Source organism: Paraburkholderia sp. EG304 (assembly GCF_046543485.1).
GTDB lineage: Bacteria > Pseudomonadota > Gammaproteobacteria > Burkholderiales > Burkholderiaceae > Paraburkholderia > Paraburkholderia youngii.
Map to the genome: position 1 here is coordinate 1 of NZ_JBKGUA010000034.1, position 55,630 is coordinate 55,630.

Sequence of the window (55,630 nt, forward strand, 5' to 3'; positions counted from 1 at the left end):
TGCGCTTGGTTGACAGATCCAGGTGAAGACCCAACTGCGACATTACTCTTCTCCTCAACTAATTCGCGATGCTTCCAGGATAGCTGAACGGGGCGTCAATGCCAGGACTTTTGCAGACCTTCCTTAAATGTCCTGTTCGTTCGAACGCGAATCCAGCAGGAGTCCGACGAGGCAGTCGCGCGACTTAAGAAAGCGTTGGAAACAATGCCGTAGCCCGGATTTTTTCCGAATCTTTTTGTTCGCACACATTCCACTACAGAACCTGGAAGGCGGCGAATGCGCCGCCCGCGAACACTTGCTGGGAGAAGATCTGCCAAATGCCGCCCACTCGCACGCCAATCATGCACATGTATTGAAGTGGATTCGCGCCAGCGCCGGGCACCGGGTAGCCGTTTGGAAAGCCGGGGATGTTGCTGTGCCCTGCGCCATACACCATGAAAGGAGCGGCACCTGCATGATTCGCGAAATCGCCGGCGCCAACGTTAGCATTCATTCCGCAAAGCTGCTGGGCCATGGTCGGGCCGACATGCGGGTTCGGATGTCCCGGAATGCTGGGCGAAATATGAGCGCCATAGATCACCCCTCCCACGTCCTTCATGCAAAAACTGCAGCCGGTAAACTGCGTCGTGACCATCACGTCGGAGCCATCGAGACGTGTACCGTCGATGGCGCCAAAGCTGGCAGCACCCGGCGGTGGCCCCGGATTTACCACGATTCCTCTACCGGGGACGGCAGTCCAGTGCACGGCGCGCACGCTTGCTGCGGAAAAGCCATACGCGCCTGCAGGAACCGGAAAGCCCGCGACGGGCACGAACATGTAGCGATCCTGGGCCGCGTCGTAGGTGAAGTAAAAGTTCACGAGATTGCGGTCTAGCGCATCCGGCGCATAGGCCGTCGAACCACGAACCATGATCTTGTTGTCCGTGAGAAACTGCAGCGGCGCGGCCGGGATAACGGTCGTCAGCAGATTTCTGCTGCCGTGGTCGCGCGCATGATGTGCATCCTCTACTATCCTGGCCTTCTGCAACAGACGGCGATACTCAGCTGCCAACAATCCGGCACCGAGCGTCGTGGCCCGATTTGCAAGCGCGTTGTTTCCAATGGCATGCCACAGGAGATAAATGGCGCGTCGCATTTCGCGCTGGGTCTCGTTACCCGCGTTGTGCACATTCTTCATCGACATCCCGTTTGAGAAATTCACGTAGCCGGGTTGATGTGCGTTGGCCGGGGGATAGTGATTCTGAATATAGGAAGTGGCCAGAGCGTGCGCGCAGGCGTTCTCGGCGAAGGTTCCGATTGCCGAGGTTTGAATGAATCCAAGCGTGTCGTTGATCCTGACAGTCACGTCTTTCATGGCTATTCCCAAAGTGTCGTGTGCCGCGGCAATGGTCTCGCACCGATTCGTCCGCCCTCATGCATCGCCACGGTGATTCAAACCACGTGAACGAAATCCAGGTACTTGTCCAGGATGTGAAGATGATCGCTCGGCGTCTGGATATCTTCTGTCACGGCGATCATCATCCCGTCCCTACCCTCGCGCTTGAGGTTTTCGCTAACGGCGTCATGATCACTGCCGGTAATGGTCACCTTCGACGACCGCTTGATCCCGATGGTGGGATTCCGCTTGCCGGTATGAAACGCAAACGTGCAGAGATCGGAGGTTGGGCTAGGGGTGAAGACTTTCCCCTTTCGCGCCTGGAAGGCCTGCTGATTGACCAGATCCCCGCTGTGTTTGTTTTTGACGATGACATCGGCGTTGTGGTAGTCGAGCACATAGGTCGCCACGTCCGCGCACCCCACTGCATTCTGAATCTGGCTGATATTGTGATATTCCTTGCTGCCCACGTTCCAGCCGGCGATATAAAGCTCGTAGACCCTGTCACCGCCGATCAACGTGACGGCGCGCGCGAACAAAGTGTTTGTGCTGCCGCGCCAGCCCTGGGTTTTATGAACGCCCACGAGCCGGTCGGCGAGTACGCAGATAATCGCAGAACAGGTCGACATCGTGGGAAATGCGAGCGCAGTACCCTCCCCCGTCTGATCATCGTGAATCGACATCACGGTCCTGGTAACCGGCATGACGTTCTCCTCGATTCCCCCTGAATCTTCATCGCCGCGGGGCGGCTCGCTGCGTCAATCAGACTTCTCTTCCGCCTCGATCCAGGCTTTGGTGGGTCTGGTCCGGTTATCCGTCGCCACGACCCCCACGCATTCGAACTTGCTGTTCTCCTGTTCGAGGCAATTCTGCAGATTCTCGGCGTCCGTCGTCTTTGCATCGACCAGCATGCCGGGCGGGATAAAGCCATTCAGATTCTCAACCACCGGTTTCAGGGCTTCATACACGAGGCTGTAGCGGTTTCCCTTTTTCAAGGCCAGGAAATTTTGCGGACCCAATAGAAAGTTCTTCGCCTGCTGTGATTGCAAGGACATATTGTGCAGCGCGGCGTGCAGGCAGGCCGCCTGAAAACAGTATGTGACGAACTGCGAGCAGCTGATTCCCTTGCGACTCGAAAGCTTCACGCCCGTGATCCCGCGGTGCCAGGCGCGCACCGCGCGGACCAAAGAGTCGCCAGTCCAGGCTTCATCGGTCTGGTATTCATCTCCACGCCGCCCGAACGGAACGGTCGCATTCACGACCTGATTTTTCGTTTCGGCATATTTCACCATCGCAACCACCATGGGATCGTCACTGCGCGTGGCCCATCTTGCGGCGAACCACGCTGCCGCCTGGGCCACGGCGGAACTCTCGTAACGATAGACGAGGTACTTGATGTCGTCGTCGGTGACTGCCAGCGCACCGACGGACTGCTGCACGACGCCCTGCAGGTTCCCCACGTCCTTGCTGTGGATGACGGTTTTTCCCCCGGCGTCAGCCACCCAGATGAGCGCATGCTTCGCTTCGTCGGCACTGTCGTCGTACTCGATAATGATGTCGCCGGCGGAAAAGTCCATATCTCGATCGGCTGATCAGAGCGGCCGTTGCTGTTGCGGAAATGTGTGCCTGAAATGGGTGCCTGACTTGCAGCTGCACCGTCATCGTATGCAGAGGTCGGCCTTGATCAGAATCGCCGGCTTGATCCCGCCACGCTGGACGATCTGAACCACGGTTGCACGCCCCTGCCCCGCGTCCGACGAATATTCAACGGGTTCCTCCACGACGACACCTTCGCTAGCATCGATACTGTGACGAAAGCGCACCGCCTTGCCTTCCTTGGTGGTGGTCACTTTGAATTTACCGTCACCGATGTCTGTCACGGAATGGGTAATCTGAAATCCTGAGCACGGCGCAACCGTCCACGGTTTCGTGCCATAGACGAAGACCTGGTATAAAACCATTTCGCCCGGGCCGGTTAGGGCGATCTCGGCAGGAAAGCCGTGCTCATCGTTGCTTTTTCCCAAGTATGTCTCCACCTTGCTGGAAACATGAAAACCTCGATTGGCGAAACAACCTGTGGCTTTTATCGGCGCGGATATGAGCTCATTGCTGTACACCCCCGCGAGATGCATAAGATTGCCATCGGCAGATTCCCAAAGCATCTGCACATCCATTCCACATTTATCCTTCATCACCGTAAGCGGCACGAAGTGATCAAAACTGTAGTTGCAGGGATAACTGAAGCCTGTCTTTGGGATGGTGATGGTCAGCCCAAGTTTGTTGGGTGTAGACATGTCCGCCCCTTCCGCTGAGTACCACACGGCCCGCACTTAAGCCCGGATAAAAGGATAGGTAAACTGCTCCGCCCAATCAACAAGATCAGACGTTTGGGCGTCGGCGGCTGCGAAGGCGGCCAGAAATGCATTTTTCGCCTTCGCAGGCGGCATACGTTCCGCATAACTTATGCTTGTGCCGCCGGAACGAACGACAAGCGTGCGCGTATGCCGGGTCGGAAAAATGTTGCCAGTGCCCCCAAGGCAGCGACGCGTCGCGTTGCGCAAGCGGTATGCGCCGATCCGCCCGAGTCTTCTAGCCCTCGCGCCCCACCACGTCTTTCGGGCTGATCGTGTAGCGCAGCATCCTTTCGCGCGATGCTTCGAGCAGACGCGTCATCGCGGCGGACGCGGCCTCCGGTTCGCGCGCAACGATCCGGCGACGCACCGCGTCATGCAGCTCGATATCTTCGCTCGGCCGCGCCGCCTGCCGAAGCAGCATCTCGGACGACACCCGCAACGCCGCCTTGATCGCACTGCCGATCGTGATGAACATGCCGTTCTGTGACATCGCGATGATCGCCATATGAAATTCGAGCACCGCTTCGCTCACCGCGCGCACATCCGAATGCGCCGACGGCGAAGCATAGGCGCTCGCCAGCTCGCGGTAGCGGCGCTCGATCAGCTGAAGGTCGTCGTCGCTGCCGTGCCGCGCCGCGAGAAAGCTCGCGCGCGGCTCGAAACAGATGCGCATCTCGAAGATGTCCTCGACGATCTTCGAGTCGAATTGCGCATTGAGCCGCCACGCGAGCACATCACGGTCGAGCAGATTCCAGTCCGAGAACGGCAACACGCGCGTGCCGATCTTCGGCGTCACTTCGATCAGGCGCTTGCCGGTGAGCTGTTTGATCGCTTCGCGCACGGTCGTGCGACTCACACGGTACTCGGTGCACAACTCGCTTTCGACAGGGAGCAGATCGCCAGGGCCGAATTCGCCCGAGACGATCCTCATGCCGACGATCCGCGCAACCTGCGCGGTCATCGTCCCTACGACGGGCTCACGCTCGAACATCACCCCTCCTTCGTAGACTTCTCGTGCGAACCACCTAGCCGCGCTTTGCCGCAGTCGTGACGATCACGTTCCACGAGCCCGGCTTCAGGCGCGCCGTCAGTTTCTCGCCATCGACTGAGATCTTCTCGTTGGTCGCAGGCACGACCGTCAACGGCGCTTCGCGCGTATTCACCGCCTTCATGTTCGGGTGGTGAAGTTCGAGCGCGTGATCGAGCGTGCGCTCCACGCCGAGGCCGCGCAATTCGATGCTGAGGTCCATCTCGTCGGTCAGGTGCCGGTTCAACGCGAAGATCGTCGTGGTGCCGCTCGCGCGGTCGTCGACCACGGCGGCGCACAGGTAGGCGATCTCGGGAAAGCTCTCGGCCGCGTAGGCGGGCGATTCGATCACCGGCTTGAGCACGCGGCCGTGACCGAACTTCGACGCCTGCGAGAACGGATAAAAGATCGTCTGCCGCCACGCGGCTCCGCCCGGCTCGGTCATGATCGGTCCGATCACGTTGACGAGTTGCGCAAGGCACGCCGTTTTGACGCGATCCGCGTTGTTCATCATCGTGATCAGTGCGCCGCCGACCACCAGCGCGTCCTCGGCGTTATAGACCTCCTCGATCAGGCGCGGCGCGCTTGGCCAGCCCGGCTTGCGCAGATCGTTGATCGAGCGCGCCTTGTACCAGACATTCCATTCATCGAACGACAGCATGATGCGTTTGCTCGAATGCTTGCGCGCCGCCACGCTGTCCGCAACCGCGACGATCTCCTTGATGAACAGATCCATCACGTCGATGTTGCCGAAGAATTCCGCGGTCGAGTCATGACGATTCTCGAAGTACGTGTGCAAGGAGATAAAGTCCACCTGATCGAAGCAGTGTTCGAGCACGCGATCTTCCCACGCTCCATAGGTCGCCATGTCGTGAGTCGACGAGCCGCACGCCGCGAGTTGAATGGTGGGATCGACCGCGCGCATCAGCTTGGCCGTTTCGAGCGCGACGCGACCGTACTCGTCGGCGGTCTTGCGGCCGATTTGCCAGGGGCCGTCCATCTCGTTGCCGAGACACCAGAACTTGATGTCGTGCGGCTTCGCGTAACCATGTTCGTGGCGCAAGTCCGACAGCACGGTGCCGCCGGGATGATTGCAGTACTCGACGAAATGGCGGGCTTCGTCCGGTCCACGCGTGCCGAGATTGACCCCGTACATGGGCTCGATATCGAGCTCGCGGCACCAGTCGATGAATTCGTTGGTGCCGAACTGATTGGTCTCGACCGAATACCATGCGAGATCGAGCCGCTTGGGCCGCTGCGCCTTCGGGCCGACACCGTCTTCCCAGTTATAGCCCGACAGGAAGTTGCCGCCGGGATAACGGACGATCGTCGGCCCGAGTTCGCGCGTGAGCGCCATCACGTCTTTTCGATAGCCACGCTCATCCGCGTCGGGGTGATCCGGCTCATAGATGCCGGTATAGACGCAGCGGCCCATATGTTCGACGAAAGTACCGAACACGCGTCGGTCAAGGTCCGCGACGACGAAATCCCGGTCGACGACAAGGCGGGAGGTAATCATTGTGATAGGTCCTGTGGTGAGGTCGCCTGCGCGTGCCGCCCGATGCGGCACGCCGGCTTGTGAGCTCGAATGGGTTCGGCGAGGTTCCGTTGAGTTCGGGACAGGCGTGCGGCCACTACCTGGACAGCAGCTTGTTGACGCGGTCTTGCGCATCCTGTTCGACGGCGGCGATCGGCTTGCCTGAGGTCAACATGTTGCTGACCTCGCTGCCGACGATCTCCTGAATCGCGAACTGACGCGGCACCGTGTTCGGCAGCGCGTAGCCGATGGACGAGATCTCCTTGATGTCCGCGCGATGCGGCAACGCGTTGAACGCCGCGCTATCGATGACCGACTGCCGCGCCGGCAGATGCCCCGTGCGGGCCCAGTCGGCGTCGTGGTCGTAGAGGAACTTGAGGAACACGAACGCGGCGTGGCGGCTCTTGTCATCCTTCGCGCCGCCCTTGAGCATCACCCATGAGTGGCCATCGGCCCATACCGCTTTCTTCTGGAACAGGTTCGGGAACGGCACGACCTCGTAGCCGTTGTTGGCGAGCGGCGAATCGGTTTTCTTCGACAGGTTGGTCAAGTCCTCGATCACCCATGTGCCGCAGATCAGCACACCCGCCTTGCCGTTCATGAACGCCTGATTCGCTGCACCGTAGTCGAGGTTCGGGGTGATGTCGCCCGCCTTCATCAGCCCATCCAGCAATTGCAGTGCGTTGGTCACGGGCTTGACGCGCGGATCGATTTTTGTCGGGCCCGACGGAAAGAGCGTGCCGTTCTGCTGATAGACCATCGTGTACAACGAACGCGTCTGCGCGGCGCTCTCGTTGGCGATCGGCATCGTGATGTACGGCAGACCGGTCTTGTCCTTGAACTGTTTCGCCTGCTTGAGCAGTTCGTCGGGCGTGGTCGGCAGGATCGGCTTGCCGCTCGCGTCGACGAGACCCGCCTTCCTGAACAGATTGATGTTGATATGCCAGAGCCACGAATGCGTGTCGAACGGCAACGCGTAGGTCTTGTCGTCGAACGTGACGCCGCGGCGAGCGTGATCCGTGAAGTCCTTCGTATCAATCCCCACCGACTTGAACCCGACGTCGAGCGGTTCGACGAGCTTGCGCTTCACATAGTCGCCGAGCACGGCTTCGTGCATGACCGAGATCGTCGGTACGTCGTGACTCAGAATGCGCGCGTCGATCTGCGTATAGTAAGGAGACCATTCGATGATCTGCGGCTTGACGACGATATCTTCCTTGTTCGTCGCATTGAACTCATTGACCAGCGTCGTGATGATTCCGCACTCACCCGCGGCCTTGCTCACGTCGTTCACATTGCCGTATTCAGCGTCGCAGGCGCCGAAAAAGCGCGACAGCGTAATTTCGGTTTTGGCCTGAGCGGGAGCCGCGAGGCCCGCCGTCAGACTCAGCAAGGCAAGCAAAAGCGCACCGCGTACGAGCGATCTCTTCATGGTTGTCTCCTGTCGAATACTCGATGAGCCGCGTATTTCCGATCGACAGCGCGCGGCCGCTATGGATTACCGGCGTGACCGGTTCTTTTCAAGCAAGGCGCCGATGCCGGGAAACATCGGTGTGCCAGCGGTTCAGCGCACCGTGGTGCCCGCCACGGCGGCCACGATGTACTTCTGGAAAAACAGGTACAGCACGAAGATCGGCAGGCCGGCGAACACGGCTTGCGCCATCAGATAGCCAATGCCCTCGGACTGCGCGAAATTGCCTTGCGTCGACGCGAGGCCGATCGTCAACGTATACATCTCCGGCTTCGATGCCGACACGAGCGGCCACAGGTAGTCGTTCCACGCGCTGAGGAAGGTGAAGATCGCAAGCGTCGCCTGTGCCGGAATCGACAGCGGCAGCACGATGCGCCAGAACACCTTGAAGCGCGACGCGTTGTCGAGCAGCGCGGCTTCCTCGATTTCGACGGGGACGGCCTTGAAGTACTGGGTCATCAGGTACACGCCGAACGGTGACGCGAGCCTCGGCATGATCAGTGCGCCATAGGTGTTGTGCCAGTCGAGCGACGCGAACAGGCTATGCAGCGGAATCACGAGCGCCTGCTCGGGAACCGCGAGCCCCGCGAGGCAGATCACATATACCCAGCGCTTGCCTGGAAACGTCGTGCGCGCGAAACCGTAGCCGGCCAGCGACGCGATGACGAGCGTCAGCAGCGTCTGGCCCAGCGCGACGATCGCGCTGTTGATCAACCAGCCGCCGACGGCTGACGTACCGACGATGCTGGCGTAGTTCTGCAGCGTGAACGGCGGCGAGAACAGCACATCGGTATGCTGCTCCAGGAAGGCGTTCGGCTTGAACGACAGCGCGAACACCCAGACCAGCGGCGCGATCCAGACGAGCGCGAGCAGCACCACGGCGCCGAGCATCACGCGCTCGCCGAGACGGCCGGCCAACGACCCGCGCGAACGTTCGGGCCCAGCTGGATTCGAAGCGGACTGCATTGCGGCGGTACTCATGCGGGGTCCTTTCTGCGTACGATCCATGACTGCACGGCGATACCCAGCAGCATCAGTGCGAACAGCACCTGGGCCGCGGCAGCCGAATAGCCGAACAACCATTGGCGGAAGCCGGATTCGTAAATGAACTGGACGAGTGGTCGCGATGCATTGTTCGGTCCGCCGCCGGTCAGCAATTGCGCCTGACCGAACAGCTGGAACTGGAACACTGCTTCGATCACCGCAACCAGCGCGACGGTGCGCCGGATCGACGGCAGCGTGATCGCTACGAAGGTGCGCCAACGGCTCGCGTTATCGAGCGCAGCGGCTTCGTATAACTCCTGTGGGATCTGCTGGAGCGCGGCAAGAAACAGCATCATCGGCAGGCCCACGATCCACCATACGGTGACGATCGCGATCATCGGCAGCGCGGTGGCTTCATGGACGAGCGGCACGTACTCGGGGATGTTGAGCGCGCGGCTGACATCGGCGAGCAGCCCATGGCCCGGCATCAATACCAGCTTCCAGACGAGCGTGACGATCGTCACCGACAGCACCGACGAACCGAAGAAGATCGCACGCAGCGCGGCGCAAAATCGGCCCGGCCGATTGAGCACGAGCGCGAGTGCAAGACCGAGCGCGACGAACATCGGCACGGTCATGAACACGAAGTAGAACGTGTTGCGCACGGCACCGCGAAAGATCGGATCGGACGCGAGGTCGAAATAGTTCTTCAGGCCGATGAACTCGGACGTGTCGCCGAGCAGATCGACGTTCTGCAAGCTCAGCCACCAGCCGTACACGAGCGGCACCACCAGCAACAGCACGTAGACGATCACGAACGGCAACACGAACAGCCCGTTCGACCAGGACGCGAGGGGATAGTTGAAACGGCGCCGCCGCGCTTTCGGCAGACCGGCCGTCAGCGGGCGATCAGCCGCCATGATGCGCGCTCCCGCTGGCGTCGAACAGGTGCAGATGGGCAGTATCGAGACTCATACGAAGCGGGTCGCCGGGCTGCAATTCGTACTCGCGCGGAATCTCGATGACGATCACCTGATTGCTGGCCAGACTCACGTGCGCGAGCGAACGGTCGCCGAGCCGCTCGATGAATTCGGCGCGCCCATTGAGCGCGCCGGCGGCGTCGATCACCACATGCTCGGCGCGGATGCCGAGCGTGAGTTGGCCCGGCGGCAATCTGCCGGCGGCGATCGTGGTCGGCAGCACGACGTTGTCGACCGGCAGGCGCACGCACAAATGGCCGCCGTTTTCGCCGGCCGGTTCGACATCGATGAAGTTCATTGCCGGTGCGCCGATGAAGCCGGCGACGAAGCGCGTGGCCGGACGCCGGTAGATATCGAGCGGCGCGCCAATCTGCTCGATGCGGCCGCGGTTCATCACGACGATGCGTGTGGCGAGCGTCATCGCTTCGATCTGGTCGTGTGTGACGAAGACCATCGTCGAGCCGAGGCGCCGATGGATCCGCGCCAGTTCGACCCGGGTACGCGTGCGCAACGCCGCATCGAGGTTCGACAACGGCTCATCGAACAGGAACGCTTCCGGTTCCTTGACCACCGCGCGGCCAATCGCGACCCGCTGCCGCTGACCACCCGACAGTTGCGCGGGGCGGCGCTTGAGCAGCGCATCGAGTTCGAGCATGCGGGCGGCCTCGGTAATGCGCCGGTTGATCTCGCTCGCGACGACGCCCGAGTTGCGCAAGCCGAACGCCATGTTGTCGTAGACCGTCATGTGCGGATAGAGCGCGTAGTGCTGAAACACCATCGCGACGTCGCGCCTGGCCGGCGGCAGGTGCGTGACCTCGCGGCCACCGATGCTGATCTGGCCTTCGCTGACGGCCTCCAGCCCGGCGATCATGCGTAGCAGCGTCGACTTGCCGCAACCGGACGGGCCGAGAAAGACGAGGAATTCGCCTTCATGGATGTTCAGGTCGAGACCGGTGATCACTTCCGTCTCGCCATACCGCTTTGTCACGCCGTTGAGCTGAATGCCCGTCACCGTGCCTCCTTGGGTTATGTCCCGGAACTGCCGTCTCTTTCTGTATTTGTCTGCTTTGGTATTATCAAAATATAGTAATTTCGAACGGTTTGATTCGTCCAATCCCTATTTCGATATTGATCTGTTCGGATTTGGTATCGGGATATGCTTATTGAATTGCCCATGCAATACGCAATTCGAAAGGAGAACTTGCCGTCCATGCGGCCGCGCTACCTACGCCAAAAAGAAGCACGAGGATCGTAAATGATGATCTGAATGCGTTTTGCGAAGTCGTTGGAGAGATAACTGTCCGCGACGCCGTCCCGAGGCCTAACGGAGTTCTATGTCCCAGATCGACTGGCTCAGCCACCTGCTGCAAATGATCACCGTCACCGGCCGGCTGGAGGTTCGCTGCGTCTACGGTGCGCCATGGCGCGTGGCCTGGGACCAGTCCGCGGCGCATGAGATTCCTTACCACGTCGTGCTCAAAGGCCGGGCAGTGATCGAGGATCCTGAGACACAGACGGCCACGGAGCTGGTAGCCGGCGATATCGTGCTGCTGCCTCACGGGTCGGCGCATGTGCTGCACGATGGCAGCGGACACACGCCCGGGCCTACTTGCGAACGCCATGATTCCGCCGGTTTGATGTTCAGCGAGAACAACGGCCAGGGCGAGCATCTGGACATGCTGTGCGGGCGTTTTCTCATCGGGCCGCCTCATGATCGGCTGATACGCAATTACCTGCCGACGAATCTGGTGGTACGGACCATGGAAAGTCATGGTGAAACGCGTATCGGGTCTGCTTCGAACCACCTGGCCAATTTCGTGGCACTGATGCGCGAAGAGTCCACGGGCGACAAGGTCGGTGGCTACGCGGTCCTCAACGCCCTTTCCTCGGCGCTTTTCACACTCGTATTACGCGAGGCGAGCGAATCCGAACACGCGCCGGCCGGCCTGTTGGCGCTGGCCGGCCATCCACGATTGGCGCCAGCCATATCAGCCATGTTCGCCGATCCGGCGCGGCCCTGGAACCTGCCTGAGCTAGCCGACTTATGCAGCATGTCACGCGCCACCTTCATGCGGCACTTTCAGGACACGCTGGGGCGCTCGGCCCTCGAGCTGCTGACCGAGATCCGGATGAGTCTGGCTGCCAACGAATTGAAGAAGCCGATGATGACCACGGAGGCCGTGGCCGAGTCGGTGGGGTATCAATCCGTATCGTCATTCCGCCGTGTGTTCACCGAGAGGATGGGCATGACGCCGGGTCAATGGCGCCGTATCGCCCGCAACGGTCAGTAACGGCAAGTCGCGGCCACGAATCGTCGCTTCGCGTTCTGTGTGCGACCCCGATGAGGCGTTAGACGGGTCGGCGCCGCCGCTCATTCGCGCGAGCGACCCTCGACGCGTCCGTCCATACCTGCAGCCCGCAAACCTCGATCTCGACGAGACGAGAGGCGCCGTGTCGACTTGATCCTTTTGGACATTTTATTGAGTAAATCCAGTCTCGAAAGCGGCATCGAGCAGGCCTAAAGTGAAGGCTCCCAAACCAAATGTATCAACGGCACCGACGTCGACTTCCCGCCGCTCGAGTAAGCCGCCTTGCCGCGCGCAAGGCTATCGGCTCGCCGGCAAGTTGGAATTACCGGATGGCTGGGCATAGAGCGAAAGCATCCGTGTACCTGAATCTATCCATCTACACACAGGACTTCTCATGAAAAACGAAATCACCATGACCAATCCCGTCATCGAATGCATCCTGAGCCGCAGCGCGGCCAAGTATTACGACCCCGCCGCGACCCTGAGCGACGACCAGATCCGCGAGCTGGTACGAATCGGCACCAGTGCGCCGACATCTTTTCACTTGCAGAACTGGCGCTTCATCGCCGTACGCACGCCCGAAGCCAAGGCCCGGCTAAGTCCAATTGCCTGGAACCAGCCCGCGATCGTAGATGCAGCGGTTACTTTCATCGTCTGCGGCCAGCTGGTCGAAACCAGTGTGATACCCGAGCGTCTGGCACCACTGGTGGAAGCGGGCGTGATGCCGGCAACCATGGTGCCGGAGTGGGAAATCCCGGCGCGCAATCTGTACATGGCGTACCCGCAGCGACGGCGAGACGAAGCTGTACGCACCGCCACTTTCGGCGCGGCGGCGATGATCTATGCGGCCCGCTCGATGGGCCTGGGTTCGACGCCGATGATTGGCTTCGATGACGAAGCCGTGCACCGCGAGTTCGGACTGGCCGAGGACGAAGTGCCGGTCCTGCTGTTGTCCGTAGGAGCGGAGCGTCAGGGAAACTGGGCGCAAAAGCCGCGTCGTCCTGTGGCCGACGTATTGGATCTGGTATAGGCGCGGACCGAGCCGACTCGAGTACAAACAGGGACCACGGCGCGAAGCAAATCAATGAGCGGTCCTCGCACGGACCTTTGCCGATCAGTAAAACCAGCAACTTGATAAGGACGACTACGATGCCAAGAACTACTGCTCTAACGCCGCAACAGGTACCTGCGGATTCCAGGCCGACGCTCGACGCGTTCACCAGAAACATCGGCTTCACCCCGAACATGATGGCGAGCTTCGCGCAAAGCCCGATCGCATTCAACGCATGGGCCACCCTGCTCGGTTCGCTGAGCAAGGCGCTCGACGTGAAGACGCGTGACAGCATCGGCCTCGCGGTCTCTGAAGTGAACGGCTGCAACTACTGCCTGACGGTTCACAGCTTTACGGCCGAACACATGGCAAAGCTGTCGGCCGATGAAATCATTCTCGCCCGCAGGGGCCACGCCGCGGATCCGAAGCGCGACGCCGCTGTCCAGTTTGCGCGCAAGGTCATCGAGGCCCGCGGCAAGGTCAGCGACGCCGATCTGCAAGCCGTCCGCGATGCCGGCTACACGGATGCGAACGTGATGGAGATCGTCGCGCTGGTGGCCATGTACTCGCTGACGAACTTCTTCAACAACGTGTTCGATCCCGAGAAGGACTTTCCCTCGGTTACGCCGGCCGGTTCGATCTGAACGCTAATCCCCCGTTTGCCAGCGCATTCGAACATGACGATAGACCACTGACAAGGAGATGGACGATGAAGGCGATCATTGTGACGGACCAGGCCGCGGGAACGGCCGGGATGCAGCTGATGGACCGGCCTGAGCCGGAGGCAGCGATAAACGACGTCGTCGTTCGGGTTCATGCTTCCGGATTCACCGGGGATGAGCTGACGTGGCCCTCGACCTGGACCGATCGCGTCGGCCGTGACCGGACGCCGGTGATTCCCGGGCAAGAGCTGGCTGGAGTGGTCAGCGCGCTGGGCTATGGCACAACGGGGCTGTCGGTGGGACAGCGGGTGTTCGGCATCACGGACTCGCATCGCAGCGGCACGCTGGCCGAGTACGTGGCAGTCGAGGCACGCAATCTCGCGCCGCTGCCGGGCGACGTCGACTTCACGGTAGGCGCGAGCGTGGCGATGCCGGGTCTGACCGCGTGGCAGGGACTATTCAATCACGGTCGCATCCAGGCGGGACAGAGCGTCCTCGTGCACGGTGCGGCAGGCGCTGTCGGCTCGATGGTCACCCAGCTCGCACGTGAGGCCGGCGCCTACGTCATCGGCACCGGGCGCGCAGCCCACCGGCAGGCGGCGCTTGACTACGGCGCGCAGGAATTCGTCGACCTCGAGAACGACGTCCTCGAAGACGTCGGCTCGATAGATCTGGTTTTCGATGTCTTCGGTGGCGATATCGCGAAGCGGTCGGCTGGCCTGATTCGAGCCCGCGGAACGCTGGTGTCCATTGCTGGCCCGACCGATGCACGTCCCGCCGACGGTCTGGCGATCGACTTCGTCGTCGTGCCTGAGCGCGCCCAACTGACCGGGATCATCGATCGTGTGCGTGACGGACGGCTGCGCGCGAACATCGGCAACGTCTCGAGTCTCGACGACGCCGTCGCCACCTTCAATGGACCCAGGCGGAACCACGGGAAGACGGTTATCCGCGTTCGCCCATGATGGGTCCACGAGAAATAGTAAGCCCCGACATCCGTACCGGCGCATCAGCATTCCACCGATGAAGCGAAAGAGGAAAGCGATATGAAGCAGGCCCCCCAGATCGGCGACAGGATCACCGACAAATCAGCACCACCCGATGAGCGCATTGTCCGGGACTGGATCGGGCCGGACGCGTTCGAGCATTGGTCCGAGTTGCAGAGCTGGATCGCGGCATCCTACCCGGGTGTTTTCACGCCGGATTGGCTCTATGGCGGCAAGAAACGCGGTTGGTCGCTGCGCTACAAGAACACCAGGGCGTTCTGCACGTTGCAGCCGGCATACGGGCTGTTTTCGGTTCAGGTGGTACTGGGGCGAGCAGAGCGAGAGAAGTTCGAGGAGCGGCGTTATCTCTGGAGCCCGCAGTTGGTCAAGCTCTACGATGAAGCCCGAGCATACCCCGACGGGAAATGGTTGACCGTTGCGATCTCATCCGCGGAGGTTCGCCATGAGGTGATCGAGCTTGTGAGTATGAAGCGCCCTCCACTATCAGGCGGTTCGATGTCGCGCAAGTTCTAAAACCCGCGCCACACTTTCGGCCTCGATTGCATCGACGTTAAGTGGCCACGAGCCCAACGCATCGAGCCGGGCGAGCGCGGTCTCGAGTGAGCCAATGGCCTGGGGCAGGCGGGCCGATCTTAAAGGAGATAGTTCTCATGAAGGCAATCACTGTGACGGATCAAGCGGCGGGAACGGCCGCGATGAAACTGTCCGAGCGGCCCGAACCGGCGGCGGCGATAAACGACGTTGTTGTTCGGGTTCACGCGTCGGGATTCGTCGGGACCGAGTTGGCGTGGCCCTCGACCTGGACCGATCGCGGCGACCGTGATCGAACACCTTCGATTCCCGGCCACGAGCTGGCCGGAGTAGTCACCGCTCTCGGCTATGGCACGACCGGGTTGTCGGTCGGACAGCGAGTGTTCGGCCTCGCAGACTGGTATCGAGACGGCTCCCTCGCTGAGTATGTGGCGATCGAGGCCCGCAACCTTGCGCCACTGCCGGGCGATGTCGACTTCACAGTCGGCGCGAGCCTGCCGATCTCGGGACTGACCGCATGGCAAGGTCTGTTCCAGCACGGGCGCCTTCAGGCGGGTCAGCGCGTTCTCGCGCACGGTGCGGCCGGCGCGGTCGGGACGATGGTGACTCAACTCGCGCGAGAGGCCGGCGCTTACGTCATCGGCACGGGACGCGCCGCCGACCGTCAGAAGGCGCTCGAGTTCGGCGCGCAGGAGTTTGTCGATCTCGACCGCGACCGGTTGGAAGACGTGGGCGGAGTCGATCTGGTGTTCGATGTCATCGGCGGCGACATCGGGATACGGTCCGCGGCCCTGGTTCGAGCGGGGGGGACGCTCGTGTCCGTTGTCGGGCCAGCCGAAGCGCGACCGGCCAATGGTCTCGCGGTCGACTTCGTTGTCGAGTCCGATCGTGCGCAACTGAACGAGATCGTCCAGCGCATACGGGATGGACGACTGCGGACGAACATCGGCAAGATCGCGACTCTCGACGAAGCCGTCGCCGCTTTCAATCCGACTGAGCGGATCAGCGGGAAGACGATCATCCAGGTTCGTCCATGAGAAGTCGCGGAAGGTCGAGCGGCGCTGCTCTGCACGTTGCCCCGCCATTCGTGCGCGCGGAACAGGAAGGTTACCGGCGGGCTTCCGTTGCCATGCGGACTGCAAGGCCTGCTAGCACTGTGCCCATCAACCACCGTTGAAGCGTAATCCACGTCGGGCGGCTCGCGAGAAATCCGGCAATCGAACCAGCCATGGTCGCAATGGCTGCATTCACGCAGACGCTGATCAGGATCTGCGTTGCGCCCAAGGCGAGTGATTGATGAAATACGCTGCCGTGCGACGGATCAATGAATTGAGGCAATAGCGACAGGTAAAGCACGGCGATTTTGGGGTTCAGCAGATTGGTGGTGAACCCCATCAGGAACAGTTTGCGGCGGCTGTCCACGGGAAGATCGCGGACCTGAAATGGTGAGCGTCCGCCGGGCTTGACTGCTTGCCACGCAAGATAGAGCAGATACATCGCGCCGCCAAAGCGGAGGGCATCGTAGGCGTAAGGTATAGCGAGAACCAGAGCGGTGATGCCGAATGCCGCGCACAGCATGTAGAACGCGAAACCAAGGGCGACGCCAGCCAGGGAGATAAGTCCAGCTTGACGACCTTGGCAGATGGAGCGTGAAATCAGATAAACCATATTCGGTCCGGGTGTAAGCACCATGCCGAGTGCAACGAGACCGAATGAAAGGAAATGACTTAGATTGGGCATCGAAAACTCCAAAGTTACGCGTATCGAAGGCGGCGAATTTTCATCCGTGATTTTCCACTAGCTTTGCGGGTTTCCGCCAGCACATGTTTGGCAAGACTCAAGAGAACGGATGCAGCGCCAGTTCGAGACCCAAGACGATGAGAAATAGGAGAAAGCAACGGCGGAAAGTTTTTTGGACTGATTTTCTGCCGCACGATCGAGCCCAACCACATTCCAGCGAGAGCGGGAACGACAGCCAGCAGCGACAAGCCGAGCTGATCGATCCTGAACGCGCCGTTGGCGAAGAGCCCTGCTGCGAGAGCAACCGTGGAGAGGGTGAACGAAAGGCCAAGAGCCTGCACGAACTCGTCTTTTTGAAGACCCAATGACTGCACATAAGGCATGGCGGGAATCGTGATGACGCCGGTGGCGCCGGTCAGCAAGCCGGTAGTCATGCCGATGACGGGCGAAAGCCAGGACTCGCGCCGTTGCGGGACCGAAAGTGTCGGCAAGAACAGCGCATAGGCCGCGTAGGCGATCAGCGCACGTCCCGGCGCACGTCCCGACCAGACGGGGTCAACGATTACCAGCAGTCGCGTGCCCAGAACGGTATCGATCACGATGCAGAGCATCATGGCCCACAGGCGTCGCGTGAGGCGGAGTATGTCTCGTCCGACTAGCATCTGCCACACGTTGGTCACGAACGACGGAATGATCAGGATGGCCGCCGCCGTAAGCGGCGACATGATGGCTCCGAGCACGCCCATGGCAACTGTGGGCAGGCCCATTCCGGTCACGCCTTTAACCTATCCGCGCCGATGCAAAGCCTGCTGGCGCATCTCGGTGGCGGACCGCAGACCGTAGCTGGCGCAAGGCCGGCTCATCGGCTTCGCGCGTTCACTGAGAGCAAGCTGCGCAGCTTCATCGACCAAATACGCATCGCGAGGATCGATTCGCCGCGGGGTCACAGGGCGGCAGCCGACGCACGGCGCGATGCCGCCTGAAAGCGTATGGCCCGCGCTCAGCGCCACCTCGTTGAGGGTGGCACAATCGTTCCCACCAGCGCCGGCTCCCGCACGCAGCCGGCGATATTGAACGCGTCCACTGCAATCGACCATCGCTGCGGTGGCGCCCAGTTCCCAGGAGTTACCATGCCGCTCGCCACCGCCTCCGCACGGCTCGCCGCCGATGCCCCCAACTACCTCGTGGCCCTCGAAGCCGGCCGCCATGCGCTCGCTGGCGACGAGGGCCCGCACGAAGGCGGTCAGGATCGCGGGCCTGCCCCTTTCGGATTCGTGCTTGCGGGTCTCGCCGCGTGCACGTCGGCAACGCTGCGCATGTACATGCAGCGCAAAGGCTGGCCCGACGGCAGCATCGATGTGACCACGACTCTGCACGCCGATCAGGAGCGCAACCAGTACATCCGTCGCACCGTCGAGGTTGATGCGCCGCTCGACGCCGCACAACGGGCCCGACTCGCGGAGATCTGCGAAAAGACGCCCGTCACGCTCTTCATCAAGCGCGGCACGCGCATTGACACCACGATTATCGAGCGGTGAAGAGTGGACGAACGGGTACTGCCGGTCAGTTCCCGTCACTGCTCTCATATGCTCGATGCGCTTCGGCAACTGACGTTTGCCTCTCAGTGTTGCCAGAACAGGGCGGCCGGCTGCGTACAGCCATCGGAGCTGCCACCATAGAGATGGACATACGTAACGGATTTCACCCTTCACGTTTTATCCAATCGTGCCGCGCATCGAACAAGATGAGAGCCGCATCGGCGACAATCAAAAAAGGGCGCGTCAATCAATGAGCGCTTGTCTGGGACCATCAACGTTGGCTCATCAACTTCGCCGCGACATGCTCACCTTGCTTGTCGCGCCACACGATCGGGATTTCCCGTCGGATGGCCGCTCCTTCGTGTCGTGCACGAAGGAGCGGCCGAAAACGAGGCTGCGGATTACCTTGACCCGCCCGAGCCCGAACCGCCTCCGCCGTGACCGCCGCCGCCTGAACCGCCTGAGCCGTGACCGCCTCCACCCGGACCGCCTGAGCCGTGACCGCCCGCGCCCGAACTGCCTGCGCCAGACCCGCCTGCGCCCGAACTGCCTGCGCCGGGGCCGCCTGCGCCCGAGCCGCCTGCGCCCGAACTGCCTGCGCCCGAGCCGCCTGCACCGTGACCGCCTGCGCCCGAACTGCCTGCGCCAGACCCGCCTGAACCCGAACCACCTGCGCCTGCGCCCGAACTACCTGCACCCGAACTACCTGCACCGTGACCGCCTGCGCCCGAACTGCCTGCACCCGAACTACCTGCACCAGAGCCGCCTGTACCCGAACCGCCTGCGCCCGAACTGCCTGCGCCCGAGCTGCCTGCGCCCGAGCTGCCTGCACCCGAGCTGCCTGCACCCGAACTGCCTGCACCCGAGCTGCCTGCACCGTGACCGCCTGCGCCCGAACTGCCTGCGCCCGAACTACCTGCGCCCGAACCGCCCGCGCCCGAACTGCCCGCACCCGAACTGCCCGCACCCGAACCGCCAGCCCCTGAACTGCCTGCACTAGAACTGCCTGCACTAGAACTGCCCGCACCGTGACCGCCTGCGCCCGAACTGCTCGCACCCGAACCGCCAGCCCCTGAACTGCCTGCACTAGAACTGCCCGCACCGTGACCGCCTGCGCCCGAACTGCCTGCACTCGAACTGCCAGCACCCAAACCACCGGCACCAGAACCGGCCGCGCCTGGGCCCGAACTGCCTGCACCGGAACCGGCTGCACCTGCACCCGAGCCGCCGGCACCTGCACCAGAACCGCGTGCGCCCGAACCGGACGCGCCTGCACCCGAGTTGCCGGCATTCGAACCGCCCGAACCCGAACCGGCTGTGCCTACCCCTGAACCGCCCGCGCCCAAACTACCTCCTGCGCGACTGCCTGCAGGCTGTCTTTGAACCAGTTGCAGTGAAGCAAAATTCCGAGAAGCTGCGCCGCGAGTATTCGGAGAAGGCGCGCTGCGGTGATCGAGCGAAGCGGAAGACGCGCGTGGAGCGTGCTCAGCACTGGTAGTTGCAGATCCCCGCGCAGGAACTGACGATGATCGCGCGACATGATCGGATGAAGACGCTTGTGTCGTCGGCGATTTGGGTCCAGTGATCCCGCTCGCATGCCGCTCGATTGCTCTCACGTCCGGCGCCGAATGGTGGCGAGCTTGTGCAGCGGTATAGCTTGCCTGGTCGGGCTCTCGTGTGACCGACTGCGGCGCAGCAGGCTCCGGAGCAGTTTTAGCGCCATGATCGGACGGACCGGAAAACGCCGGCGGGGCGAGTTCAGCACCGCCAACCGCGGTTGGGTGGGTGGGAGGCGACGGCGGTAGCGCGACATGCCCGAACCATGTCGTGTGTGGCGCTGGCGACGTGGTTTCGTTAATCCCGAGCGCCTGATCATCGTCGAACCGATCGATTTGCGCGACCACACCCATGACCGCGACAGCCAACGCGCTTGCCGACGCAGCCCAAAGCGCGAGGTGTCTGCCACGCGAAGGCTGTGCGGTATTGATCTCTGCATCCGGGCTACCGGCACCCGAACCCGGATCGTTTCGCCTGGTCCTTCCATTCACTACGTTCATCTGCCGTCCCCTTTACGGAGTGCTCATCGAAATGAGCCGCGGTTCGGCCTGTTCGCCCACGGTTCCGTCACGGCAATGGGGAGCCGTGAACCCGCTTTTCTATCCTAAGCCTTTGAGCTATGGAAACGCCCGCCATCTTCGTGGCCGATCTTGACTGGCGACCGGAATCGCCGTCCGGCGCACCTCTGCGCGATCCCTGTACAGTTGGCGGCGACGCATGCAAGTGGAGCATTCGCTGTGCCTGTTAGGTCGCACCTCAATGAAGTTGTGAGATCGTCGCCACCTTGTCCGCCTTGCGTCATGAGGCAGTTTGCACGCGCATCGCGCAGCGACGGTCACCTGAGCGTGACGGAGACAAACCGGCGAGCATTTTGACGCTGGATCAGCACCGATATCGCTTTCTTCGCCTTTTCTTCCACTGCACTCGCTTGCTCCCGGGATTCGATCAGCTCACCATTGAACGACAGGACGATATCGCCAGCGCGTATGCCAGCGGTCGCCGCAGGTCCAGTCACCTGGTCCACCATCATCCCTTCCGGAAGATCATTCGCCCGCTTCTCGTCGTTGTTCAGCGGATGCATCGTCAAGCCAAGGCGATCCGGTGCGGCGCTTGCAGTTTGGGCCGGAGCGGGATTCGACGCTGCACCAGGGGCTTGCACGGCGCTCGGGGTTTCGCCGCGCGCGCCGACGATGATTTCAATCGTCATCGGCTTTTGGCTGCGGATCAGCGTGAGCGTCGTCTTCGTTCCGGGCTGCAGCCCGCCGGCATACTGGGCCAGCTCGGCCGAGCGAGCGATCGTCCTGTCGCCAATCTGCCTGATCACGTCGCCAGGCCTAAGGCCACTCGCGGCGGCGGGCGTACCAGGCGTGACGACGTTGACGAGCGCCCCGGCCGGCCGTTGCAGGCCAATGGCCACCGCCAGCCCAGGTCCGACGTCCTGAACCTCTACACCAGCAATGCCCGCCGGTCCGTTGCTCTGGGTTTGCAACTGCGCTCGCACCTTATTCGCCATGTTGATCGGAATCGCAAACGTCAGGCTCGGGTACCGCTCCGCGTCCGGATAAACCTGCACGTCGATGCCGATCACCTCGCCCACGCGGTCAAACAGAGGACCGCCCGAATTGTCGGGACTGGCGGCGACCTCGGTTTCGAAAAAGGGAAAATTGCTGCCGTCCGGCAACACTCGCGAAGTGGCGCTAACAATGCCAGTCGTAACGGTGTTCTGGTAACGGTCGGGCGATCCGATCGTCAGCACCTGTTCACCGACACGCACGCGCGACGAGTCACCGAGCTTGACGGCCGGCAGCGTCGCGGCATCGATCTGAATCACCGCAACGTCGCTATCTGTGTCGACGATCAGCACCTTGCCCTTGAACTCCCGCCGGTCCGTCAGACTGACCGTGACTTCGTCCGCCTGATCCACGACATGTGCGGTGGTCAGAATGAGGCCATCGGGGCTGATGATGAATCCGGAGCCGGTGCCCGTTGTCACGCGAGCAATATTGCGTTGCGGCTCCGGGGATTGCGGCGCGACGCCGCTGAAAAACGCGGCGATCGGATCGTGGGGGCCGATGTCCTCGGGGGGCGACGCGGAGGTTTGCTTCTCTGGCGCCGTTGCGCGGATATGGACTACGGCGGGCCCGTATCGCTCGACCATGGTGGGGAAGTCAGATGGCGTCGTGGCATTGGCCGGTGCAACCAACTTCGCGTCAGCAGGCTGGGGTGACGCGGTGCCGGCGGCGAGCGCAGCTGGCAAGAGGCACGGACAGCCGCCCAGAAGTCCAGCTGCCACCGCAGCATGGAGCAACGTGCGATTCAAGGTCCGGCGGAACACGGCGCCTCCGAGGCGGTCGTCATCGCAGCGTATCGAAGTCTGAAGCGACCAAGGGCCAACAGCGATGGCGAACAGAACAGACGCTGATGAATAATTTTATGCCGCTGGCGGCGCTCCGGTGTGACTCAGCTCACCAACGAAAGCAAGATCACCCAGTTCTAGCGCGCCAGAATATAGAGAATGACGTGAATGACCGAGACAGATCGATACCACCCAAACCACCTACGAATTTCACGAGTCGCTTGACCGCGGACCGGTGCAATTTCGTACCTTCCTGACTAAAGCTTTAGCCGTTGAGCGCTCCCGTCGCGCCGGGTTGTTTGCTCTTGCGGCGCAGTTCTTCCGTCGTTTCGCCTCCGCCGTCCGGCAGCCAGCCCGGCGGCTGGATCACGTGATTGATCGCGATCCACGGGCTCTTCGCGTTGACCATATCGCGAATTAGCGTGGCCCAGTGCTCGAACTCGACGACGAGCGGGTTGCGCGACGTGGTCGGCGTCACGAGACCGTAGCGGCACGGTTCGTCAGCGCGTTCTTCCACGTAGGTGCCGAACAGCCGGTCAAAGATGATCAGTACGCCACCGTAGTTCGCGTCCAGGTAATCGACGTTCGATGCATGGTGCACACGGTGGTGGGACGGCGTATTGAACACATATTCGAACCAGCCCAGCTTGGGTATGTACGTGGTATGCAACCAGCCCTGGTACATAAGATTGAGGAACAGCGTGAGCAGCACGACCTCGGGCTTGACCCCGAGCCATACCAGCGGCGCGAAGAACAGCGTCGAGCCGGTCAGTTTGCCGGTCAGGCCGAGACGGTAGGCCGTTGAAAGCGTCAACTGGTTCGGCGAATGGTGCACGGCATGCGTGGCCCAGAAGAAGCGCACACGATGCGACGCACGGTGATACCAGTAGTAGCAGAACTCCATTCCGATGAAGAGCGCAAACACCATGAGCGCGCTATTGACGTCGACCGTAAAGATACGATGGTCGTAGACGAAGCTGAAAACTGGCGTGGCGACCGAGATCGGCAGCAGTGATATCAGCCTGCGCGCGGCCAGGTCGAACAGCGAGATCCACACCTCGTGCCAGGCAAATGGTGAGGACGCACTCTTCCTGCGGCTCAGCACGACTGCTTCGATCAGTGAAACGACAACGACGACGCCGGTGACGACGAGAAGAAGTTTTGTGAAGGATTCCATGACGATGCCATATCGGGTGGTGGCGGGATGTATCGTCTGCGGTGACGAGGGGTCAGTGCATCGCATCGATACGCGCACTTTAGACAGGGTTCTCGTGACTGGCTACGTAAAAGGTATTTCACCGCGTGTCATGGGATTGGGGAGGCTTCCGGCGGGGGCTTCGGGGGGATTCACCCCCTAAAGGAAGGTCCGCGAACAAGATTTTCCCCGTGACGATCGCAGATCGGCGTTGCCCTTTCCCGGCAAGGAAAGGGCTTTACCAGGCCTTCCGCGGCGGCGGGTTCTATTGCTATTCACGCCGCCGAAACTCGCATCAAGCCTTCCATTCGTACGGCTGCAAGAGTTCTTCGAGCGGCGGCTGGGTGACGCTCGCGGTGTAGTTCGTCATCGTCGAGGCAGCGACCACGAGCACGACATCAAGCACCAGCGCCTGATCGAAGCCCGCCTCGGTGAACGCGGCGATGTCGTGGTCGTCGATGCGGCCGCGCTTTTCGATCAGCGTGCGTGCGAGGCGCGACAGCGCCGCAAGCCTGGCGTCCTGCGGGAAGCGGCGTTCGCGGATCGCCTGCACGTCGGCCTCGCTCAGGCCTTCCTTGAGCCCGAGGAATGAGTGGAAAGCGACCGGCCAGGCGGAGCCATTGGTCACCGCATTGGTGAGCAGCAGTACCTGCATCTGCTGTTCGTCGAGGTTGCCGCCGTGCGCCTGATTGAACACACCCAAGAGGGCAGTGATCAGCCTCGGTGAGCCCGCCATTTTGGCAGGCATATTGGGCACCATACCGAAGATCTCGGCGAGGCTGTTCAGCGCGGGCTTCGATTGTTCGGGTGCGGATTCGAGCGTATAGGTGGGAAAGTTGGCCATGGTATTTCCTTGAGGGTCGAGGTGTGTCGCTGACAACGTACAGGCGACATGCGCAGACTAGTCAGAGGCGCGAGTCCAGCCAATTACATGGCAGGTAATAAAACGAATCACACTATCCACGGGTCGCGCCGAGTCAGGCGATGTTCCGCCGCTTCGCCCTCGCTGACTTCGGGAGCACCCTGACCGAATCATTTCAACAAACTTACATCGCTACTGCACGATTATCGGCACTACCACCTGCGTACCTGTCCCCTTCCCCGGCAATATAAGTTGCACCCTTTTTGAACTAGACTTGGAAAATACGAAAATCGGAAACGGGAGTGTTAGCCATGAGTGAACCGTGCATCATCTCCGTTGCGATCACTGGCTCAGTTCCGCGCAAGAAGGACAACCCGGCTGTGCCGATCACGATCTCCGAGCAGATCGAAAGCACGCAGGAAGCGTACGAAGCCGGGGCATCGCTGGTTCATCTGCACGTGCGCGACGAACAGGAGAACTCGAGTTCCGACCGCGCGAGTTTCGCCGCACTTCAGGAGGGCATCCGCAAGCATTGCCCCGACATCATCATTCAGTTTTCGACAGGCGGCCGTGGCCGTTCGTTCGAGCAACGCGGCGCGATGCTCGACCTGCGGCCGGATATGGCGTCGCTCGCAACGGGTTCCGTCAATTTCCCGACTACCGTCTATGAAAATCCGCCGGACTTCGTGCGCGCGCTTGCGCAAACGATGCTCGACTACGATATCAAACCCGAAATCGAAGTCTTCGATCTGGCGATGCTGTACAGCACGGCAGATCTCGTCCAGCAAGGGTTGCTGAAGTCTCCTGTACACGTTCAATTCGTCATGGGTGTAAAGAACGCGCTACCTGCGCGTCGCGAGATTCTCGAGTTCGAGGTCCAGCAACTCAAGACGCTACTGCCGGATGCAACATGGACCGCCGCGGGTATCGGACGGCATCAGTTGGAGGTCAATCATTGGACTCTTGAAATGGGCGGGCACTGCCGCACCGGTCTCGAAGACAATGTGCGCTGGGACAAGGACACGCTGGCAAAGAGCAACGCGCAACTCGTTGCACGGGTGGCCGCTTTGTGTGACGAATATGGCCGGCCGGTGGCAAGTGCGGCCAAAGCGCGTGAAATACTCGATCTTCCTGCGAGATAGGCCGACGGGACGGGCTACTCGCTCCCGTCTGGCGTCCGCGTAAGGGGACGCTCGCGTGCTGGCAACCTCAAGAAATTCAAGACCTGGTCGACGACGCCAGGACACGAAAGCGCCGCACTGACGAAACGAGTGCCCGGTGCCAGTCATTCGACTGGCTCCGAGCCGTAGATATTCGCTCCATGCTCCAGGTTTTGCAGCCCGCCCGCATAATCGCGCTACGATACGCGTCGCACTTTGTCGAATCTCATCCCCCTCATGCTCGAACGCTTTCATCTCACCCTGATCCGAGAAGTGGACCGGCAGGGGTCGCTCACCGCAGCAGCCGGTGCGCTGCATCTGACGCAATCAGCGTTGAGCCATACCGTCAGGAAGCTCGAGCAGCAGCTCGGCACGCCGGTCTGGGACCGTGACGGCCGCAACCTGCGCCTCACTCAGGCGGGCCAGTATCTGCTGTCGCTCGCTGAACGGCTGCTGCCGCAGTTCGAGCACGCCGAAGCGCGCATGAAGCAATACGCGAACGGCGAGCGCGGCACACTGCGCATCGGCATGGAATGTCATCCGTGTTACCAGTGGCTGCTGAAGGTCGTGTCGCCGTACCTCGCGCGCTGGCCCGATGTCGATGTCGACGTCAAGCAACGCTTCCAGTTCGGCGGCATCGGCGCGCTGTTCGGCTACGACATCGACGTTCTCGTCACGCCTGATCCGCTGAAGCGGCCTGGCCTCAGCTTCGAGCCCGTGTTCGACTACGAGCAGGTGCTGGTGGTGGCCGACGGGCATCGGCTGGCCAACGCGCGTTACGTGGAGCCCGAACAGCTCGTGGATGAAACGCTGATCACCTATCCGGTCGACACCGATCGCCTCGACATCTACAACCTGTTCCTGCGCCCCGCCGACGTCGCCCCGCGCCGTCACAAGACGATCGAGACCACCGACATCATGCTGCAGATGGTCGCAAGCAAGCGCGGCGTGGCCGCGTTGCCGCGCTGGCTCGCCGAGGAATACGCGGACCGTATGCCGGTGGTTAGCGTAAAGCTCGGCAAGGCCGGCATCGCCAAGCAGATTTTTCTCGGCACACGCGACGCGGATGCGTCGCTCGACTATCTGGCTTCGTTCGTCGAGTTCGCACGCAAGTCGAACTGGAAGGGCTCGAAGCCGCGGCGCTAGAGGTTGCATATCGCGGGTCACGCCCGGACCCGCGTTCCGTCATAGCGCGCGACACGCTTCCGCGCCGCGGCGACACGCATCGCTGCAATCCTGGCAATGCTGCGCCGGATGACGCGCGCATTCGTCGGCGCAGACGTCGCACAGGCGCGCGCAGAAGTCGCAGAAATCGCGCATGAACTGCGTGTCGCGCGCGAGGGCCTCCGACGTCAAGCGGCACAGCGCCGCGCAATCCATGTCGAGCCGGATGCATTTTTCCATTTCATCGATATGCCGCTCCGCGATGCACGCGGAGTAACACCGGGTGCAGGCGCTCGCGCAATGGTCGAGCGCGTCGATACAGTCCTGGGGGGTCATTGCGGTTCCTTGGCAGCCTCGTAGCGCAGTAAAACAGCAAGCGCCATGCCGTCTCGAGATCACACCGTGCGACGCGTGAGCATCGTGCGTATTTCGCCGATCGCGCGCGCCGGATTGAGCCCCTTCGGGCACACGTCCACGCAGTTCATGATGGTGCGGCAACGAAACAGCCGGTAGGCGTCTTCGAGATTCGTCAGTCGCGCGGCCGTGTCCTTGTCGCGCGAATCCGCGATGAACCGGAAGGCCTGCAACAGACCCGCGGGACCGACGAATTTGTCCGGGTTCCACCAGAAGCTCGGGCACGACGACGAACAGCACGCGCACAGAATGCATTCGTACAGCCCATCGAGCTGGTCGCGTTCCTCCGGTGACTGCGGGCGTTCGCGCTCGGGTGGCGGATCGTCGTTGACGAGCCACGGCTTGATCGAATGGTATTGATTGAAAAACGGCGTCATGTCGACGATCAGATCGCGGATCACCGGCAAGCCTGGCAATGGCCGCAGCACGATGTGCTTCGGCAGTTCCTGCATGTTGGTCAGACACGCTAGCCCGTTCTTGCCGTTGATGTTCATCGCGTCCGAGCCGCAGATGCCCTCGCGGCAAGAGCGGCGATAAGCCAGCGACTCGTCCATCACCTTGATCGCGCCGAGCACGTCGAGCAGCATGCGTTCGCCGTGCCCCAGTTCGACCTCGTATTGCTGCAGCCGCGGACGTTCGTCGGCGTCGGGGTCGTACCGGTAGATATCGACAGTTCGAAGATCGTTCATGGTCACTCCGATGGCGGAGCGCACGGACGCCCCGTCGCACTGCGAGCAGGCGCTCCACGCCCGCTCGCTGCAGAGGATGAGATGTGGGTCGTGAGGCATGCGCCGCGGTAAAGGCCGCGGCTGCGCGCGTCAACCGTCCTCGCCCACTTCCTGCGGCTCGGGCAGATCGGGGAGGTCTTCGGTGGTTGGCGGCTCCGGTTCGCCCGGCATGTTCGGCAGGTCCGTGTCGTCGTCATTGGCGGGCGTCTGTTGCACGGAAGGCTGCGTTGCGCTCATGGTCTGCTCCTTCAGGTTTCGTTCGATATGCCTGTCAGTGAGCATGCCGCAGACCCGCGAGCACCGCATTCGGCCAGGGACGCCAATGCGGCGCATCTGCGTCATGGGATCGGCATCGGGCGATTGGTTGCCGCTCTGTCCCGAGCGCCGCTTTCGAGTGCCAGCAAGCGGCCTATGAGCTCGCCCTTGAGCTGATTTAGCAGCGACAGCTCCCGGCGAGTCGTGTCGAGCGCATCGCGCAGCAGGGGCTCGTCGCTCCGCGCGAGGCTTCCTTCCATTTTGGCCAGCGCGGATGTTCGCACCCTGATCTCGGTGCTTACGTTGATCATCTCCGCCAGCACATCTTCAATACGTTCTGTCATCGTCTCCCCCAACCTTCGGGTTGTTTACCTTCACATTCGACGCGTAAGCCTCCTTCGAGCGGTGCTCCGTGAAAAAAGGCGATCACCCGGCATTGCGGCGTGATCGCCATTAAGCGCTTCTAGAGAAACGCTGTCCCCGAATCCGTAGGGGACGTCGCAGTATAGGAACAGTATGTCGCGCCGTGCTATGTCCTTAAGTATCGGGTAACGGACACCCGGTCGGCCCCACACCCGTCCGCAACTCATGAGTTATCAACACGCGGTGCGTCTGTCTGTGCGCCGCGGGCGCGACTATCATAAAGGTGGGCACGCGCTTATCATGCCCTTCACGCGCTGCCCGGGTGTAATTCAGCGGCCGGCACAGGTAACGATGCCGGCCTTTTTGTGTCAGCGCTGAATCATCGAGTGGCCGCCAGCACGCGCACCGGAATCGACTTCGCACCCGGCACCTTGCTCTCCTTCGCGTAGTGCCAAAGCGGCAGCAGCGGATTGCATTCCGGGTAATAGCCGCCGATGCATCCCTGCGGCACGTCGAACGGAACGACCTTCAGCCCCTCGACACGGCGCTCGACGCCATCGTCCGCGATCGTCTCGAGGCCGATGCGGTCGCCGTGTGCGAGCCCGCGCTTCTCCATGTCGGCGGGATTCATCAGGATCACCATGCGCGAACCCTTGATGCCTCTGAAGCGGTCGTCGAGGCCATAAATTGTCGTGTTGAACTGGCTGTCGCTGCGCAGGGTCATCAAGCGCAGCGAATCGGGCTCACGCTCGGGCATGTCCGGATCTTCGCCGATCGAAGTCGGCACCATGAATTCGGCCTTGCCGCTCCTGGTCTTCCACTTGCGTTCGCGCGCGGGCAGCGGCCGTATCACGCCGCCAGGTGTCCACATGCGCGCCTCGAAATCAGCGAACATCTCGGGCCACGTCTTCGCCATTTCCAGCCGTACGCGCGAATAGTCGTCGCGCCATGCATCCCAGTCGACGCTCGAGCGCTCGCCGAGCGTCGCCTTAGCGATGCCCGCGACGATGAACGGCTCCGAGCGGATCGTCGGCGCGGCCGGTTCGACCATGCCATGCGAGCCATGAAAGTGCGCCGTGCTGTCTTCCATCGACACCGCTTGCGCGCCGCCCGCCTGCCGGTCGATCTCGATGCGGCTCAGACACGGCAGCAGGTACGAGCGCTGGCCGTGCACCAGGTGGCTGCGATTGAGCTTGGTCGCCACATTGACGGTCAGCCCGAGCGCGGCCCACGCAGGTTCGGTGCGCACCCGGTCGGGCACCGAGCGCACGAGGTTGCCGCCGAGGTTGATCATCGCGTTGACCTTGCCATCGAGCATCGCCTCGAAGGCCTCGACGATGTTCATGCCTTTCTCGCGCGGCGGCTCGAACGAAAACTGTTTGGCGAGCTGATCGAGCGGCGCGAGTTCCGGCTTTTCGGTGATGCCGACCGTGCGCTGACCCTGCACGTTCGAATGACCGCGCACCGGCGACGGCCCCGCGCCGGGCTTGCCGACATTGCCGCGCAGCAGCAGCAGATTGCACAGCATGCGCACGTTCTGCACACCCATCCGATGCTGCGTGAGACCCATGCCATAGTGGATCATCACCGCGTTCGCCTTCATGTATTCGTCGGCGGCCGCTTCGAGCGCGGCGCGCGGCAGGCCGCTCACGCGCTCGATGTCGTCCCAGCTCGCCGCGCGCGCGTACTGCGCGAACTCCTCATAGCCGTTCGTATGCTCGCGGATGAAATCGACGTCGACGACGCGCGCGCCGCCCGTACTGACCGCGCGATCGTCCGCTTCGATCACAAGTTTGCAGATCCCGAGGATCGCGGCGGTATCGCCCCCCGTCTTCACCTGATGGTATTGGGTGCTGATCTGCGTATCGGCGGGTGTGAGCATGTCGACCGGCGACTGCGGGTTTGCGAAATGCAGCAGCCCCGGCTCGCGCAAAGGATTGAAGGTGATGATCGGCACGCCGCGTTTGCGCGCGTCCTGCAACTGATGCAGCATGCGCGGGCTATTCGTACCGACGTTCTGGCCGAAGAAGAACATCAGGTCGGTCTTCTCGAAGTCGTCGAGCGAGACTGTGCCGACGCCCACGCCGATCGCTTCCTTGAGCCCGACGCTGGTGCTCTCGTGGCACATGTTCGAGCTGTCGGGCAGATTGTTGGTGCCGTACATGCGCGCGAAAAGCTGCAACATGTACGAGGTTTCCAGCGATGCGCGGCCCGACGTGTAGAACACCACGCTGGCCGGGTCGAGCGTGCGCAGCTCGGCGCCGATCTCCTCGAATGCCTGCTGCCACGACACCGGCACGTAGCGGTCGGTAGCCGGGTCGTAGCGCAGCGGCTCGGTCAGCCGCCCCGCTTCCTCGAGATCGTGGTCATGCCACTTCGCAAGCTCGCTGACAGTGTGGACCTCGAAGAAATCCGGCGTTACGCGTTTGGCCGTCAGATCCCACGCGGTGGCTTTCGCGCCGCTTTCACAGAACTCGAAGGTATGCGGATCGGCGGGCTTCGCCCACGAGCAGCTGACGCACATGAAACCGTCGGGCTTGTTCTGATGCATCAGAACCTGGCTATCTTTCAGCGGCGCTTTTTCGCGAAGCAGGATCGTCGCGACCGCCTTGACGGAACCCCATCCACCCGATGCGTAGGGATATGCAGCGCTTTTGGCTTCATTGCTCATGAGTCCACCCGTCTGGTCAAAAATGTCACGTCATGATGGGTTAGCACGTCACGTTCCCGGCTACTGCGTCGAGGGGTACGGTGATTGCTACCCGTTCGCGAGGACGGGGAGGTGGTGGGCATGCTGACTGATCGGGATATCGTGACGCGTGCGGTATCGCCAGGAGCGTCGCCCGAGGAAACGATAGAAGGGATCGCCAGTGGCGAACCGGGCTGCTGCTACGAAGACGACGACGTCCAGGCCGTCAAGGACAGGATGGCGGACGCGCAAGTCCGCCGGATTCCGGTCGTCGATCCTTGCCACGCGCTCCGACGACGAAATTTCTTCAACGCTGGGGGCGATTTCCACGCCTTGCGAACCGGAGCGCTAAAGCGGCTATACGTGCCGGGCATTCAACAGCCAGCCATTCGACGGGTGCCGGCGTCGGCTGATCTATCCCCGGCGTACGTAGTGATCGGATACAACGTGGCGCCCGTCGATCCATGCGATCGCGAGTTCCGTCGCCTGGACGTGAGCGTCGTTCGGCTCCGCGAAATCGCCGTCGACGCCCAGCGTCCGCGTTTCGCCTGTCTGGTCGGTCACGATGGCTGACGCCCGATAGCGATCGCTGGGCCCGGGAGTGACGACTGATCGGATCAGCAAACCGCGGTACTTGGTAACGTGATCGGTTTTCATAGAGTCTCCCGGGAGAAAGTCTCGTTCACGAAGCACTGTCGTCGTCGCGCGCGTCGCGCACCTGTAGCACACCAGCCTCGATGCGCACCGGAAACACTGCGACGTCTTCGTAGGCCGGCGGAGCCAGCACCTTGCCGGTCCTGATACAAAAACGGGCGCCATGGCGAGGACACACCACTTGGTCATCCTCGACGGCACCGCCAGTCAGGATGCCGCCGTCGTGCGGACAGCAATCTTCGATCGCGTAGCAGACGCCATCGAGATTGAACACCGCAACCTGTGTGCCATCCACGTCTACGCTGCGCACCGAACCAGGCGGGAAATCCGTCATCGCCGCGACATCGACCCAGTCTGCCATGTCAAAGCATCCCCAATTGCAGACGGGCGGCTTCCGACATCCGCTCTTTCGTCCACGGCGGTTCCCACACCAGCTCGACCCGTACCGTATTGACGCCTGCCACCGAATAGACGACATCTTCGATCGTCGCCGGAAAGCTCTGCGAGACCGGACAGCCCGGCGCCGTTAGCGTCATGCGAATGGACACGCTGCCCGTATCGCCGTCGACGTCCAGACCGTACACCAGCCCCAGATCGTAGATGTTCACCGGAATTTCCGGGTCGAACACCGTACGCAGCGCGTCGATCACGCGCGAGCGCAGGTCGGGGTCACTGGGCTCCGGCCCGTCTTCCCGTTTCAGCCAGTCGAATGCGCTCATCGTGTTCACCTCGTTTCCTCCACTACATCATTCCGTCGAGATGGTGCCGCACTCGTCATGCAGCGCCGCATGGAGCGTGTGCCATGCGAGCGTCGCGCACTTCACGCGCGCGGGGAATTCGCGTACACCCGAGAACACGGCGAGCTTGCCGAGCTGCGAAGACGCGCCCGCTGGCGGCGCCGTCATCATCATGTCGTGAAACGCCCCGAAGAGCGCCTCCATTTCCGATTCCGTGCGCCCCTTAAGCGCTTCGGTCATCAGCGAGGCCGAGGCAATAGCAATCGCACAACCTACTCCCTCGAACCCAACGTCCGTCACGACGCCATCCTCGATGCGCAGATACAACGTGATGCGGTCTCCGCACAAGGGGTTATAGCCCTCCGCCTTGTGATTCGCATCCGGCAGCCGCCGACGGTTTCTCGGTCTCCGGTAGTGGTCGAAAATCACTTCCTGGTACAGGTCGCGCAGACTGCTCATTGCCCAAATACCTCCTGCACGTGCGCCATTGCCTTGACGAGTGCCTCCACGTCGGCCCGCGTGTTGTACAACGCGAACGACGCGCGCACGGTTGCCGGCACGCCGAAGCGCTCCATGACGGGCATCGCGCAATGATGCCCGGCGCGCACCGCGACGCCGTGCTGATCGAGAATCGTACCGACGTCGTGTGCATGCACGTGGTCGAGCACGAACGACAGAATGGCTGCCTTTTCGGTTGCGGTACCGATCAGCCGCAGATGTGGCACCGCACGCATTGCATCGGTCGCATACGCGAGCAGCCCGGCCTCATGTGCGCCGATCGTTTCGGTGCCGATTGCACTCACATAGTCGAGCGCCACCGCGAGCGCGATCGCACCGCAAATGTCCGGTGTGCCCGCCTCGAACTTCCAGGGAATGGCGTTGTAGATGGTCTTGTCGAACGTCACCGAGCGGATCATGTCGCCACCGCCCTGCCACGGTTCCATCGCCTGCAGTGTGTCCGCCTTGGCGTACAGCACGCCGATTCCCGTCGGCCCATACGCCTTGTGCCCGGAGAACGCATAGAAATCGCAATCGAGCGCACGCACGTCGACACGCAGATGTGCAACCGCCTGCGCGCCGTCGATCAGCACGGGCACGTCGCGCGCGTGCGCGACCTCGATCATCCGCGCGACCGGGTTGATCGTACCGAGCGCGTTCGATACATGCGTGATCGCCACGATACGCGTACGCTCGCCGATCATCTGTCGGTAGGCATCGACATCGAGCGCGCCGCTGTCATCGATCGGCACGACCTTCAACACCGCGCCCGTCTGCTCGCATACGAGTTGCCACGGCACGATGTTCGAGTGATGTTCCATCGCGCTGATCAGGATCTCGTCGCCGGGCTTCGCGAGAGGACGCACATAACTCTGCGCAACCAGGTTGATCGCCTCCGTCGTGCCGCGCACGTAGACGATTTCCTCCGCGCGCGCCGCATTGATGAAGCGCGCAATCCGTTCGCGCGCAGCTTCGTACGCGTTCGTGGCGCGCTGCGACAACTCGTGCACGCCGCGATGTACGTTCGCATTCGTATGCTCGTAATAATCGCGCTGCGCGTCGATCACGGCCGAAGGCTTCTGGGTCGTCGCGCCGTTGTCGAGATACACCAGTGGGTTGCCGTGTATCAGCTCGCGAAGAATCGGGAAGTCGCTTCGCCAACGCGCCACCGTATCGTCGTCCGGGATCATCACAGGTTCGATCGGTTTCATACCAGTCCCCGAATGCGCTCGCCTTCCGGCGTGCGCGCGAGCAGCATTTGCGTCAGTTTGTGGCGCACCGCCTCGATGCTCACGTGCTCCACACTGCTGCGCGCAAACGCCCAGATCAGCAAAGCCCGCGCAACCCGTTCGTCGATGCCGCGTGAGCGCAGATAGAACAGCTGGTTCTCGTCAAGCTGGCCTACGGTTGCGCCATGCGTGCACTTGACGTCGTCGGCGTGGATCTCCAGTTGCGGCTTCGTGTCGATCTGCGCATCGCGCGACAGCAGAAGATTGAAGTTCGACTGATGCGTGTCGGTCTTCTGCGCGTGACGGTGCACGATCACGTTGCCGTTGAATACGCCATGTGACGCACCGTCGAGCACGCCGCGGTAGTGCTCGCGGCTCGATCCAGCCGGTTTCTCGTGATCGATGCGCGTGTGATGATCGACATGCTGCCTCGCGGTCGCGACATACAGCCCGTTCAGCTCGGCGCGGGCATCCACGGCCTGCAGCCGTGTGCCGATCTGCGTACGAGAGAGTGCGCCACCGAGTGCGAACGAGTGCGACGTGAAGCGGCTCGCACGCTGTTGCGAGGCATCGACATGCGCAATATGGAACGCGCTGCGTGCTTCATGGTGGACGCGGCAATGCTGCACGTCGGCCTCGTCGCCTGCCGCGATCCTGGTGACGGAATTGACCAGATACGCGTCGTCGGAGAAACCGGCAAACTGCTCGACGATCGAGCACCGCGAGCGATCCTCCGCCAGCACCGTGTTGAAAGGATGTACCGCGAGACCCGCCTCGTCGGTGAGGAACAGCATGACGAGCGGCCCATCGATCGCACAGTCCGGCGGCAACAGGACCACGTAACCGTCGCTCAGAAACGCTGTGTTCAGGGCCGCGAAGCCATCGTGCGGTGCCTGGTGCTCAATGACGGCCTTCAGGCGCTCCGGTATCTCCCGGATGGCCCGCGTGAGACTGCCGACAAATGCGCCGTGCGGCAAAGACGGCATGCGCGACAGCTTCGGCATATGGCGGCCGTTGACGAACACGAGCCGACCCGCCGTCCTGTAGGGCACGAGATCGTCGACGATGCGCTCGACGTCCAGGTCGTCGCTGGGCCGCGGCGTGAAATGCCATGACCGCTTAGCGATGGTCGCCACATTCGTGTACTTCCAGTCTTCGAGCCGAGTGGTGGGAAAGCCAAGCCCTTCGAATTTTTCGAACGCCTCGCGCCTCGCGCTGCGCAACCACGGAAGTTCCGCACCGGGCAGCGTGCTCGACAGGGTCTGGAAAGCCTGATGGAGGTACTCGAGCGTCGGTTCACTCATTTGACGTCTACTCCTCGCGATCTCACGTATGACCGCCTCGTGTCAGTACGGGTCGGGTGGGCCGGAATGCGGCCCGTTCGGCGCATCCTCACCGAGCCATCCATAACCCTTGCGCTCCAGTTCTAGTGCCAGCTCGCGCGTTCCGGATTTTGCAATACGCCCCTTTGAAAGCACGTGCACGCAGTCAGGCACCACGTATTCGAGCAGACGCTGGTAGTGCGTGACCAGGACGATTGCGCGGTCCGGGTGGCGCATCTGATTGACGCCTCGCGCAACCACTTGCAGCGCATCGATATCGAGGCCCGAATCGGTTTCGTCGAGAATCCCGAGGCGCGGCTCCAGCACCGCCATCTGCAGCACCTCGTTGCGCTTTTTCTCGCCCCCTGAAAACCCTTCGTTGACCGCGCGATGCAGCAGGCTTTCGTCCATCTGCATAAGCGCCATTTTCTCCTTCACCAGTTGCAGGAATTCCATTGCATCCAGTTCGGGTTCGCCGCGGTGCGTACGCTGTGCGTTCAGCGCGGCCTTCAGCAGATACACGTTGCTGACACCCGGTATTTCGACGGGGTATTGAAACGCGAGAAAAAGCCCTTCGCGTGCACGCTCCTCCGGCGCGAGCGAGAGCAGGTCACGGCCCGCATACCGCACGCTGCCACCTGTTACGCGGTAATGCTGATGGCCCGCCAGCACGTTGGCAAGCGTGCTCTTGCCCGAACCGTTCGGCCCCATGATGGCGTGCACCTCGCCCGCGTTCACACGCAGATCGACCCCGCGCAGGATCGGCTTGCCTTCTACTTCAACGCTCAGTTTGCTGATTTCTAGCATGACCGTTGTCCCTGTCAGCCCGTGCTGCCTTCAAGACTCACGCCGAGCAGCTTTTGTGCTTCGACGGCGAACTCCATGGGCAGCTCCTTGAGGACCTCCCTGCAAAAGCCGTTGACGATCATCGACACCGCTTCTTCCTCCGAAAGGCCTCGCTGTCGGCAGTAGAAGAGCTGGTCCTCGTCGATGCGCGACGTCGATGCCTCGTGCTCGACCTTCGCGGTGGGGTTTTTCACCTCGATATACGGAACCGTGAGTGCACTGCATCGATCGCCGAGCAGCAGCGAATCGCACTGCGTGTAGTTGCGCGCGTCCTCCGCCGAGCGGGCAATTTTCACTAGCCCACGATAGGCGTTCCTGCCGTGGCCGGCGGAAATGCCCTTCGACAGGATCGTGCTGCGCGTATTGCGACCCAGATGCGTCATCTTCGTGCCGGTGTCAGCCTGCTGATAATTGTTGGTGAGCGCCACCGAATAGAATTCGCCGACTGAGTTGTCGCCTTGCAGGATCACGCTCGGGTATTTCCACGTGATGGCGGAGCCTGTTTCGACCTGCGTCCACGAAATCTTCGAGTCTGCTTCACGGCAATCGCCACGCTTGGTCACGAAGTTATAGATGCCGCCGCGCCCGTGCGCATCGCCCGGATACCAGTTCTGCACCGTCGAGTAGCGGATTTGCGCACCCTCCAGCGCGACCAGTTCCACCACGGCAGCATGCAACTGGTTCTCGTCGCGCATCGGCGCGGTACAACCCTCCAGGTAACTGACGTAGGCTCCCTTGTCCGCGATGATCAGCGTTCGCTCGAACTGTCCCGTGTTTTGCGCGTTGATGCGGAAGTACGTGGAAAGTTCGATCGGGCAACGCACGCCCGGCGGGATATAGCAGAACGAGCCGTCGCTAAAGACCGCGGAGTTCAGTGCAGCGAAAAAGTTGTCGGTATGCGGCACCACTGAGCCGAGGTATTGCCGCACCAGTTCAGGATGAGTCTGCACCGCTTCCGAAAACGGACAGAACACGATGCCGAGCGCGCCAAGCTTTTCGCGAAACGTCGTCGCGACCGACACGCTATCGAACACCGCATCCACCGCGACGCCCGCGAGCATCTCGCGCTCTTCGAGCGGAACGCCGAGTTTCTCATACGTGCGCAGCAGTTCCGGATCGACATCCTGCAGACTCTTCGGGCGATCCTTCGGACCAATCGGCGCCGAATAATACGCAATGTCCTGATAGTCGATAGGTGGGTGCTCAACCGATGCCCAATGAGGCTCGTTCATGGTCAGCCAGTGCCGGTAAGCCGAGAGGCGCCAGGCGAGCATGAAGTCGGGTTCACTCTTCTTTGCTGAAATCAGACGGATGACATCTTCAGACACGCCGCGCGGCAACGTGTCCGACTTTACATCGGTCACGAATCCGTGGCGGTATTCGCTCCGGATCAGCTCGTCGATTCTCGATACACTTGAACTCATGCAGACCTCCGCTTTCAGCGTTGCGGCGGCCGGATCGCGCGTTTGGGGCGATCCCGGAATCAAGTGTGCTTAGCGGCTTGCCGGCTGTCCTGATCGCTGCGATCGCGTCAAACAGCGTGTTCCGTCTGGCGACTGCCGTAGCCAATAGCGGATACGAGTGCTTCGGCGAGTCGGCCAGTACTCTGCACGGTGTCCGGATCGCGTGCCAGGGTGATCGCGGTCACCGTGACATGGTCGGCAAGCTTGCTCATGCGCAACATGATTGAGCCTCCGCGAACCGTACCTGTTTGGTCTGGTTTCATATCCAACCCTAGCACCCGGTCGCCGCTGATAAAAGAAAGACATCACTGCGGGTGTACGTTCTCGCTGCTGTTCGCCAATTCGGCCTTGTCGCAGCTTGCGCCGAGGTATGAGGATTGCTGAGCTTGAACTCTCGCGAAGGTGTCATAGACTCAACGAGCTGTCCATCGGCTCGACCGCATGCGGTGTGACGCATCTGCGCCCAGCTGGAGGAGCAAACCACCCTTTCAAGGTCCACTTACAGGAGACGGAACCATGGCCCAGCTCGTCGCGCTTTACAAGAAACCAATCGATACCAAGGCGTTCGATGACTATTACGCGTCGACCCACGCGCCACTGGCGAAGACTTTGCCGGGCCTGAAAAGTTACGAGATCAGTGCGGGGCCGGTGGTGTTGGCGCAAGGCGACTCGCCTTACCATCTCGTCGCCATGCTTCGTTTCGACTCGGTCGACGCTATCAAGTCGGCCTTTGACTCGCCCGCAGGACAGGCGACTGCGGCAGATCTCGGCAACTTCGCGCAGGCAGGTGTAGATCTTCTGATCTTTGACACCAGAGAAGCGTAATGCGCGCGACCCTGGCGTAGTCGAATGCCGGTGCCGGAGCGGATCACGCGTCGAGGCGAATTACCGTGAACAACGTTCCAAAGCAGCTACTGCTCTCTGGGTCGCTTCGACGATTTCCACGCACTCTGCGTGATAACGGGTGTGCTCGATCGTCGAACACTCACCGGCGCGGTTCACTTGCGCAAGATCGGCGCGAGCTTTTTCCAGCGCTGCCGACGGTGACCCATTGTCCGCAATCAGCTTCGCCAGATCGAAGACGGTGCCGGAAGACAGTTCCACGTATGCCGGGCAAGCCGCGCTGGCGGCGCCGCTGTACATCGAGAACCCGGCAATAGCGGATACGACGAGTCGTGCGACGCTTTTAGTCAAATTACTCATGGCAACATCCTGTTTGCCCCCTACCCGGGCCCAAGCCGATTCGTGTGTTGTTTTTATAACTCCAGCGTCCACGAAACGGCCGCAAAAATAGCCCTGTCAGTGCCGAAATTCCCCGCAAGCTTGCGCCTCACTTCCATCCTGGCGCTGCGTGCCTGCCGCATCCTGCATTCCCGCTCCAAGTCTATGAGATGGAAGACAGGGCGCGAACGCATCGCAAACCCGCTATCAACGGACTAAAGCTTACTCGGACACAGGGCTGTGCAGGGGAATCGGGTCGCTGGAATGTTGCGATGACGCCCGACGTACACCGCGTCTTCGGCTGCTTCGTCCCAGATGGCGACGGGAAAGCAGTCGAAACTTGCGTCGCGATGCTGGTAGGCGGTCGCGGACCCGGCAACGCGGGCAATCGCTCCCCGCAGCTGTAACGCCAGCGGCGATGACAGCGAAGGCGGACGCGACCGGGCGGTTCACTTTTTCGCTAGCAGCCAATTCCGCGCCTCCGAACCCTGGGGAATCTACCGAATACTTCGCGCTTGCGTTGTCAGGGTGCCTGATATCAAATACGGAACTATCACGACGGACGGAAGGGCGCGTCTTTCAGGACGCGCTTAATTTTAACCATAGTATCAGCCTACCTGATATTGGGTTGCCGCGTTCATGCCGCTGCGCCGGCCCGAGCGAAAGACTGAGTCGTACCCAAGATCCACAACCGCAGTTCAACACAAAAAACAAACAACAGGTCCGGAGATATCACCATGCAATTGAAGTCGACTCACGTCCTCATGTTCGGTGCGCTCTGCGCGATGAGCGCAGGAGCCCTGGCGCAATCGAGCGTCACGTTGTACGGCATCGTTGACACAGGGATCGAGTATGTCTCGCACGCCAACGCGAACGGCGACAGTGTCGTTCGCATGCCGTCCGTTACCGGAGAGTTCCCGTCGCGCTGGGGGCTGCGTGGCAACGAAGATCTAGGCGGCGGCTACAGCGCTGTCTTCACACTCGAAAGCGGCTTCAACATGCGCGATGGCAGTTCTGGACAGGGCGGCCGTCTGTTTGGACGCCAGGCGTTCATCGGCGTGAAGAGCCCGTATGGGACGCTCGCGTTCGGCCGTCAGTACACGATGACCTATCTCGCGATTCAGGGCGCCGACATCATCGGTCCGGACATTTACGGCATGGGCTCGCTGGATGCCTATGTGCCCAACGCGCGCACCGACAACTCGATCACCTATCTCGGCTCGTACAAAGGCTTTACGTTGGGCGTGGGTTATTCATTCGGACGGGACGCGGCGGGTACCGGCAACTCGCCGGGACAAGGAACCTGTACCGGCTCCGTTCCGGGCCATGCCACGGAATGCCGCGACTGGTCCGCAATGCTCAAGTACGACTCGCAATATTTCGGCGCTGCCGCGTCGTACGAGGAGCAACGCGGCGGCGCGACCGCAGCCGCCAACTTCTTCGACGGTGTTGCGCCAATACCTCTGATCAACGCCGCGGACAAGGACGCCCGGACGCAACTGAGCGCCTATGCGCAGTACGCAGGCGCGAAGATCGGCGCAGGCTGGATTGGACGCCGCGTAGTGACCCAGTCGCCGGCCGTACCCAATATCCGTTCGGACCTGTTCTTCCTCGGCGCTTCGTACATGGTCACGCCTGCATTCCTGCTCGATGGCGAAGTGTTTCGCATCATCAATAGCGACCAAGATACTCGCGCAACGATGGGAACGTTACGCACCACCTATCTGCTGAGCAAGCGTTCGTCGGTCTACGCGCAGGCTGCGTATCTGGCGAATAGTGCGAAGGCGCGCTATTCGGTCAGTGGCGGCGGTAGCGGGACCACGCCGGGCGCGGGCATGGGTCAAACGGGCGTGATGGTCGGCATCAAACACATGTTCTGATACGGGTCGAAAATGAAACGAACTTCAATTGCTGTGTGCGTATCGGCCGTGTCCGCGATGCTGACGGCTTGCGGCGGCGGTTCCGACTCTCTATCCACCAGTGCGACGCAATTGCCTCGGCTCTCCGCCGCACAACCCGCGACGCTGTCGGGAGACTGCGCCGCGCTCGCCGCCAGGTTGACGTTTGCCAACGCGACCTTCACCTCCGTCACCGACGTGCCGGCCGGAACGCTCACGGTGGCGGGAAAGTCCGTCCCCGAACATTGCGTGATCGAAGGGAAAATGAATCAACGCACGAGCGCCGTTGACGGCCAGACTTATGCGATCGGTTTTGAAATGCGGCTGCCAATCGCGTGGAATGGCCGCTTTTTCTATCAGGCCAACGGTGGTCTCGACGGCAATGTGACGCCGGCGACGGGGGTGCTCAGTGGCGGGGGCCCGCTGAACAACGCGCTGAACATGGGTTTCGCCGTGATCAGTTCGGATGCAGGTCATTCCGGGTCGCAAAACCCGTTGTTCGGTCTCGATCCGCAGGCGCGTCTCGACTATGGCTATAACGCCGTCGCTACGCTCACGCCGATGGCCAAGCAGGTGATCAGGTTGGCCTATGGCAAGGGCCCCGACCGCAGCTACTTCGAAGGCTGCTCGAACGGCGGCCGACATGCGATGGTGGCCGCAGCCAGGTCTTTCGCGGATTACGACGGCATCATTGCCGGTGACCCCGGCTTTCATTTACCCAAGGCGGCGATCGGAGAGTTGTGGAGCGCGCAACAGCTCGCTACCGTCGCGACCGCGACGACCTCGTCGGGCATTGCCGATATCACCACCGGCTTGACGACCACTGAAAGGCAACTGATCGCATCGAAGATCATCGCGAAGTGTGATGCGCTCGATGGCGTGGCGGACGGAATGGTCCAGGACATCAAAGCGTGCCAGGCAAACTTCAATCTGGCCACTGACGTACCGACGTGTTCGGGCAATGCGCGCGACGGCACCTGTCTTACGGCGGCTCAAAAGCAGGCCGTTGGAAATATTTTCTCTGGGGCGAAAAACAGCGCCGGGACGGCGCTCTATGCGAGCTTTCCGTACGACGTAGGTATCAACGGATCAGGCTGGGCCGCGTGGAAGCAAGGCAATTCCATCAGCCTCGATCCGGCCGCGGCAGCCTTCGTATTTACCTCGCCGCCGCAAAGCGCTTCGGTCCTGGGTTCGATGGGCACCTACGGTCTGAACTTCAGCATGGACAGTGATGCGCCGAAGATCTTCGCCACGAGCGGCGTCTATTCCGAGTCTTCGTGGTCATTCATGACCCCGCCGAACGAGACCGATCTGAGCGGTCTGCGTAGCCGGGGCGCGAAATTGATCGTCTATCATGGAACGAGCGATCCGGTGTTCTCGTCGAACGATACGACCGACTGGTATCAGCGCCTCTCGACGGCTAGTGGCGGAGACGCAAGCAATTTCGCGCGGCTCTTTACGGTAGCAGGGATGAACCACTGCAGCGGCGGTCCGACGGCCGATCAGTTCGACATGCTGACGCCCATGGTGGCATGGGTCGAGCAAGGGCAAGCCCCGAACCGGGTCATCGCGACGGCTCGCGACACCAGCAACGCGATTCCGAATGCCGAAGTGCCAGCTAGCTGGGGTGCCGGGCGCACGCGTCCGCTCTGCGCGTATCCGAAGGTGGCCCGATACACCAGCGGCGACGTGAACTCGGCAAGCAGTTTCACTTGCAGCTAGGGCACTGACCGTGCGAGGGGAACCGGCGCACTCGGCTCCGGCCGATGCGTCGTCCCGTCCGTGCGGAACGCGCCATGCTGCTCCTCGCACATACCTCTGTCCGCGATCATCGGGCGTGCGTTTGCGCGCCCGCACCGGAGCGCTGCCATGAAAACGCGCGAGTACAAGATCGGTTCGCCGTGGTATCAGGCCATCGGCGCGACGCTACGCCGGGCCGTCCCATCGGGGCTGCTGTCCGGCTGTCTGTCGGCGGCGACGGCCTCGGCGGCATCCACTGACGCATCGGGCAGCCCGCTCGCACCGATCAATGCGGTCACCCACTGCATGTGGCCGCAACGCGCGCTGCGCGAACGCGGCTTCAGCATCCGCCATACGGTGACCGGCTTCGCGATCCATCAGGCGGCCGCCATCTTCTGGGCAATGCTGTTCGAGCAACTCGTTGACCGGATGGCCGGCCCTGTGCCGTCACGACGGCCGGGCGCCGCCGCGCTAGCCGCCGCCGCCACCGTGGCAAGCGCGTATGTGGTCGACTACAAGGTGGTGCCCAACCGGCTCACGCCTGGATTCGAGGCGCACCTGTCGCGTCGCTCGCTCGGCAACGTCTACCTGGTGCTCGGCGCCGGCCTGCTCGCGGCCGCGCTGCTGCGACGACCCGATCGATGAAGACTGCGCGCGCAAAAAAAGCGACCAGCCTTTGACCGGCATGGTCGCTGCAAGCGCATTTGAGAACGCTGTCCCCACGAGTCCAAGCGGAGGACAAATCCAGTATAGGAAACACGTCCGACCCGCAGGCTGTCCGTAAGCCCTGCGCCGCGGACAGTTGTCTCCGCGAAACGCGTCTCGCACTATCGTCACGCCATCTGCTCCGCCGGCACCGCCACCGACCGGCCCGCGAGCCGTTCGAATTCGTCGACGTCGTGGCTGCAAAAAATCCTCAATCCGGGACTCGCACGCTTCGCCAGATCGCGCAGTCGGCGCTGGTTGTACAGCCGTGCCGCGCGGTCCTTTTCGAGCATCCACTGATAGAAGCGTAAGCCGGGCGCGCAATGCGGACGCACCGGGTCGAGCTCGGCGTTGTCGAAATAGGCGTCGCCCGCGAGCAGCAACCAGCCGCCGTCGCCGTTCACCGCGACGCCCGCGTGACCATAGGTATGGCCTCGCAACGGCACGAGTGCGATCTCGCTCGCGAGCTCCTCGATCGGATGCACCTTCGCGAAGCCTTCCCAGCGCTCCGTGTACTGCGGCGAATGCACGCGCCACATGTTCTGATACGACCACTGCTGCGGCCTGAAGCGCTGCCGGTCGAGCCAGGTCTTTTGCTGTGCCGCGTACTGACGCTCGCTCGCGAGCATGTGCACCGTTGCGTGCGGAAAGTCGTCGAGACCGCCTGCGTGGTCGAAATCGAGGTGCGTCATCACGATGTGCCGCACGTCGGCCGGGTCGAAGCCGAGCCGCTCGATCTGCCTGATCGCCGTCATTTCATTCCGGAACTCGGGCTTCAGCAGCCTCAGAAAGAATTTGCCGAGGCGCGAATACGGATCGGCGACATCGCGCAGACCGAAACCGGTATCGACGAGCACGAGCCCCGCCGGACTTTCGACGAGCAGACAATGGCAGGCCAGATGCCCGCGGCGGATCAACGATTCGGGTTGCCCGTTGAACAGCATGCCGCACAACGGGCAGGTCGAAATGCAGTTCAGATGGTGCACTTTCATGCCGCACTCCCCGTCTCGGTGACTGCATTCCTGCTGGTCGTTTCCGTGGCAGCCGTCGCGCGGCACTTTCGGTATGCGTCATTCAGCGAACAGATCCGGCCCGAACACCTCGTAGTGAATTTTCGACTCGTGAATGTCCAGGTTTTTCAATGCGTCGTGCTGCAGCCGCATGAAAGGAACCGGACCGCAGATGTAGTAGTCGGCGTCGGGCAACAGGATCTCGTCTCGCAGCTTGCTCAGGTCGATGAAACCGGCGTTGTCGTAGTCGCGGCCCTGCACGTCGGTATCGAGCGGCGCGTCGTAGAACACGATCGCGCGGAAGTTCGGCTGGGTGGCGGCGGTCTGCTGCAGACGGTCGCGCATCGCGTGCACCGCGCCGTTGCGTGCACCATGAATGAACACCACGCGCCGCTGCGGGTCCTGAATCGCGCGCTTCAACATGCTGACCATCGGCGTCAGACCGACGCCGCCGCTGATCAGTACGATCGGCGTCTTCGCATGGACATCGATGTAGAACGTACCGTACGGCGCCGCCAGCTTCACCTCGTCGCCGACGTTCACGTGATCGTGCAGCAGCGACGACACATAGCCGGCCGGCCGCCCGGCCTCGCCGTTCTCGCGCTTGACCGAGATCCGATAGCTATGGCCGTTCGGCACGTCGGACAGGCTGTATTGCCGGATCTGCTGCAGGCCGAGCGCGGGCACGTCGACCGCGATACCGATGTACTGTCCCGGCGAAGTTGGCGACCGGCTGTCCATCCTTCGGTTCGAGGATGAACGACGTGATCACGCTGCTCTCGGGCCGCTTCTCCTTGACGACGAAGGTGCGCCATCCGGTCCAGCCGCCTAGCTGCGCCGCGCGGGTTTCGCGCAATTCGGACTCCATGCCCATCAGCACGTCCGCGAGATTGCCGTATGCCTGCGCCCACGCGGAGATGATGTCGTCGGTCGCGGCGTCGCCGAGCACGTCCTTGATCGCGCCGAGCAGATGTTCGCCGACGATCGGATAGTGCTGCGCTTTCACGTCGAGGCTCGCGTGCTTGTTGGCGATATTGCGCAGCACCGCGGCGAGACTGCTGGGGTCCTCGATGTTCTCGGCATACGCGTACACCGCGCGCGCAAGCGCTTCCTGCTGCTGCCCCTGCTCCTGATGCGCCATGTTGAAAACGTTTTTCAGTTCGGGATGCGCTTCGAAGAGCCGTCTATAGAAACGTTGAATGATCGTATAGCCGTGCGCGGCCAGAACCGGGGCCGTCGCTTTTACGATGTCCCTGGTTTTCTGCGTCAGCATTTCTTTCCTCCTGCAGTAGGACGACTGGTTACCTCGCTCGTGCGCGCAGCTCGAAAAAGTGTCGATGCCGCAGCGCGGGTATTTGAGTCGAGTGCCTCGCTCACATGCAAGTTCCAGGGGCATTCGCCCGCTGCTTCAAGCCCATCCAGGCGACCATGCTGCTCCAACCGATGCCGGCTGTCCATATGCCGAAGGCCACGGACATGCCGATGACGATAGCGCGCGGCATGAGATAGGCGCCATCGGCCACCGCGCACGCCATCGCGGGCCGGCCAACGACGCGCTGCGAGCCGGCCAGGAATGCGGCATGCGAGGCGATCCACGCGCCGCTCGCGACGAACGGCGCTCCGCATGCGTGGCACGGCGGATGGAAGACCCAAGTACCAACTCCAATGGAGGTCACGATGTTCATGCACAACAAACGGCTGCAATACACGGTTCGCGTCGGCACGACCAATCCCGGGCTCGCGAATCTGATGCTGGAGCAGTTCGGCGGTCCGCAAGGCGAACTGGCCGCCGCGATGCGCTACTTCACCCAGGCCGTTGCGGAAGAAGACCCCGGGCGCAAGGACATGCTGTTCGATATCGCCACCGAAGAGCTGAGCCATCTCGAGATCATCGGCTCGATCGTCGCGATGTTGAATCGCGGCGCGAAAGGGGAACTCGCCGAAGCGGTCGAGCAGCAAGCCGAGCTTTATCGCAAGCTCAACGGCGCGGGCAACGACAGTCACCTGACCCAGGTGCTATACGGCGGCGGACCGCCGCTGACGAACTCCGGCGGCGTCCCGTGGAGTGCCGCGTACATCGACACGATCGGCGAGCCGACCGCGGACCTGCGCTCGAACATCGCGGCCGAAGCGCGCGCGAAGATCATCTATGAACGGCTGATCAACGTCACCGACGATGCCGGCGTGCGCGAGGCGCTCGGCTTTCTGATGACCCGCGAAGTCGCGCATCAGAAGTCGTTCGAGAAGGCGCTGTATGCGATCACGCCGAGTTTCCCGCCGGGCAAGCTGCCGCCGAGACAGGAATTCGCGAGCGTCTACTACAAGATGTCGCACGACGGAGCGGTGATCAACACACCGTGGAACAGCGGCACCGGTCTCACGATACAGACGGGTGAACCCGCGGTGGATGGCGGCGACGGCAGTGCGTCGGTGGGCCTCGAAGCGCAACAGGAAACCGCGGTCACCGCGATGGCCACGCGTCTGCGATCCGACCCGTCGAGCGATCCGACGACCGGTGCCGAAATAGGCAGCGAAGTCCCGCGCAACCAATGAGGTCGGCTGATCGCTGGAAGGCGCTGCCGCGTGTTTCGTCGATGCGCGCAGCGCCGCGTCGCGGTTGGGATCGCGCCTCGCGGAGTTTTGCCACTCCCGCGCATCGACGGCGCGAGGGCAGACTCGTCGGACGTCAGGCATTTCCCACCTTCTTCAACCGTCATTCACATTGAATAACGCCACGCGGAGTCGGTCGCGAATGGGCTCATTCGAATTCGCGCAAAGGCGTTGGCGCACCTCGCGGCGCGGCTGTCCACAATGTCAGCGTTTCGGACACGCGCCCCGATGCACTTTTTTACGGACGCCAGCGTATGCTGTTTCCGGCGTTTTCCGACACGTCGACAGGCCGGTACGACTTACCGCCGACAACGTCAAAACCGTCCGTTCCGTGAAAAATTGACCGCTCCAGGAAGGATCATGCTGAGCCCTCATGAATTTGCGGTGTTGATGCTGGTGAAGGCATCGCCGGAGTGCACCGATATAGAGCGCGAAGAATTCAACGCGGTGCTCGGGCGCCAACTGGTCGCGCTCGAAAGCACACCGTCAGGCGCGCATCGACCGCGCGTGACGAACCACGGCGAATCGTTGCTTCAGACCCTGATGCGAAAACGTTGAGGCGGTACAGGCCCCTGGAGCGAACGACGCGGTATGGTCGCAACGCTGACTCACGACAACGACTAACAACAAATCGGAGAGAACCTGTGCATGCCGCGCGCAACTATAACGACGCTGCCAACGAACTGAAGCACATCAGCACGATGGTGCAGCGCCTTGAACAACTCGTTCAACGCGACCGCGTCGACTGGCAGGGCACGGTAGTTGCGACGCCCGCTTACTGGCGCGCGCGCATCGAGGCCAATGCCGAACTGCCGCCGGCGCTGCAACCGCAAGCGCGCCTGCTGCTCGCGCGGCTCGCTACCCTCGAAGCACGCAGCGAGCGCCGTGGCCGTCGCGCATGATCGTCGCGCACCGGCGCGATCACACACTTACGCGACGAAGGACATGATGATGATGCGGACCTACGAATACCACGGGTTCACGATCGAGGTGACCGTCGAGGCGGATTTCACGTTGCGCCCCGCCGGGCGCGCGGCGGTACGCACGCGGTATGCGGCGGTGGTTCACATCTATCAGGCGGGTGCCGCGGTTGCCACGTTCTCGCCGCTGCGCTTCGACATTGCCGGCGGACGGCCGTTCGACACCGAAGCCGATGCGTTGATGGGCGGATATAGCGCGGCGCGCCGAATCGTCGACGACCTGTTCGCCCGTGCGGCGGATGCCGCGGACTCTGCGTTGAGCGCCCTCTCGAACAGCAAAGAACTCCGCTAGCGAGGCGCCGGCATCCGATTGACCGATTGTCGGGCATCGGGAATGGCGCATGCGGTATCCGCGAGCACCCTTTCAGTGGAGAAACGCCATGTCCAATGACGCCTCATCGTTGTCGCCGTCGATTACGTCGATGATCCGCCTCGACCATATGCACGTGCTCGCCGCTTCGCACCGATACCACGCGTCCACGCCATGGTGGCGAAAGCGCGCGATCGTCAACGGCGTATGCGATGCGCTTGAAATCCACGCGCAACTAGAGGAAGAAATTTTCTACCCGGCGCTAGACCGCGCGATGGGCAACGACGAGACATTGACGAAAAGTCGTTCCGAGCACGTCGAGATGCGCGCGACGATCGCGAAGCTGCGCGCAATGGGCCCCGAAAATGCCGCCTACGACGGGCTGTTTCTTCAACTGATCCGCGAAGTCGCCCATCACGTCGCCGACGAGGAAACCATCCTGCTGCCCGACGCCGAGCGCGTGCTGAAAAACGAACTGCAGTCGCTCGGCGCCGCGATGACGCGCCGCCGGATGCAGTTGCTCGGAGAGCGTCCGATGAACATTGCGATGAATGCGGCGGGCACGTTTCCGATCGCCACGCTGCTGCTGGGATCGACCTTATTGCTCGCGTTGCGGCGCAGCCTGCCGAGGTCGCGTCGCGCGGCACGGACGCAGCGTCAATATGACTAGCGGATGCGCGAACGACTGGCGCAAGCGGGCATCAACGATTCGCGCCGGGCGCCGCCGGCGTCCGCGCGCCCCGCTGTTTCGTCCTGTCGAGCGTGCCCGGCTCGACGAGCGTGGCGGCGACGCGGCGCGCATTCTCGGCCGCGATGTCCTGCGCGTCGCCCCACGACACGTGGCCACACGTGCCGCGTCGCTCGAAGACCGTGCCATGTCCGCCGCCGCGCTCGGTCACGAGCACGATCCATTGAAAGGCACCTTCAGAATCCCTGATGACGGTCCAGCTTACGAGGAAGTCGGCCATCTCTATCGCCTGCACACGCATGTTCGGCTCCTTCGGTCCGTTGCATCGGCCCGCTTTGACCGGAGATGCGCATAGCGCGTGCCTGGCGGGCAATGCGCGCGGGGCGCGTTGCAATCCCCGCCTCACTGCCGCTGCTGCGGATCGGCGTCGGATTGACGCCGGTCGGGCTCGTCGCGACTTTGCGGCGAGCCGGTCAACACCGCGGGCAGCGACGGATTCTCCGGTTGGGTATAGCGCGCGTGGATCGCCGCGCGGATGCGCGCGAGGCTTTGCGCCGCATCGAGTGCGCTGTCCTGCTCGATGCCGCGCGCTTCGTCGGCCAGGTCCGCGTCGCCGATCTGCTGTTCGAACCAGCGCGAATAGTCGCCACGCTGGCGATGAAACTGCCATGTCGCCGCATCGACACCCTCGGCAATCTCGACGAACAGCACGAGGTTGTGCGCGCGCAGGTTCAGCGCGTTGTGCTCGCCGCGAAAGTAAAAGCTGCGCTCGGGAATCAGCAGCCCCTCCGCGTACTTGCGACGATGCCGGCGCTTTTCCTTGCGACCGGGCTCGAGCCGCACGGGTTGCGGCGGCGCGGCGGCGCTGACGCGCCATAACAGCGCGTCGCCTCTGGCGAGTTGCGCCCCATCACCGCTCGACGCTGGCGGCTCGCGTCCACTTGCCGCGGCAAAGCGCTGCAAGGCCGCATGCGCGCCGTCGCCCATCGCGAGCACGGTGCCGACCTGCTGCAGCAACACCGGCGATAACTGCTCCGGCGACACGGTGACCGCGAGCGCCGTTTCGAGCGCATCCGGAATCGCCTGGTTCGCGCCGGCCCATTGCGCGGGAAACACGTGATGCGCCTCTTCGAACACGAGCCAGTGCGGCCGCCCGGTGCGCGTGCGCAGACGCTGCACCTGCAGCAGCAGATTCGCGCAGAACACCGGCCGATCCGACGGCGGCACCCGCAGCAGATTGAGCGCGATAGCCGGCCGCGCCGGACGGCGCAGCAACTGCATCGCCTCCTCGATCGACGGTGCATTGCTCGCATCGCCGAGCACGAGGGTCGCGTCGTCGTTGTCATAGTCGCCTTCAGGATCGACGATGCACATCTGGCAGCCGGCGTCCGCGAGCCGTTCGAGCAGGCCCGCCGTCGCGGTCGACTTGCCGCAGCCCGAGTCACCGACGAGCAGCACGACGCTGCCGTACGCGGACAACGACAGCGGCTCGCTGTCCGGCGCATCACAGCGCGGGCCGAGCGCGATGCGATTGCGCGGCGACGCATCGGCGGTGCTGCGCAAATCGTCGGCGACGAGTGCGTCGATCAGTTCCGCGACGCCCGCGCCCGCGACGCCGTCCGTCACGATATCGGCGTGCTTCTTCAACTCCGGCAACGCGTTCGCGACGGCCGCCGCGAGGCCGCACGCGTCGAGCAGCGCATGGTCGTTTTCCGCGTCGCCGATCCCGACCACGTTCAGCGGCGACAGTTCGAGATCGGCGAGCGCCGCGCTCAGACCGCTCGCCTTCGACACGCCCGGCGCCACGATCATCACCGCGTCGCCGTTGAAGATGATCCGCAACTCGAGCCCGAGGTCGCGAATCACATCGAGCGCGACATGCTCATGGGGCTTCATCGTCGCGACCAATGTCTGGCTGACGCTGAAAGCGTTGGGTGCGCGCCGCCGTAACTCCGCGACGAAATTCTCCGGCGGTGCGGGTGCGAGCAGACGGCGCGTGCCATCGGCCGGGCAATACAGCACGCCGCCGTTTTCCGCGACCACGCGCGAAAACAGCTCGATGCGCGGGCAGATCGCGAGCAGGTCGTCGAGCTCGCGTCCGCTGACGAGGATCGCGTGACGGCCCGACTCGCGCAGGCGTTCGAGTGCGGCCCACGTCGAATCGGCGACCCGGCCGTCGGTGGCGAGCGTGTTGTCGTAGTCGGTTGCGAGCGCGAAAAATCGCATGGTGCACGACTCCTTCGATCGATTCATGCGTGCGCTCAGCAAGCGCTATACCCCGGAACCCGCGCCCAACGGTATGGGGCTTGCTGCGGGTCGTGTCGAAGCGGCGGAGCGCCGCCGCCAGCCTGCCCCGAGGAACCCTGATGTCCATTCCCATCGATGCCGTGACCCTCGCGCGAATGCAATTCGGCTTCACGATTGCTTTCCACATCATCTTTCCGGCGCTGTCGATCGGTCTCGCGAGCTACCTCGCCGTGCTCGAAGGCGCGTGGCTCGTCACCCACAAGCCCGTGTATCTTGCCGTCTACCGCTACTGGCTGACGATCTTCGCGGTCGTGTTCGGCATCGGCGTCGTGTCGGGGCTCGTGATGTCGTATCAGTTCGGCACCAACTGGGCGGGCTTCGCGTTTCGCGCGGGTCCGATCGTCGGGCCGCTGATGGGCTATGAAGTGTTGACCGCTTTCTTTCTCGAGTCGGGCTTTCTCGGCGTGATGCTGTTCGGCATGAAACGCGTCGGCCCGCGTCTGCACTTTCTCGCGACCGTGCTCGTCGCGATCGGCACGCTAATGAGCGCGTTCTGGATTCTCGCCGTCAATTCATGGATGCAGACGCCGCAGGGCTATGCGATCGTCGAAGGACGCTTCTTTCCGGCCGACTGGATGCGCATCATCTTCAATCCGTCATTTCCGTTCCGGCTCGTACACATGGTGCTGGCCGCGTATCTGAGCGTCGCGTTCGTCGTCGGCGCGGTCGGCGCCTGGCATCTGCTCGGCGATTCGCGCAACGTCTGCGCGCGCCTGATGGTGTCGATGGCGCTATGGATGGCCTGCATCGTCGCGCCGATCCAGATGGTGGTCGGCGACCAGCACGGTATCAACACACTCAAGCACCAGCCGGCGAAAATCGCCGCGCTCGAAGCCGACTGGGTCGCGCGTCCCGGTCAGCCGTTGATTCTGTTCGGGTTCCCGAACATGCGCACGGAGACGACCGACTATGCGCTCGAAATACCGCATCTCGGCGCGCTGATTCTGACGCACACCTGGGACGGCTCGATCGCAGGCCTCAAATCGTTCCCGCCGTCCGAGCGGCCGTTCTCGCCGGTCGTGTTCTGGGCGTTTCGCGTGATGGTCGGACTCGGCGTCCTGATGGCGCTGCTCGGACTGGGCAGTCTCGCGTTGCGCTACCGAAGGGCCCTGTACGAAGCGCGCTGGATGCATCGGATCATGGTCGCGATGGGGCCGGCTGGTCTGATCGCGTTGCTGTGCGGCTGGACCGTCACCGAAGTCGGCCGGCAGCCTTACACGGTGTACGGTCTGCTGCGTACCGCCGACAGCGTGTCACCGATCGCCGCGCCCGGCGTCGCGGTATCGCTCGCGAGCTTCGGCGTGGTGTACGCGATCGTATTCGGCGCGGCCGTGGTCTTTCTGTTCCGGCTGATGGCGGCGACGCCCACGCTCGACACGCCCGGCCCCGCAAAGGACAAGCCGCATCGCAGCGCCGGCATCACACCGGGCCCCGCGCAGGCACCGTCTGGCCCATCAACTCCGGGGAGTCACGCCGATGACGACAGGAACGTTTGATCTCGCTTTGGTATGGGCCGCGATCCTCGCGTTCGCGGTGCTCGCATACGTGCTGCTCGATGGCTTCGATCTCGGCGTCGGCATCCTGTTCGCGGTCGAGCACCAGCGCGACGACCGCGACGTAATGGTGAATTCGATCGCACCGGTGTGGGACGGCAACGAGACGTGGCTCGTGCTCGGCGGCGGCGGCTTGTTCGCGGTGTTTCCGCTTGCCTACGGGGTGATTCTGCCGGCGCTCTATCCGCCGATCATCGCGATGCTGCTCGCGCTGGTGTTCCGCGGCGTCGCTTTCGAATTCCGCTTTCGCGCGATAGGTCGCGGCCGCGCATGGTGGGACGCCGCGTTCTTCGGCGGCTCGGCGCTCGCGGCGCTGTGCCAGGGGCTCGTGCTCGGCGGCCTGCTGCAAGGTATCGAGGTCAAGGGGTTCTCGTATGTGGGCGGCTGGTGGGACTGGCTGACCGGCTTCACGATCCTGTGCGGTCTCGCGGTCATGGCCGGTTACACGCTGCTCGGCTCGTGCTGGCTGATCTGGCGCACCGAAGGTCCGTTGCACGAGCGTTGCCGGCGACACGCGCGCACGATGGCCGTCACCGTGCTCGCGCTGATCGTGGTGGTCACGCTATGGACGCCGATGCTGCCCAACTCGCTGACGGCGCGCTGGTTCCGCTGGCCGGACCTGCTGTTCACCGCCTGGGTACCGGTGCTGGTCGTTCTGCTGGCCTTCGGATTTTTCCGCAGCCTGTCTGCGCGCCGCCATCTGTTGCCGCTGCTGTTTGCGTACGGCATCTTCGTGCTGTGCTACGCGGGGCTCCTGATCAGTCTTTATCCGAACCTCGTGCCACCGTCGATTTCGTACCGCGCGGCGGCAGCGCCGCATGCGAGCCTGCTGTTTCTGCTGGTCGGCGCCGCGATCACGGTGCCTATGATTCTCGGCTATACCGTGTATGCGTACTCGGTGTTCAAGGGCAAGATGCGCGCGGGCGAGGGGTACCACTGACATGTGGCGCCGCCTTGCGTGGTTCGCCGGCCTGTGGCTCGCCGGCGTCGTCGCGGTCGCGACGGTGGCGGGTGTGTTGAAGCTTTTGCTGCGCGCGGCCACGCATTGAGCGTGGCGCGCGCTTGCAGTGTGCGCCTGCAGTGTGATTACCGCGGCGCGACTACGGCAACGTATAGGCGACCACGGAGTCACCCTGCTTCGTGCCTAGCGAGCCATGTCCGCCCGCGACCACCAGCACATACTGCTTGCCGTTGCTGTCGGCATAGGTCATCGGCGTGGCCTGGCCGCCGGCCGGCAGACGCGCTTGCCACAGCCGTGCGCCGGTGCGCACGTCATAGGCGCGCAGGTAGTAGTCGAGCGTGCCGGACAGGAACGCGACGCCGCCACCGGTGGTGATCATGCCGCCAAGGCTCGGCACGCCGAGCGGCATCGGAATCGGCAGCGGCGCGCTATCGCGGATCGTGCCGTTCTTGTGCTCCCAGACGATATGCCCCTGGCGCAGATCGACGGCGGCCACGTAGCCCCAGGGCGGCGATTGACACGGAATGCCGAGCGGCGAAAGGAACGCGTTCAGTTCGAAGCCGAATGGCGTGCCGAGCGCGAGCTTGATGCCACTCGTTTCGCTGCCCTTCTGTTCGCCGCTGTTCGAACCGATCTGTGCGCGCGGAACCAGCTTCGACGTGAACGCCATATAGCTCGGATTGAGGATCAGCACCTGCCGCACCGGATCGACCGCCACACCGCCCCAGTCGAACACGCCGAAATTGCCGGGGAACACGAGCGAGCCCTGCTCCGATGGCGGTGTGAACATGCCGTCGTAGCGCAACGACTTGAACTTGATGCGGCACCACAGCTGATCGAACGGATTGGTGCCCCACATGTCGTGCTCGTGCACCATCGGCGGCGCGAAGTTCAGCGCCGAATAGGGCTGCGTCGGCGACGTGTGGTCACCCGGCGCCGCGCCGCCCGGCACCGGACGTTCGGTGATCGGAATGATCGGCTTGCCGGTCTGGCGGTTCAGCACGTAGATGCTGCCCTGCTTGGTCGACGCGATGATCGCCGGTTGCACGCCGCTCGCGGTTTGCAGATCGACGAGCGACGGCTGGCCGCCGACGTCCATGTCCCACAGGTCGTGGTGCGTGAACTGGTAGTTCCACACCATCCGGCCGGTCGCGAGATCGAGCGCGACGATGCCCGCCGCGACCTTCTCGGACGCCGGTGTGCGCAGGCCGCCCCACTGGTCCGGCGTCTGATTGCCGAGAGGCAGATAGACCATGCCGAGCTTCTCGTCGACCGAGAACACCGACCACATGTTCGGCGAGTTGCGCACGTAGATCTGGCCTGATGCTATCGGCTGCGTCTTGTCCGGATTGCCCGCGTCCCAGTTCCACACCAGGTGGCCATCGTGCACGTCGAACGCGCGCGTGACGCCGGACGGCTCGTTGGTCGATTCGTTGTCGGTCACGTGGCCGCTGATGATCACGAGGTCGCGCGTGACGGCCGGCGGCGACGTCGAGTAGTAGCCACCGGGCGTGAACGGCCCGATGTGCGTGCGCAGGTCCACTGCGCCGTTGTTGCCGAAGTGCGGGCACAGCGCGCCCGTGTCGGCG

At 62.5% G+C, this 55,630-nt stretch carries 57 protein-coding genes and 1 pseudogene (1 of these 58 cut by a window edge); 23 read left to right on the forward strand and 35 right to left on the reverse strand.

The genetic code is table 11. The annotated features are described in order from the left end of the window. Positions 1–253 precede the first annotated feature (253 nt). From ACLFKU_RS30080 to ACLFKU_RS30125, 10 genes are all read right to left on the reverse strand, one after another. Positions 254–1,354 (reverse strand): hypothetical protein, encoded by a 1,101-nt coding sequence (locus ACLFKU_RS30080; protein ID WP_368585712.1) that lies wholly within the window; start codon positions 1,352–1,354, stop codon positions 254–256. A gap of 77 nt (positions 1,355–1,431) precedes the next feature. Next, a complete protein-coding gene (locus ACLFKU_RS30085; RefSeq protein ID WP_368585713.1) occupies positions 1,432–2,079 on the reverse strand; it encodes a hypothetical protein in 648 nt (215 codons plus the stop codon). 54 nt (positions 2,080–2,133) lie between these two features. Continuing rightward, a complete protein-coding gene (locus ACLFKU_RS30090) occupies positions 2,134–2,952 on the reverse strand; it encodes a hypothetical protein (RefSeq protein ID WP_410851526.1) in 819 nt (272 codons plus the stop codon). An 81-nt stretch (positions 2,953–3,033) separates the two neighbouring features. Next, positions 3,034–3,669 (reverse strand): hypothetical protein, encoded by a 636-nt coding sequence (locus ACLFKU_RS30095; RefSeq protein ID WP_410851527.1) that lies wholly within the window; start codon positions 3,667–3,669, stop codon positions 3,034–3,036. A gap of 295 nt (positions 3,670–3,964) precedes the next feature. Continuing rightward, positions 3,965–4,720, reverse strand: a complete 756-nt coding sequence (locus ACLFKU_RS30100) for a FadR/GntR family transcriptional regulator (protein WP_410851528.1) — start codon at positions 4,718–4,720, stop codon at positions 3,965–3,967. Between the two features lie 34 nt (positions 4,721–4,754). After that, a complete protein-coding gene (locus ACLFKU_RS30105; protein ID WP_410851529.1) occupies positions 4,755–6,275 on the reverse strand; it encodes an alpha-N-arabinofuranosidase in 1,521 nt (506 codons plus the stop codon). A gap of 115 nt (positions 6,276–6,390) precedes the next feature. Then, positions 6,391–7,725 carry an extracellular solute-binding protein gene (locus ACLFKU_RS30110; RefSeq protein WP_368585718.1) on the reverse strand — a complete coding sequence of 445 codons (1,335 nt, stop codon included), beginning with the start codon at positions 7,723–7,725 and terminating at the stop codon, positions 6,391–6,393. Between the two features lie 132 nt (positions 7,726–7,857). Further along, a complete protein-coding gene (locus tag ACLFKU_RS30115; protein ID WP_410851530.1) occupies positions 7,858–8,745 on the reverse strand; it encodes a carbohydrate ABC transporter permease in 888 nt (295 codons plus the stop codon). After that, complete coding sequence (locus tag ACLFKU_RS30120; protein WP_410851531.1) at positions 8,742–9,668, reverse strand: carbohydrate ABC transporter permease; 927 nt, start codon at positions 9,666–9,668, stop codon at positions 8,742–8,744. Before ACLFKU_RS30120 ends, ACLFKU_RS30115 begins: the two co-directional genes overlap by 4 nt. Then, positions 9,658–10,740 carry an ABC transporter ATP-binding protein gene (locus ACLFKU_RS30125; RefSeq protein ID WP_410851532.1) on the reverse strand — a complete coding sequence of 361 codons (1,083 nt, stop codon included), beginning with the start codon at positions 10,738–10,740 and terminating at the stop codon, positions 9,658–9,660. The genes ACLFKU_RS30120 and ACLFKU_RS30125 overlap by 11 nt, the downstream gene beginning before the upstream one ends. Positions 10,741–11,062: 322 nt before the next feature. On the opposite strand from ACLFKU_RS30125, the gene ACLFKU_RS30130 reads away from it, so the two are divergent. The 6 genes from ACLFKU_RS30130 to ACLFKU_RS30155 all read left to right on the forward strand — a co-directional run bounded on the left by ACLFKU_RS30130 (position 11,063) and on the right by ACLFKU_RS30155 (position 16,325). Next, entirely contained in the window at positions 11,063–12,019 is a 957-nt protein-coding gene (locus ACLFKU_RS30130; protein ID WP_368585722.1) for a cupin domain-containing protein, read from the forward strand. A 412-nt stretch (positions 12,020–12,431) separates the two neighbouring features. After that, a complete protein-coding gene (locus ACLFKU_RS30135; RefSeq protein ID WP_410851533.1) occupies positions 12,432–13,067 on the forward strand; it encodes a nitroreductase family protein in 636 nt (211 codons plus the stop codon). Between the two features lie 119 nt (positions 13,068–13,186). Further along, a complete protein-coding gene (locus tag ACLFKU_RS30140; RefSeq protein ID WP_368585724.1) occupies positions 13,187–13,732 on the forward strand; it encodes a carboxymuconolactone decarboxylase family protein in 546 nt (181 codons plus the stop codon). Between the two features lie 65 nt (positions 13,733–13,797). Beyond that, on the forward strand, positions 13,798–14,715 hold the full coding sequence (locus tag ACLFKU_RS30145; RefSeq protein WP_410851534.1) for an NADP-dependent oxidoreductase: 918 nt from the start codon (positions 13,798–13,800) through the stop codon (positions 14,713–14,715). Between the two features lie 81 nt (positions 14,716–14,796). Further along, positions 14,797–15,270, forward strand: a complete 474-nt coding sequence (locus ACLFKU_RS30150; RefSeq protein ID WP_410851535.1) for a DUF3788 domain-containing protein — start codon at positions 14,797–14,799, stop codon at positions 15,268–15,270. A gap of 137 nt (positions 15,271–15,407) precedes the next feature. Then, entirely contained in the window at positions 15,408–16,325 is a 918-nt protein-coding gene (locus ACLFKU_RS30155) for an NADP-dependent oxidoreductase (protein WP_410851536.1), read from the forward strand. 70 nt (positions 16,326–16,395) lie between these two features. On the opposite strand, the gene ACLFKU_RS30160 is transcribed toward ACLFKU_RS30155, so the two are convergent. Together ACLFKU_RS30160 and ACLFKU_RS30165 are read right to left on the reverse strand one after the other, a co-directional pair. Next, on the reverse strand, positions 16,396–17,028 hold the full coding sequence (locus ACLFKU_RS30160; RefSeq protein ID WP_410851537.1) for a LysE family translocator: 633 nt from the start codon (positions 17,026–17,028) through the stop codon (positions 16,396–16,398). Between the two features lie 14 nt (positions 17,029–17,042). Further along, positions 17,043–17,795, reverse strand: coding sequence for a sulfite exporter TauE/SafE family protein (locus tag ACLFKU_RS30165; protein ID WP_410851538.1), 753 nt, complete (start codon positions 17,793–17,795; stop codon positions 17,043–17,045). 363 nt (positions 17,796–18,158) lie between these two features. On the opposite strand from ACLFKU_RS30165, the gene ACLFKU_RS30170 reads away from it, so the two are divergent. Beyond that, positions 18,159–18,566, forward strand: coding sequence for an OsmC family protein (locus tag ACLFKU_RS30170; protein ID WP_410851539.1), 408 nt, complete (start codon positions 18,159–18,161; stop codon positions 18,564–18,566). Positions 18,567–18,843: 277 nt separating this feature from the next. Further along, on the forward strand, positions 18,844–19,566 hold the full coding sequence (locus tag ACLFKU_RS30175) for a hypothetical protein (protein ID WP_410851540.1): 723 nt from the start codon (positions 18,844–18,846) through the stop codon (positions 19,564–19,566). Positions 19,567–20,958: 1,392 nt separating this feature from the next. Here the strand turns inward: ACLFKU_RS30175 and ACLFKU_RS30180 are convergent. From ACLFKU_RS30180 to ACLFKU_RS30190, 3 genes are all read right to left on the reverse strand, one after another. Then, positions 20,959–22,458 carry a trypsin-like peptidase domain-containing protein gene (locus tag ACLFKU_RS30180; protein WP_410851541.1) on the reverse strand — a complete coding sequence of 500 codons (1,500 nt, stop codon included), beginning with the start codon at positions 22,456–22,458 and terminating at the stop codon, positions 20,959–20,961. A gap of 286 nt (positions 22,459–22,744) precedes the next feature. Beyond that, positions 22,745–23,656, reverse strand: a complete 912-nt coding sequence (locus tag ACLFKU_RS30185) for a sterol desaturase family protein (protein WP_410851542.1) — start codon at positions 23,654–23,656, stop codon at positions 22,745–22,747. 313 nt (positions 23,657–23,969) lie between these two features. Then, positions 23,970–24,518 carry a carboxymuconolactone decarboxylase family protein gene (locus tag ACLFKU_RS30190; RefSeq protein ID WP_368585733.1) on the reverse strand — a complete coding sequence of 183 codons (549 nt, stop codon included), beginning with the start codon at positions 24,516–24,518 and terminating at the stop codon, positions 23,970–23,972. Positions 24,519–24,847: 329 nt separating this feature from the next. On the opposite strand from ACLFKU_RS30190, the gene ACLFKU_RS30195 reads away from it, so the two are divergent. Together ACLFKU_RS30195 and ACLFKU_RS30200 are read left to right on the forward strand one after the other, a co-directional pair. Further along, positions 24,848–25,678 carry a 3-keto-5-aminohexanoate cleavage protein gene (locus tag ACLFKU_RS30195; RefSeq protein WP_410851543.1) on the forward strand — a complete coding sequence of 277 codons (831 nt, stop codon included), beginning with the start codon at positions 24,848–24,850 and terminating at the stop codon, positions 25,676–25,678. 255 nt (positions 25,679–25,933) lie between these two features. Next, a complete protein-coding gene (locus ACLFKU_RS30200; RefSeq protein WP_410851584.1) occupies positions 25,934–26,842 on the forward strand; it encodes a LysR family transcriptional regulator in 909 nt (302 codons plus the stop codon). A 39-nt stretch (positions 26,843–26,881) separates the two neighbouring features. Here the strand turns inward: ACLFKU_RS30200 and ACLFKU_RS30205 are convergent, their stop codons facing one another. The 5 genes from ACLFKU_RS30205 to ACLFKU_RS30225 form a co-directional block, all read right to left on the reverse strand. Further along, on the reverse strand, positions 26,882–27,196 hold the full coding sequence (locus ACLFKU_RS30205) for a four-helix bundle copper-binding protein (protein WP_410851544.1): 315 nt from the start codon (positions 27,194–27,196) through the stop codon (positions 26,882–26,884). 59 nt (positions 27,197–27,255) lie between these two features. Then, entirely contained in the window at positions 27,256–27,963 is a 708-nt protein-coding gene (locus ACLFKU_RS30210) for a succinate dehydrogenase/fumarate reductase iron-sulfur subunit (RefSeq protein WP_368585736.1), read from the reverse strand. A gap of 129 nt (positions 27,964–28,092) precedes the next feature. Then, positions 28,093–28,239, reverse strand: a complete 147-nt coding sequence (locus ACLFKU_RS30215; RefSeq protein ID WP_368585737.1) for a hypothetical protein — start codon at positions 28,237–28,239, stop codon at positions 28,093–28,095. A gap of 101 nt (positions 28,240–28,340) precedes the next feature. Continuing rightward, entirely contained in the window at positions 28,341–28,601 is a 261-nt protein-coding gene (locus tag ACLFKU_RS30220; RefSeq protein ID WP_368585738.1) for a hypothetical protein, read from the reverse strand. Between the two features lie 398 nt (positions 28,602–28,999). After that, entirely contained in the window at positions 29,000–31,291 is a 2,292-nt protein-coding gene (locus ACLFKU_RS30225) for an FdhF/YdeP family oxidoreductase (protein ID WP_410851545.1), read from the reverse strand. Between the two features lie 114 nt (positions 31,292–31,405). Here ACLFKU_RS30225 and ACLFKU_RS30230 point away from each other — a divergent pair, with 114 nt between their 5' ends. After that, positions 31,406–31,882: a hypothetical protein gene (locus ACLFKU_RS30230; protein ID WP_410851546.1), complete on the forward strand. Its 477-nt coding sequence runs from the start codon at positions 31,406–31,408 to the stop codon at positions 31,880–31,882. A 109-nt stretch (positions 31,883–31,991) separates the two neighbouring features. On the opposite strand, the gene ACLFKU_RS30235 is transcribed toward ACLFKU_RS30230, so the two are convergent. The 8 genes from ACLFKU_RS30235 to ACLFKU_RS30270 all read right to left on the reverse strand — a co-directional run bounded on the left by ACLFKU_RS30235 (position 31,992) and on the right by ACLFKU_RS30270 (position 38,279). Then, entirely contained in the window at positions 31,992–32,324 is a 333-nt protein-coding gene (locus ACLFKU_RS30235) for a Rieske (2Fe-2S) protein (protein ID WP_410851547.1), read from the reverse strand. A 1-nt stretch (position 32,325) separates the two neighbouring features. Beyond that, positions 32,326–32,682: an SUF system Fe-S cluster assembly protein gene (locus tag ACLFKU_RS30240; RefSeq protein WP_410851548.1), complete on the reverse strand. Its 357-nt coding sequence runs from the start codon at positions 32,680–32,682 to the stop codon at positions 32,326–32,328. A gap of 27 nt (positions 32,683–32,709) precedes the next feature. Next, positions 32,710–33,159: a Fe-S cluster assembly sulfur transfer protein SufU gene (sufU, locus tag ACLFKU_RS30245; protein WP_368585743.1), complete on the reverse strand. Its 450-nt coding sequence runs from the start codon at positions 33,157–33,159 to the stop codon at positions 32,710–32,712. Next, positions 33,156–34,409: a SufS family cysteine desulfurase gene (locus tag ACLFKU_RS30250; protein ID WP_410851549.1), complete on the reverse strand. Its 1,254-nt coding sequence runs from the start codon at positions 34,407–34,409 to the stop codon at positions 33,156–33,158. The genes sufU and ACLFKU_RS30250 overlap by 4 nt, the downstream gene beginning before the upstream one ends. Beyond that, positions 34,406–35,731 (reverse strand): Fe-S cluster assembly protein SufD, encoded by a 1,326-nt coding sequence (gene sufD, locus ACLFKU_RS30255; RefSeq protein ID WP_410851550.1) that lies wholly within the window; start codon positions 35,729–35,731, stop codon positions 34,406–34,408. Before sufD ends, ACLFKU_RS30250 begins: the two co-directional genes overlap by 4 nt. Positions 35,732–35,773: 42 nt before the next feature. Beyond that, positions 35,774–36,556 (reverse strand): Fe-S cluster assembly ATPase SufC, encoded by a 783-nt coding sequence (gene sufC / locus ACLFKU_RS30260; RefSeq protein ID WP_410851551.1) that lies wholly within the window; start codon positions 36,554–36,556, stop codon positions 35,774–35,776. 14 nt (positions 36,557–36,570) lie between these two features. Further along, entirely contained in the window at positions 36,571–38,019 is a 1,449-nt protein-coding gene (gene sufB / locus ACLFKU_RS30265) for a Fe-S cluster assembly protein SufB (protein ID WP_368585747.1), read from the reverse strand. A gap of 107 nt (positions 38,020–38,126) precedes the next feature. Beyond that, positions 38,127–38,279 (reverse strand): hypothetical protein, encoded by a 153-nt coding sequence (locus ACLFKU_RS30270; protein WP_410851552.1) that lies wholly within the window; start codon positions 38,277–38,279, stop codon positions 38,127–38,129. A gap of 295 nt (positions 38,280–38,574) precedes the next feature. Here ACLFKU_RS30270 and ACLFKU_RS30275 point away from each other — a divergent pair, with 295 nt between their 5' ends. After that, on the forward strand, positions 38,575–38,883 hold the full coding sequence (locus ACLFKU_RS30275; protein WP_368585749.1) for an EthD family reductase: 309 nt from the start codon (positions 38,575–38,577) through the stop codon (positions 38,881–38,883). A gap of 60 nt (positions 38,884–38,943) precedes the next feature. On the opposite strand, the gene ACLFKU_RS30280 is transcribed toward ACLFKU_RS30275, so the two are convergent. Further along, on the reverse strand, positions 38,944–39,261 hold the full coding sequence (locus tag ACLFKU_RS30280; RefSeq protein ID WP_368585750.1) for a hypothetical protein: 318 nt from the start codon (positions 39,259–39,261) through the stop codon (positions 38,944–38,946). 755 nt (positions 39,262–40,016) lie between these two features. Between ACLFKU_RS30280 and ACLFKU_RS30285 the strand changes: the two genes are divergently transcribed. The 3 genes from ACLFKU_RS30285 to ACLFKU_RS30295 all read left to right on the forward strand — a co-directional run bounded on the left by ACLFKU_RS30285 (position 40,017) and on the right by ACLFKU_RS30295 (position 43,562). Next, entirely contained in the window at positions 40,017–41,159 is a 1,143-nt protein-coding gene (locus ACLFKU_RS30285; protein ID WP_410851553.1) for a porin, read from the forward strand. A 12-nt stretch (positions 41,160–41,171) separates the two neighbouring features. Beyond that, on the forward strand, positions 41,172–42,899 hold the full coding sequence (locus ACLFKU_RS30290; protein WP_410851554.1) for a tannase/feruloyl esterase family alpha/beta hydrolase: 1,728 nt from the start codon (positions 41,172–41,174) through the stop codon (positions 42,897–42,899). A 147-nt stretch (positions 42,900–43,046) separates the two neighbouring features. Then, positions 43,047–43,562 (forward strand): hypothetical protein, encoded by a 516-nt coding sequence (locus ACLFKU_RS30295; RefSeq protein WP_368585753.1) that lies wholly within the window; start codon positions 43,047–43,049, stop codon positions 43,560–43,562. Between the two features lie 188 nt (positions 43,563–43,750). On the opposite strand, the gene ACLFKU_RS30300 is transcribed toward ACLFKU_RS30295, so the two are convergent. The 3 genes and pseudogenes from ACLFKU_RS30300 to ACLFKU_RS30310 all read right to left on the reverse strand — a co-directional run bounded on the left by ACLFKU_RS30300 (position 43,751) and on the right by ACLFKU_RS30310 (position 46,317). Beyond that, complete coding sequence (locus ACLFKU_RS30300; RefSeq protein ID WP_410851555.1) at positions 43,751–44,614, reverse strand: MBL fold metallo-hydrolase; 864 nt, start codon at positions 44,612–44,614, stop codon at positions 43,751–43,753. Positions 44,615–44,692: 78 nt separating this feature from the next. After that, positions 44,693–45,905, reverse strand: a pseudogene (gene hmpA / locus ACLFKU_RS30305) (NO-inducible flavohemoprotein). A gap of 100 nt (positions 45,906–46,005) precedes the next feature. Then, positions 46,006–46,317, reverse strand: a complete 312-nt coding sequence (locus ACLFKU_RS30310) for a hypothetical protein (protein WP_410851556.1) — start codon at positions 46,315–46,317, stop codon at positions 46,006–46,008. Between ACLFKU_RS30310 and ACLFKU_RS30315 the strand changes: the two genes are divergently transcribed. The 5 genes from ACLFKU_RS30315 to ACLFKU_RS30335 all read left to right on the forward strand — a co-directional run bounded on the left by ACLFKU_RS30315 (position 46,310) and on the right by ACLFKU_RS30335 (position 49,202). Then, positions 46,310–47,185, forward strand: a complete 876-nt coding sequence (locus ACLFKU_RS30315) for a manganese catalase family protein (protein ID WP_410851557.1) — start codon at positions 46,310–46,312, stop codon at positions 47,183–47,185. The genes ACLFKU_RS30310 and ACLFKU_RS30315 overlap by 8 nt on opposite strands. 285 nt (positions 47,186–47,470) lie before the next feature. After that, on the forward strand, positions 47,471–47,800 hold the full coding sequence (locus ACLFKU_RS30320; protein WP_410851558.1) for a hypothetical protein: 330 nt from the start codon (positions 47,471–47,473) through the stop codon (positions 47,798–47,800). Between the two features lie 86 nt (positions 47,801–47,886). Beyond that, positions 47,887–48,144, forward strand: coding sequence for a hypothetical protein (locus tag ACLFKU_RS30325; protein WP_410851559.1), 258 nt, complete (start codon positions 47,887–47,889; stop codon positions 48,142–48,144). A 49-nt stretch (positions 48,145–48,193) separates the two neighbouring features. Beyond that, entirely contained in the window at positions 48,194–48,514 is a 321-nt protein-coding gene (locus ACLFKU_RS30330; RefSeq protein WP_410851560.1) for a hypothetical protein, read from the forward strand. A gap of 88 nt (positions 48,515–48,602) precedes the next feature. Then, positions 48,603–49,202: a hemerythrin domain-containing protein gene (locus tag ACLFKU_RS30335; protein WP_410851561.1), complete on the forward strand. Its 600-nt coding sequence runs from the start codon at positions 48,603–48,605 to the stop codon at positions 49,200–49,202. A gap of 31 nt (positions 49,203–49,233) precedes the next feature. Here the strand turns inward: ACLFKU_RS30335 and ACLFKU_RS30340 are convergent, their stop codons facing one another. Then, positions 49,234–49,521 carry a hypothetical protein gene (locus ACLFKU_RS30340; RefSeq protein ID WP_368585760.1) on the reverse strand — a complete coding sequence of 96 codons (288 nt, stop codon included), beginning with the start codon at positions 49,519–49,521 and terminating at the stop codon, positions 49,234–49,236. A 101-nt stretch (positions 49,522–49,622) separates the two neighbouring features. Further along, positions 49,623–51,446 carry an HAD hydrolase family protein gene (locus tag ACLFKU_RS30345; protein ID WP_410851562.1) on the reverse strand — a complete coding sequence of 608 codons (1,824 nt, stop codon included), beginning with the start codon at positions 51,444–51,446 and terminating at the stop codon, positions 49,623–49,625. A 140-nt stretch (positions 51,447–51,586) separates the two neighbouring features. On the opposite strand from ACLFKU_RS30345, the gene ACLFKU_RS30350 reads away from it, so the two are divergent. Genes ACLFKU_RS30350 through ACLFKU_RS30360 form a run of 3 tightly spaced genes read left to right on the forward strand, consistent with a single transcriptional unit; the run spans position 51,587 to position 54,129 of the window. Then, positions 51,587–53,023 (forward strand): cytochrome ubiquinol oxidase subunit I, encoded by a 1,437-nt coding sequence (locus tag ACLFKU_RS30350; protein ID WP_410851563.1) that lies wholly within the window; start codon positions 51,587–51,589, stop codon positions 53,021–53,023. Then, positions 53,004–54,020 (forward strand): cytochrome d ubiquinol oxidase subunit II, encoded by a 1,017-nt coding sequence (cydB, locus tag ACLFKU_RS30355; protein WP_410851564.1) that lies wholly within the window; start codon positions 53,004–53,006, stop codon positions 54,018–54,020. Before ACLFKU_RS30350 ends, cydB begins: the two co-directional genes overlap by 20 nt. Position 54,021: 1 nt before the next feature. Further along, the gene (locus ACLFKU_RS30360) at positions 54,022–54,129 is read left to right on the forward strand and encodes a DUF2474 family protein (RefSeq protein WP_176122794.1); all 108 of its coding nucleotides are present in this window, start codon (positions 54,022–54,024) and stop codon (positions 54,127–54,129) included. Positions 54,130–54,180: 51 nt separating this feature from the next. On the opposite strand, the gene ACLFKU_RS30365 is transcribed toward ACLFKU_RS30360, so the two are convergent. Then, positions 54,181–55,630, reverse strand: partial view of a glucose/quinate/shikimate family membrane-bound PQQ-dependent dehydrogenase gene (locus ACLFKU_RS30365; protein ID WP_410851565.1) — the 3' portion only. It continues 1,124 nt past the right edge of the window; the window shows 1,450 of its 2,574 coding nt (coding positions 1,125–2,574); its start codon lies beyond the right edge, outside the window; its stop codon occupies positions 54,181–54,183.

What these genes read in the sequence shown, in the direction of transcription:
- ACLFKU_RS30080 (WP_368585712.1), bottom strand. Translation starts at nt 1,354, where the DNA reads ATGAAAGACGTGACTGTCAGGATCAACGACACGCTTGGATTCATTCAA.
- ACLFKU_RS30085 (WP_368585713.1), bottom strand. Translation starts at nt 2,079, where the DNA reads ATGCCGGTTACCAGGACCGTGATGTCGATTCACGATGATCAGACGGGG.
- ACLFKU_RS30090 (WP_410851526.1), bottom strand. Translation starts at nt 2,952, where the DNA reads ATGGACTTTTCCGCCGGCGACATCATTATCGAGTACGACGACAGTGCC.
- ACLFKU_RS30095 (WP_410851527.1), bottom strand. Translation starts at nt 3,669, where the DNA reads ATGTCTACACCCAACAAACTTGGGCTGACCATCACCATCCCAAAGACA.
- ACLFKU_RS30100 (WP_410851528.1), bottom strand. Translation starts at nt 4,720, where the DNA reads ATGTTCGAGCGTGAGCCCGTCGTAGGGACGATGACCGCGCAGGTTGCG.
- ACLFKU_RS30105 (WP_410851529.1), bottom strand. Translation starts at nt 6,275, where the DNA reads ATGATTACCTCCCGCCTTGTCGTCGACCGGGATTTCGTCGTCGCGGAC.
- ACLFKU_RS30110 (WP_368585718.1), bottom strand. Translation starts at nt 7,725, where the DNA reads ATGAAGAGATCGCTCGTACGCGGTGCGCTTTTGCTTGCCTTGCTGAGT.
- ACLFKU_RS30115 (WP_410851530.1), bottom strand. Translation starts at nt 8,745, where the DNA reads ATGAGTACCGCCGCAATGCAGTCCGCTTCGAATCCAGCTGGGCCCGAA.
- ACLFKU_RS30120 (WP_410851531.1), bottom strand. Translation starts at nt 9,668, where the DNA reads ATGGCGGCTGATCGCCCGCTGACGGCCGGTCTGCCGAAAGCGCGGCGG.
- ACLFKU_RS30130 (WP_368585722.1), top strand. Translation starts at nt 11,063, where the DNA reads ATGTCCCAGATCGACTGGCTCAGCCACCTGCTGCAAATGATCACCGTC.
- ACLFKU_RS30135 (WP_410851533.1), top strand. Translation starts at nt 12,432, where the DNA reads ATGAAAAACGAAATCACCATGACCAATCCCGTCATCGAATGCATCCTG.
- ACLFKU_RS30140 (WP_368585724.1), top strand. Translation starts at nt 13,187, where the DNA reads ATGCCAAGAACTACTGCTCTAACGCCGCAACAGGTACCTGCGGATTCC.
- ACLFKU_RS30145 (WP_410851534.1), top strand. Translation starts at nt 13,798, where the DNA reads ATGAAGGCGATCATTGTGACGGACCAGGCCGCGGGAACGGCCGGGATG.
- ACLFKU_RS30150 (WP_410851535.1), top strand. Translation starts at nt 14,797, where the DNA reads ATGAAGCAGGCCCCCCAGATCGGCGACAGGATCACCGACAAATCAGCA.
- ACLFKU_RS30155 (WP_410851536.1), top strand. Translation starts at nt 15,408, where the DNA reads ATGAAGGCAATCACTGTGACGGATCAAGCGGCGGGAACGGCCGCGATG.
- ACLFKU_RS30160 (WP_410851537.1), bottom strand. Translation starts at nt 17,028, where the DNA reads ATGCCCAATCTAAGTCATTTCCTTTCATTCGGTCTCGTTGCACTCGGC.
- ACLFKU_RS30165 (WP_410851538.1), bottom strand. Translation starts at nt 17,795, where the DNA reads ATGGGCCTGCCCACAGTTGCCATGGGCGTGCTCGGAGCCATCATGTCG.
- ACLFKU_RS30170 (WP_410851539.1), top strand. Translation starts at nt 18,159, where the DNA reads ATGCCGCTCGCCACCGCCTCCGCACGGCTCGCCGCCGATGCCCCCAAC.
- ACLFKU_RS30185 (WP_410851542.1), bottom strand. Translation starts at nt 23,656, where the DNA reads ATGGAATCCTTCACAAAACTTCTTCTCGTCGTCACCGGCGTCGTCGTT.
- ACLFKU_RS30190 (WP_368585733.1), bottom strand. Translation starts at nt 24,518, where the DNA reads ATGGCCAACTTTCCCACCTATACGCTCGAATCCGCACCCGAACAATCG.
- ACLFKU_RS30195 (WP_410851543.1), top strand. Translation starts at nt 24,848, where the DNA reads ATGAGTGAACCGTGCATCATCTCCGTTGCGATCACTGGCTCAGTTCCG.
- ACLFKU_RS30200 (WP_410851584.1), top strand. Translation starts at nt 25,934, where the DNA reads ATGCTCGAACGCTTTCATCTCACCCTGATCCGAGAAGTGGACCGGCAG.
- ACLFKU_RS30205 (WP_410851544.1), bottom strand. Translation starts at nt 27,196, where the DNA reads ATGACCCCCCAGGACTGTATCGACGCGCTCGACCATTGCGCGAGCGCC.
- ACLFKU_RS30210 (WP_368585736.1), bottom strand. Translation starts at nt 27,963, where the DNA reads ATGAACGATCTTCGAACTGTCGATATCTACCGGTACGACCCCGACGCC.
- ACLFKU_RS30215 (WP_368585737.1), bottom strand. Translation starts at nt 28,239, where the DNA reads ATGAGCGCAACGCAGCCTTCCGTGCAACAGACGCCCGCCAATGACGAC.
- ACLFKU_RS30220 (WP_368585738.1), bottom strand. Translation starts at nt 28,601, where the DNA reads ATGACAGAACGTATTGAAGATGTGCTGGCGGAGATGATCAACGTAAGC.
- ACLFKU_RS30225 (WP_410851545.1), bottom strand. Translation starts at nt 31,291, where the DNA reads ATGAGCAATGAAGCCAAAAGCGCTGCATATCCCTACGCATCGGGTGGA.
- ACLFKU_RS30235 (WP_410851547.1), bottom strand. Translation starts at nt 32,324, where the DNA reads ATGGCAGACTGGGTCGATGTCGCGGCGATGACGGATTTCCCGCCTGGT.
- ACLFKU_RS30240 (WP_410851548.1), bottom strand. Translation starts at nt 32,682, where the DNA reads ATGAGCGCATTCGACTGGCTGAAACGGGAAGACGGGCCGGAGCCCAGT.
- sufU (WP_368585743.1), bottom strand. Translation starts at nt 33,159, where the DNA reads ATGAGCAGTCTGCGCGACCTGTACCAGGAAGTGATTTTCGACCACTAC.
- ACLFKU_RS30250 (WP_410851549.1), bottom strand. Translation starts at nt 34,409, where the DNA reads ATGAAACCGATCGAACCTGTGATGATCCCGGACGACGATACGGTGGCG.
- sufD (WP_410851550.1), bottom strand. Translation starts at nt 35,731, where the DNA reads ATGAGTGAACCGACGCTCGAGTACCTCCATCAGGCTTTCCAGACCCTG.
- sufC (WP_410851551.1), bottom strand. Translation starts at nt 36,556, where the DNA reads ATGCTAGAAATCAGCAAACTGAGCGTTGAAGTAGAAGGCAAGCCGATC.
- sufB (WP_368585747.1), bottom strand. Translation starts at nt 38,019, where the DNA reads ATGAGTTCAAGTGTATCGAGAATCGACGAGCTGATCCGGAGCGAATAC.
- ACLFKU_RS30270 (WP_410851552.1), bottom strand. Translation starts at nt 38,279, where the DNA reads ATGTTGCGCATGAGCAAGCTTGCCGACCATGTCACGGTGACCGCGATC.
- ACLFKU_RS30275 (WP_368585749.1), top strand. Translation starts at nt 38,575, where the DNA reads ATGGCCCAGCTCGTCGCGCTTTACAAGAAACCAATCGATACCAAGGCG.
- ACLFKU_RS30280 (WP_368585750.1), bottom strand. Translation starts at nt 39,261, where the DNA reads ATGAGTAATTTGACTAAAAGCGTCGCACGACTCGTCGTATCCGCTATT.
- ACLFKU_RS30285 (WP_410851553.1), top strand. Translation starts at nt 40,017, where the DNA reads ATGCAATTGAAGTCGACTCACGTCCTCATGTTCGGTGCGCTCTGCGCG.
- ACLFKU_RS30290 (WP_410851554.1), top strand. Translation starts at nt 41,172, where the DNA reads ATGAAACGAACTTCAATTGCTGTGTGCGTATCGGCCGTGTCCGCGATG.
- ACLFKU_RS30295 (WP_368585753.1), top strand. Translation starts at nt 43,047, where the DNA reads ATGAAAACGCGCGAGTACAAGATCGGTTCGCCGTGGTATCAGGCCATC.
- ACLFKU_RS30300 (WP_410851555.1), bottom strand. Translation starts at nt 44,614, where the DNA reads ATGAAAGTGCACCATCTGAACTGCATTTCGACCTGCCCGTTGTGCGGC.
- ACLFKU_RS30315 (WP_410851557.1), top strand. Translation starts at nt 46,310, where the DNA reads ATGTTCATGCACAACAAACGGCTGCAATACACGGTTCGCGTCGGCACG.
- ACLFKU_RS30310 (WP_410851556.1), bottom strand. Translation starts at nt 46,317, where the DNA reads ATGAACATCGTGACCTCCATTGGAGTTGGTACTTGGGTCTTCCATCCG.
- ACLFKU_RS30320 (WP_410851558.1), top strand. Translation starts at nt 47,471, where the DNA reads ATGCACTTTTTTACGGACGCCAGCGTATGCTGTTTCCGGCGTTTTCCG.
- ACLFKU_RS30330 (WP_410851560.1), top strand. Translation starts at nt 48,194, where the DNA reads ATGATGCGGACCTACGAATACCACGGGTTCACGATCGAGGTGACCGTC.
- ACLFKU_RS30335 (WP_410851561.1), top strand. Translation starts at nt 48,603, where the DNA reads ATGTCCAATGACGCCTCATCGTTGTCGCCGTCGATTACGTCGATGATC.
- ACLFKU_RS30340 (WP_368585760.1), bottom strand. Translation starts at nt 49,521, where the DNA reads ATGCGTGTGCAGGCGATAGAGATGGCCGACTTCCTCGTAAGCTGGACC.
- ACLFKU_RS30345 (WP_410851562.1), bottom strand. Translation starts at nt 51,446, where the DNA reads ATGCGATTTTTCGCGCTCGCAACCGACTACGACAACACGCTCGCCACC.
- ACLFKU_RS30350 (WP_410851563.1), top strand. Translation starts at nt 51,587, where the DNA reads ATGTCCATTCCCATCGATGCCGTGACCCTCGCGCGAATGCAATTCGGC.
- cydB (WP_410851564.1), top strand. Translation starts at nt 53,004, where the DNA reads ATGACGACAGGAACGTTTGATCTCGCTTTGGTATGGGCCGCGATCCTC.
- ACLFKU_RS30360 (WP_176122794.1), top strand. Translation starts at nt 54,022, where the DNA reads ATGTGGCGCCGCCTTGCGTGGTTCGCCGGCCTGTGGCTCGCCGGCGTC.